Origin of the sequence: Cyanobium sp. ATX 6F1 (genome assembly GCF_024346315.1) — a bacterium.
Lineage (GTDB): Bacteria > Cyanobacteriota > Cyanobacteriia > PCC-6307 > Cyanobiaceae > ATX-6F1.
Window position 1 is genome coordinate 326228 of the sequence record NZ_JAGQCS010000002.1, and the last position, 53194, is coordinate 379421.

Annotated in this window: 62 protein-coding genes, 2 tRNA genes and 1 pseudogene (2 of these 65 cut by a window edge); 37 read left to right on the forward strand and 28 right to left on the reverse strand. The window is 66.8% G+C overall.

Annotation, left to right across the window (positions count from 1 at the left end):
- The 4 genes in view from larC to KBZ13_RS04500 are tightly spaced (at most 10 nt apart) and all read right to left on the reverse strand, a layout consistent with a single transcriptional unit that may run on beyond the window.
- Positions 1–494 carry the beginning of a nickel pincer cofactor biosynthesis protein LarC gene (larC, locus tag KBZ13_RS04485; protein ID WP_255006835.1) on the reverse strand. Its footprint begins 724 nt before the window's first position, so only the first 494 of its 1218 coding nucleotides appear in the window; its start codon is at positions 492–494; the stop codon falls past the left edge of the window.
- A 10-nt stretch (positions 495–504) separates the two neighbouring features.
- The gene (locus KBZ13_RS04490; RefSeq protein ID WP_255006838.1) at positions 505–1206 is read right to left on the reverse strand and encodes a hypothetical protein; all 702 of its coding nucleotides are present in this window, start codon (positions 1204–1206) and stop codon (positions 505–507) included.
- Positions 1203–1925, reverse strand: a complete 723-nt coding sequence (locus tag KBZ13_RS04495; RefSeq protein ID WP_255006840.1) for a DUF554 family protein — start codon at positions 1923–1925, stop codon at positions 1203–1205. Before KBZ13_RS04495 ends, KBZ13_RS04490 begins: the two co-directional genes overlap by 4 nt.
- Before the next feature lies 1 nt (position 1926).
- Positions 1927–2643 carry a hypothetical protein gene (locus tag KBZ13_RS04500; RefSeq protein WP_255006842.1) on the reverse strand — a complete coding sequence of 239 codons (717 nt, stop codon included), beginning with the start codon at positions 2641–2643 and terminating at the stop codon, positions 1927–1929.
- Positions 2644–2726: 83 nt separating this feature from the next.
- On the opposite strand from KBZ13_RS04500, the gene KBZ13_RS04505 reads away from it, so the two are divergent.
- Entirely contained in the window at positions 2727–3590 is an 864-nt protein-coding gene (locus tag KBZ13_RS04505) for a hypothetical protein (protein ID WP_255006843.1), read from the forward strand.
- Here KBZ13_RS04505 and KBZ13_RS04510 read toward each other — a convergent pair.
- Positions 3526–3864, reverse strand: coding sequence for a hypothetical protein (locus KBZ13_RS04510; protein WP_255006845.1), 339 nt, complete (start codon positions 3862–3864; stop codon positions 3526–3528). The two genes, KBZ13_RS04505 and KBZ13_RS04510, sit on opposite strands and share 65 nt — an antisense overlap.
- A 61-nt stretch (positions 3865–3925) precedes the next feature.
- On the opposite strand from KBZ13_RS04510, the gene xth reads away from it, so the two are divergent.
- Positions 3926–4762 carry an exodeoxyribonuclease III gene (gene xth, locus KBZ13_RS04515; RefSeq protein WP_255006848.1) on the forward strand — a complete coding sequence of 279 codons (837 nt, stop codon included), beginning with the start codon at positions 3926–3928 and terminating at the stop codon, positions 4760–4762.
- Between the two features lie 51 nt (positions 4763–4813).
- On the forward strand, positions 4814–5302 hold the full coding sequence (locus KBZ13_RS04520; protein WP_255006849.1) for a hypothetical protein: 489 nt from the start codon (positions 4814–4816) through the stop codon (positions 5300–5302).
- Between the two features lie 218 nt (positions 5303–5520).
- Here the strand turns inward: KBZ13_RS04520 and KBZ13_RS04525 are convergent, their stop codons facing one another.
- On the reverse strand, positions 5521–5874 hold the full coding sequence (locus tag KBZ13_RS04525) for a hypothetical protein (protein ID WP_255006850.1): 354 nt from the start codon (positions 5872–5874) through the stop codon (positions 5521–5523).
- 453 nt (positions 5875–6327) lie between these two features.
- Here KBZ13_RS04525 and KBZ13_RS04530 point away from each other — a divergent pair, with 453 nt between their 5' ends.
- The 4 genes from KBZ13_RS04530 (at position 6328) to KBZ13_RS04545 (ending at position 9007) form a co-directional block, all read left to right on the forward strand.
- Complete coding sequence (locus tag KBZ13_RS04530) at positions 6328–7272, forward strand: hypothetical protein (protein WP_255006852.1); 945 nt, start codon at positions 6328–6330, stop codon at positions 7270–7272.
- Between the two features lie 98 nt (positions 7273–7370).
- Entirely contained in the window at positions 7371–7853 is a 483-nt protein-coding gene (locus tag KBZ13_RS04535; RefSeq protein WP_255006854.1) for a lysozyme inhibitor LprI family protein, read from the forward strand.
- Positions 7846–8223, forward strand: a complete 378-nt coding sequence (locus KBZ13_RS04540) for a hypothetical protein (RefSeq protein WP_255006856.1) — start codon at positions 7846–7848, stop codon at positions 8221–8223. Before KBZ13_RS04535 ends, KBZ13_RS04540 begins: the two co-directional genes overlap by 8 nt.
- A gap of 250 nt (positions 8224–8473) precedes the next feature.
- Positions 8474–9007 (forward strand): hypothetical protein, encoded by a 534-nt coding sequence (locus KBZ13_RS04545; RefSeq protein ID WP_255006857.1) that lies wholly within the window; start codon positions 8474–8476, stop codon positions 9005–9007.
- A gap of 217 nt (positions 9008–9224) precedes the next feature.
- Here KBZ13_RS04545 and KBZ13_RS04550 read toward each other — a convergent pair whose 3' ends face one another.
- Positions 9225–9764 (reverse strand): hypothetical protein, encoded by a 540-nt coding sequence (locus KBZ13_RS04550; RefSeq protein WP_255006858.1) that lies wholly within the window; start codon positions 9762–9764, stop codon positions 9225–9227.
- A gap of 504 nt (positions 9765–10268) precedes the next feature.
- On the opposite strand from KBZ13_RS04550, the gene KBZ13_RS04555 reads away from it, so the two are divergent.
- The gene (locus KBZ13_RS04555) at positions 10269–10676 is read left to right on the forward strand and encodes a hypothetical protein (RefSeq protein ID WP_255006859.1); all 408 of its coding nucleotides are present in this window, start codon (positions 10269–10271) and stop codon (positions 10674–10676) included.
- Here KBZ13_RS04555 and KBZ13_RS04560 read toward each other — a convergent pair.
- The 5 genes from KBZ13_RS04560 to KBZ13_RS04585 form a co-directional block, all read right to left on the reverse strand.
- Positions 10673–12298 (reverse strand): glycosyltransferase, encoded by a 1626-nt coding sequence (locus tag KBZ13_RS04560; protein WP_255006860.1) that lies wholly within the window; start codon positions 12296–12298, stop codon positions 10673–10675. The genes KBZ13_RS04555 and KBZ13_RS04560 overlap by 4 nt on opposite strands.
- 5 nt (positions 12299–12303) lie before the next feature.
- On the reverse strand, positions 12304–17064 hold the full coding sequence (locus KBZ13_RS15615) for a filamentous hemagglutinin N-terminal domain-containing protein (RefSeq protein WP_261358806.1): 4761 nt from the start codon (positions 17062–17064) through the stop codon (positions 12304–12306).
- An 18-nt stretch (positions 17065–17082) separates the two neighbouring features.
- On the reverse strand, positions 17083–18771 hold the full coding sequence (locus tag KBZ13_RS04575) for a ShlB/FhaC/HecB family hemolysin secretion/activation protein (RefSeq protein WP_255006861.1): 1689 nt from the start codon (positions 18769–18771) through the stop codon (positions 17083–17085).
- Positions 18772–18912: 141 nt separating this feature from the next.
- Positions 18913–19209, reverse strand: coding sequence for a hypothetical protein (locus KBZ13_RS04580; RefSeq protein ID WP_255006862.1), 297 nt, complete (start codon positions 19207–19209; stop codon positions 18913–18915).
- A 686-nt stretch (positions 19210–19895) separates the two neighbouring features.
- Complete coding sequence (locus KBZ13_RS04585) at positions 19896–20666, reverse strand: CPBP family intramembrane glutamic endopeptidase (RefSeq protein ID WP_255006864.1); 771 nt, start codon at positions 20664–20666, stop codon at positions 19896–19898.
- 583 nt (positions 20667–21249) lie between these two features.
- Here KBZ13_RS04585 and KBZ13_RS04590 point away from each other — a divergent pair.
- Both KBZ13_RS04590 and KBZ13_RS04595 read left to right on the forward strand, forming a co-directional pair.
- Positions 21250–21711 carry a hypothetical protein gene (locus tag KBZ13_RS04590; RefSeq protein WP_255006865.1) on the forward strand — a complete coding sequence of 154 codons (462 nt, stop codon included), beginning with the start codon at positions 21250–21252 and terminating at the stop codon, positions 21709–21711.
- Positions 21712–21793: 82 nt separating this feature from the next.
- Complete coding sequence (locus KBZ13_RS04595) at positions 21794–22555, forward strand: hypothetical protein (protein ID WP_255006867.1); 762 nt, start codon at positions 21794–21796, stop codon at positions 22553–22555.
- A gap of 99 nt (positions 22556–22654) precedes the next feature.
- Here the strand turns inward: KBZ13_RS04595 and KBZ13_RS04600 are convergent, their stop codons facing one another.
- Together KBZ13_RS04600 and KBZ13_RS04605 are read right to left on the reverse strand one after the other, a co-directional pair.
- Entirely contained in the window at positions 22655–22867 is a 213-nt protein-coding gene (locus KBZ13_RS04600) for a DUF3955 domain-containing protein (protein ID WP_094554989.1), read from the reverse strand.
- 129 nt (positions 22868–22996) lie between these two features.
- Positions 22997–23554: a hypothetical protein gene (locus KBZ13_RS04605; RefSeq protein WP_255006872.1), complete on the reverse strand. Its 558-nt coding sequence runs from the start codon at positions 23552–23554 to the stop codon at positions 22997–22999.
- 114 nt (positions 23555–23668) lie between these two features.
- On the opposite strand from KBZ13_RS04605, the gene KBZ13_RS04610 reads away from it, so the two are divergent.
- The 8 genes from KBZ13_RS04610 to KBZ13_RS04645 all read left to right on the forward strand — a co-directional run bounded on the left by KBZ13_RS04610 (position 23669) and on the right by KBZ13_RS04645 (position 27475).
- Positions 23669–24283 (forward strand): ABC transporter permease, encoded by a 615-nt coding sequence (locus KBZ13_RS04610; RefSeq protein ID WP_255006874.1) that lies wholly within the window; start codon positions 23669–23671, stop codon positions 24281–24283.
- Positions 24280–25185: an MlaD family protein gene (locus tag KBZ13_RS04615; RefSeq protein WP_255006880.1), complete on the forward strand. Its 906-nt coding sequence runs from the start codon at positions 24280–24282 to the stop codon at positions 25183–25185. Before KBZ13_RS04610 ends, KBZ13_RS04615 begins: the two co-directional genes overlap by 4 nt.
- 25 nt (positions 25186–25210) lie before the next feature.
- On the forward strand, positions 25211–25354 hold the full coding sequence (locus tag KBZ13_RS04620) for a hypothetical protein (RefSeq protein WP_255006883.1): 144 nt from the start codon (positions 25211–25213) through the stop codon (positions 25352–25354).
- A gap of 255 nt (positions 25355–25609) precedes the next feature.
- The gene (locus KBZ13_RS04625) at positions 25610–25852 is read left to right on the forward strand and encodes a galactose oxidase (protein WP_315859601.1); all 243 of its coding nucleotides are present in this window, start codon (positions 25610–25612) and stop codon (positions 25850–25852) included.
- A gap of 6 nt (positions 25853–25858) precedes the next feature.
- Positions 25859–26110 (forward strand): DUF1651 domain-containing protein, encoded by a 252-nt coding sequence (locus KBZ13_RS04630; protein WP_255006887.1) that lies wholly within the window; start codon positions 25859–25861, stop codon positions 26108–26110.
- 233 nt (positions 26111–26343) lie between these two features.
- Positions 26344–26631, forward strand: a complete 288-nt coding sequence (locus KBZ13_RS04635) for a nucleotidyltransferase family protein (protein WP_255006889.1) — start codon at positions 26344–26346, stop codon at positions 26629–26631.
- Entirely contained in the window at positions 26628–26963 is a 336-nt protein-coding gene (locus tag KBZ13_RS04640) for a DUF86 domain-containing protein (RefSeq protein WP_255006890.1), read from the forward strand. The genes KBZ13_RS04635 and KBZ13_RS04640 overlap by 4 nt, the downstream gene beginning before the upstream one ends.
- A 119-nt stretch (positions 26964–27082) precedes the next feature.
- Positions 27083–27475 (forward strand): thermonuclease family protein, encoded by a 393-nt coding sequence (locus KBZ13_RS04645; RefSeq protein WP_409995610.1) that lies wholly within the window; start codon positions 27083–27085, stop codon positions 27473–27475.
- On the opposite strand, the pseudogene KBZ13_RS15780 reads toward KBZ13_RS04645, so the two are convergent.
- Positions 27385–27591 (reverse strand): annotated as a pseudogene (locus KBZ13_RS15780) (DUF6924 domain-containing protein); the annotation flags it as partial. The gene KBZ13_RS04645 and the pseudogene KBZ13_RS15780 sit on opposite strands and share 91 nt — an antisense overlap.
- Between KBZ13_RS15780 and KBZ13_RS04650 the strand changes: the two are divergent.
- Both KBZ13_RS04650 and KBZ13_RS04655 read left to right on the forward strand, forming a co-directional pair.
- Positions 27503–27703, forward strand: coding sequence for a hypothetical protein (locus tag KBZ13_RS04650; RefSeq protein ID WP_255006893.1), 201 nt, complete (start codon positions 27503–27505; stop codon positions 27701–27703). The pseudogene KBZ13_RS15780 and the gene KBZ13_RS04650 overlap by 89 nt on opposite strands.
- A gap of 15 nt (positions 27704–27718) precedes the next feature.
- On the forward strand, positions 27719–27883 hold the full coding sequence (locus tag KBZ13_RS04655) for a hypothetical protein (RefSeq protein ID WP_255006894.1): 165 nt from the start codon (positions 27719–27721) through the stop codon (positions 27881–27883).
- A 9-nt stretch (positions 27884–27892) separates the two neighbouring features.
- Here the strand turns inward: KBZ13_RS04655 and KBZ13_RS04660 are convergent, their stop codons facing one another.
- Positions 27893–29368, reverse strand: a complete 1476-nt coding sequence (locus KBZ13_RS04660) for an FAD-linked oxidase C-terminal domain-containing protein (RefSeq protein ID WP_255006902.1) — start codon at positions 29366–29368, stop codon at positions 27893–27895.
- A gap of 191 nt (positions 29369–29559) precedes the next feature.
- Between KBZ13_RS04660 and hemL the strand changes: the two genes are divergently transcribed.
- Genes hemL through KBZ13_RS04690 form a run of 6 tightly spaced genes read left to right on the forward strand, consistent with a single transcriptional unit; the run spans position 29560 to position 35376 of the window.
- Complete coding sequence (gene hemL / locus KBZ13_RS04665) at positions 29560–30798, forward strand: glutamate-1-semialdehyde 2,1-aminomutase (protein WP_409995611.1); 1239 nt, start codon at positions 29560–29562, stop codon at positions 30796–30798.
- A complete protein-coding gene (locus KBZ13_RS04670; protein WP_255006906.1) occupies positions 30795–31973 on the forward strand; it encodes an ABC transporter substrate-binding protein in 1179 nt (392 codons plus the stop codon). The genes hemL and KBZ13_RS04670 overlap by 4 nt, the downstream gene beginning before the upstream one ends.
- A 13-nt stretch (positions 31974–31986) precedes the next feature.
- Complete coding sequence (locus tag KBZ13_RS04675) at positions 31987–32919, forward strand: branched-chain amino acid ABC transporter permease (protein WP_255006908.1); 933 nt, start codon at positions 31987–31989, stop codon at positions 32917–32919.
- 11 nt (positions 32920–32930) lie between these two features.
- Positions 32931–33836: a branched-chain amino acid ABC transporter permease gene (locus tag KBZ13_RS04680; protein WP_255006910.1), complete on the forward strand. Its 906-nt coding sequence runs from the start codon at positions 32931–32933 to the stop codon at positions 33834–33836.
- Positions 33833–34633: an ABC transporter ATP-binding protein gene (locus KBZ13_RS04685; protein ID WP_255006911.1), complete on the forward strand. Its 801-nt coding sequence runs from the start codon at positions 33833–33835 to the stop codon at positions 34631–34633. The genes KBZ13_RS04680 and KBZ13_RS04685 overlap by 4 nt, the downstream gene beginning before the upstream one ends.
- Complete coding sequence (locus KBZ13_RS04690; RefSeq protein WP_255006912.1) at positions 34630–35376, forward strand: ABC transporter ATP-binding protein; 747 nt, start codon at positions 34630–34632, stop codon at positions 35374–35376. Before KBZ13_RS04685 ends, KBZ13_RS04690 begins: the two co-directional genes overlap by 4 nt.
- A 22-nt stretch (positions 35377–35398) precedes the next feature.
- On the opposite strand, the gene KBZ13_RS04695 is transcribed toward KBZ13_RS04690, so the two are convergent.
- From KBZ13_RS04695 to KBZ13_RS04705, 3 genes are all read right to left on the reverse strand, one after another.
- Positions 35399–36484 carry a calcium/sodium antiporter gene (locus tag KBZ13_RS04695; RefSeq protein ID WP_255006922.1) on the reverse strand — a complete coding sequence of 362 codons (1086 nt, stop codon included), beginning with the start codon at positions 36482–36484 and terminating at the stop codon, positions 35399–35401.
- 118 nt (positions 36485–36602) lie between these two features.
- Complete coding sequence (locus KBZ13_RS04700) at positions 36603–37673, reverse strand: amino acid ABC transporter substrate-binding protein (protein ID WP_255006923.1); 1071 nt, start codon at positions 37671–37673, stop codon at positions 36603–36605.
- Positions 37663–41334, reverse strand: coding sequence for a hydantoinase B/oxoprolinase family protein (locus tag KBZ13_RS04705; RefSeq protein WP_255006924.1), 3672 nt, complete (start codon positions 41332–41334; stop codon positions 37663–37665). Before KBZ13_RS04705 ends, KBZ13_RS04700 begins: the two co-directional genes overlap by 11 nt.
- Before the next feature lie 61 nt (positions 41335–41395).
- Between KBZ13_RS04705 and KBZ13_RS04710 the strand changes: the two genes are divergently transcribed.
- Positions 41396–41689: a hypothetical protein gene (locus tag KBZ13_RS04710; RefSeq protein ID WP_255006925.1), complete on the forward strand. Its 294-nt coding sequence runs from the start codon at positions 41396–41398 to the stop codon at positions 41687–41689.
- Positions 41690–41729: 40 nt separating this feature from the next.
- Here KBZ13_RS04710 and KBZ13_RS04715 read toward each other — a convergent pair whose 3' ends face one another.
- On the reverse strand, positions 41730–42221 hold the full coding sequence (locus tag KBZ13_RS04715) for a YajQ family cyclic di-GMP-binding protein (RefSeq protein WP_255006926.1): 492 nt from the start codon (positions 42219–42221) through the stop codon (positions 41730–41732).
- Positions 42222–42287: 66 nt separating this feature from the next.
- Here KBZ13_RS04715 and KBZ13_RS04720 point away from each other — a divergent pair, with 66 nt between their 5' ends.
- Positions 42288–42713, forward strand: coding sequence for an MAPEG family protein (locus KBZ13_RS04720; RefSeq protein ID WP_255006929.1), 426 nt, complete (start codon positions 42288–42290; stop codon positions 42711–42713).
- 37 nt (positions 42714–42750) lie between these two features.
- Here KBZ13_RS04720 and KBZ13_RS04725 read toward each other — a convergent pair whose 3' ends face one another.
- Entirely contained in the window at positions 42751–43662 is a 912-nt protein-coding gene (locus tag KBZ13_RS04725; RefSeq protein ID WP_255006931.1) for an SPFH domain-containing protein, read from the reverse strand.
- An 86-nt stretch (positions 43663–43748) separates the two neighbouring features.
- Here KBZ13_RS04725 and KBZ13_RS04730 point away from each other — a divergent pair, with 86 nt between their 5' ends.
- Positions 43749–44174, forward strand: a complete 426-nt coding sequence (locus tag KBZ13_RS04730) for an NfeD family protein (protein ID WP_255006933.1) — start codon at positions 43749–43751, stop codon at positions 44172–44174.
- Between the two features lie 32 nt (positions 44175–44206).
- Here the strand turns inward: KBZ13_RS04730 and KBZ13_RS04735 are convergent, their stop codons facing one another.
- The 3 genes from KBZ13_RS04735 to ebsA are packed head-to-tail and all read right to left on the reverse strand — an operon-like array spanning position 44207 to position 46258.
- Positions 44207–44719, reverse strand: coding sequence for a DNA-protecting protein DprA (locus tag KBZ13_RS04735; RefSeq protein ID WP_255006936.1), 513 nt, complete (start codon positions 44717–44719; stop codon positions 44207–44209).
- Positions 44720–44761: 42 nt separating this feature from the next.
- On the reverse strand, positions 44762–45853 hold the full coding sequence (locus KBZ13_RS04740) for a phosphotransacetylase family protein (protein ID WP_255006938.1): 1092 nt from the start codon (positions 45851–45853) through the stop codon (positions 44762–44764).
- Positions 45854–46258 (reverse strand): type IV pilus biogenesis protein EbsA, encoded by a 405-nt coding sequence (gene ebsA / locus KBZ13_RS04745; RefSeq protein ID WP_255006939.1) that lies wholly within the window; start codon positions 46256–46258, stop codon positions 45854–45856.
- Between the two features lie 83 nt (positions 46259–46341).
- On the opposite strand from ebsA, the gene KBZ13_RS04750 reads away from it, so the two are divergent.
- Entirely contained in the window at positions 46342–47115 is a 774-nt protein-coding gene (locus KBZ13_RS04750) for a short-chain dehydrogenase (RefSeq protein WP_255006942.1), read from the forward strand.
- Here the strand turns inward: KBZ13_RS04750 and map are convergent.
- Entirely contained in the window at positions 47112–47975 is an 864-nt protein-coding gene (gene map / locus KBZ13_RS04755) for a type I methionyl aminopeptidase (protein ID WP_255006944.1), read from the reverse strand. The two genes, KBZ13_RS04750 and map, sit on opposite strands and share 4 nt — an antisense overlap.
- Before the next feature lie 71 nt (positions 47976–48046).
- Here map and KBZ13_RS04760 point away from each other — a divergent pair, with 71 nt between their 5' ends.
- From KBZ13_RS04760 to gltX, 7 genes are all read left to right on the forward strand, one after another.
- On the forward strand, positions 48047–48346 hold the full coding sequence (locus tag KBZ13_RS04760; protein WP_255006946.1) for a peptidase: 300 nt from the start codon (positions 48047–48049) through the stop codon (positions 48344–48346).
- Between the two features lie 44 nt (positions 48347–48390).
- Positions 48391–48831 carry a 50S ribosomal protein L19 gene (gene rplS, locus KBZ13_RS04765; protein ID WP_255006948.1) on the forward strand — a complete coding sequence of 147 codons (441 nt, stop codon included), beginning with the start codon at positions 48391–48393 and terminating at the stop codon, positions 48829–48831.
- Positions 48832–48908: 77 nt separating this feature from the next.
- A tRNA-Trp gene (locus KBZ13_RS04770) sits at positions 48909–48981 on the forward strand.
- Positions 48982–49017: 36 nt separating this feature from the next.
- Positions 49018–49206, forward strand: coding sequence for a hyperconserved protein Hcp (locus KBZ13_RS04775; RefSeq protein WP_006043540.1), 189 nt, complete (start codon positions 49018–49020; stop codon positions 49204–49206).
- Positions 49207–49236: 30 nt separating this feature from the next.
- Entirely contained in the window at positions 49237–49743 is a 507-nt protein-coding gene (locus KBZ13_RS04780; RefSeq protein WP_255006950.1) for an NADPH-dependent FMN reductase, read from the forward strand.
- 69 nt (positions 49744–49812) lie between these two features.
- Positions 49813–49886, forward strand: a tRNA-Asp gene (locus tag KBZ13_RS04785).
- 26 nt (positions 49887–49912) lie between these two features.
- The gene (gene gltX / locus KBZ13_RS04790) at positions 49913–51370 is read left to right on the forward strand and encodes a glutamate--tRNA ligase (RefSeq protein WP_255006952.1); all 1458 of its coding nucleotides are present in this window, start codon (positions 49913–49915) and stop codon (positions 51368–51370) included.
- Here the strand turns inward: gltX and KBZ13_RS04795 are convergent.
- The 3 genes in view from KBZ13_RS04795 to KBZ13_RS04805 are tightly spaced (at most 56 nt apart) and all read right to left on the reverse strand, a layout consistent with a single transcriptional unit that may run on beyond the window.
- Complete coding sequence (locus KBZ13_RS04795; RefSeq protein ID WP_409995612.1) at positions 51320–52549, reverse strand: cation:proton antiporter; 1230 nt, start codon at positions 52547–52549, stop codon at positions 51320–51322. The genes gltX and KBZ13_RS04795 overlap by 51 nt on opposite strands.
- 56 nt (positions 52550–52605) lie before the next feature.
- Entirely contained in the window at positions 52606–52848 is a 243-nt protein-coding gene (locus KBZ13_RS04800; RefSeq protein WP_255006966.1) for a hypothetical protein, read from the reverse strand.
- A 20-nt stretch (positions 52849–52868) separates the two neighbouring features.
- Positions 52869–53194: the 3' portion of a DUF1643 domain-containing protein gene (locus KBZ13_RS04805; protein WP_255006967.1), read on the reverse strand. 259 nt of this gene lie beyond the right edge of the window; the window shows 326 of its 585 coding nt (coding positions 260–585); its start codon lies beyond the right edge, outside the window — the gene reads right to left on this strand; the stop codon is at positions 52869–52871.

Genomic DNA, 53194 nt, shown 5'->3' on the forward strand with positions numbered 1-53194 from the left:
AGCACCCCGTGGGCGGTGCGCACGGTTCCATGGCCGGCCGGCGGCGGCGCGCAGATCAGCTCGTCAACGCCGAAGTGCAGCAAGCCGGCACAGACCCCGACCACATCGACGAGGGCATCGATGGCACCCACCTCATGGAAATGCACCTGCTCGGGCCGGTGGCCGTGCACCGCCCCCTCCGCCTCCGCCAACCGGGTGAACACCGCCAGCACCCGAGCGCGCAGGTTGCCGTCCAGGGGGCTCGCCTCCAGCAGGGCCTTCAGTTCACCCCAGTGGCGATGGGGTGGCTGCGCCTCCAGGGCCTCCACGGTCAGCGCCAGGCCCCGCAGCCCGCCGCTGGAGCCCTCCTGCCACTGCAGCCCGTAGGCCCCCGCCAGACCCAGCTGGGCCAGGGGCTCCTCCACCCGCTCCCGGGGCAGGCCCAGGTCGAAGAGGGCCGCCAGCAGCATGTCCCCCGCCAGGCCGGTGGGGCAATCGACGTAAGCCAGGGTCATGGGGCCAGCCTCATGGCGCCAGGGCCGCGGGCCTCAGCACGGTGGGGGCACCCGCCAGCAGCCGCTCGGCCTCCGCCTCCAGCCGGCCCGCCTCCCGCCGCAGCCACTGCTCCACCTCCCGCCGGGCCCGGCGCTGCTCCATCTGGGCCGTGGCCACGTCGTAGCCGGAAAGCCCCCAGAGGCGCCCGAGCAGCGCCCGGTCATCGGCGCCACCCCGGGCGCTGCCGTAGTGCAGTTCCTCGGCCACCATGCCGGCCTGGAGCATGCGGCTCCAGCGGCGCAGATCCTCAGCGGGCAACTTGGCCGCCGCCGGGAGTTCGAAGGCGGTGCTGCCATTGCAACGCAATCCGGCCCGTAGGCAGGCCAGGCTGCCCACCAGCACCTGAACCACCGTGAGGCCGTTCTCGGCCGCCACCAGGGCATGGGCCGCTTCATGCAGGGCGATGCGCCGCAGGCGGGCGCGGCCGCCGGGCAGGGCTTCCGCCAGCAGGTGGCCGCCCAGGCCCCCGAAGCGGGCGGCGTCGAGGCTGAGGGCCCCCAGGGCGGCGGCCGCCCCCAGGGCGATCGGCGCTGGGCCCAGCCCCACCAGGGGCCCCAGCAACGCCGCGAGGGTGAAGCCCCCCACCGCCAGACCCGCCCGCAGGGGAAGACCGTCATCGCCCAAGGCAGAAACCCCCTGCGCCGCCGGGCTGATGGGATCGGGGCCGTTCATGTGAGCGCGGCCCCCACCAGGGGCGCCAGGACCAGCGCCGGCAGGGCCTCGGTGACGCTCGGATGGGGCAGTTCGAGCAGATCGAGGGCCAGGGCCAGCACCAGCAGCCCCCCCACCGCCGCCGTGAACAGCACCGGCGGTGCGGTGGCCGGATCCGGCAGGCGCGCGGCCAGCAGCGCCCCCACCCCGGAAAGGGAGAGCTGCACCACCAGCAACGGCAGCACCACCCAGGCCAGGGCCACCCCGGCGCTGGTGGCCAGCACGGCGGCGCTGATGCCATCGAGGGCCGCCTTGACCAGCAGCAGGTCGGGATCGCCGAGGGCCCCGTTGCGCAGGCAGCCCACCACGGTCATCGGTCCGACGCAGAAGAGCACGAAGGCCCCGCCCACCAGCTCTGGATCACCAGGGCCGCTCGCCTGCGGGCGCCCGTTCAGCAACCGCGCCAGGCGCCGGTCCAATCCCAGGGCAGCCCCCAGGGCCGAGGCCAGCACCAGCACCAGCAACGCCGGCGCCAGGGCCGGCAGGGGCCCGAGCCGCAGATGAAACAGGGGCTGAACCATCTGCAGGCCCAGCACCAGGGTCACCACACCAATCCAACGGCGCCAGTGGCGGCGCAAGCCCTCGCCGAGGGATCGGCCCAGACGGGCGCCCAGGAGGGAGCCCAGCAGAACGGTGAGCCCATTGATCCAGGTGCCGCTGGTGGCTGCCCAGAGCCCCATCTCAGCGGCCCGGCCGGCTGATCGCGTTGCGGTGGGGACCACTGCGGGAGCCGTCACGGGCGGGGCCCCGGTCGCCCTTGCCCTTCGCCTTGCCGCCCCGGTTACCCCGCTGGGGCATGGGGGCGATCACCTCGCAATGCTCCAGGTGCAGCTGCTGGCCCTGGCGGCGCAGGTCGAGGGCGACGAAGTGGCGCAGGTGCTCCATGGGCACCGTCCCCTTGAGCTGGAGCTTGAAGGGGGTGGGGCGGCTGCCGTCGGGGCGGGGCATCTGGCGCACCTTGATCACCAGATCGGAGCTTTCCGGGCGGGTGTAGATCAGTTCCCCGCGCACCGAGAAGTAGTCATCGCCCTCGGGCAGGGCATCGGTTGCCGTGGCTGCCGTTGCGGTGGCGTCGGTTGCGGGGACCTCAGTTGCTGCCGCCTCTGCCGCCGCCAGGGTGCTCGGTTCCCACACCCCCACCATCTGCAGGTGGAGAAAGTCGGCTTCGCGAAAACGGGGGTACACCACCCAGAGGTGGGGCTGCCCCAGATCCAGGTGACGCCGCATCAGGTTCAGCACCCGCCCCAGCACCACCGCTTCGATCCGAGCGCCGTCGTCGGTGTGGATGTGGCCCCGGGTGAGCTGCTCGGCGTCATCGGGGACATAGCGCCCCCGGACCACGCCGATGGCCCGGTACTGCAGCGGTTCGGTGACCGGGGAAATCGGATGGTGACGCATGGTCTCTGGGGGCAACCCTTGGCCCAGGGGTCAATGTAGTCCCGCTCCCTTGCCCCAGACTGGCCCCCAACCACACCCAGGCCATGGCCCCGCGCACGCCCCCCGGCTCCGGCACCGGACCGCGACTCAGCCTGAGTCTGGGGGTGCTGATCGTGGCCCTCGCTGGGATCTGCCTGGCCGGAGGCTGGTGGCTGGGCCAGCGCTCGGCGGGTGCCAGGGGGCCCTTGCCCACCCAGATCGCCCTGCAGCACCAGGCCCGGCAACTGCAGCGCTCCATCGACCAGGGCCGGGCCAGCGAAGCGGAAAAGGAACGGCTGCTGCAGATCCTGCTGGCCCTCGAGCAGAAGCCCGAGGCCACCAAATTGCTGGAGCGGCTGGCGGACCAGAACCCGGAGCGCTGGCCGCTGCGGTTGTTGCTGGCAGAGCTGCGCCGCGATCAGAACGACCGCGCCGGGGCCGAGCGGGAGGTGCGCCAGATCCTCAACCTCTCCCCCGGCCGCATGGAGGCCCTGCAACTGCGCACCTTGCTGCAGCTGGAGCAGGGACGCGGCGGCGAGGCCCAGGCCCAGCTCCAGGCGGCCTTCCTCAAGGCCAACACCGCCCCGGTCTCGGCGAATGCATTGCCGCTGGGATTGCTGCTGGCCGACCTGCTCCAGCGCCAGAAGCAGGGGGGCGCCGCCGAAGCGCTCTACCGCAAGCTGGCGGCGGACCACCCCAGGGACCCGAGGCCACTGCTGGCGATGGCCTTGCTCAAGCAGGAGGCCGGCGACACCAAGGGGGCCCAGAACTTCCTGGCCCAGGCGCGGGAGCGCAGCCCTGACAAGGACGACCCACGGCTGGATCAGGTGGCCACCGACTGGGGTCTGGCGCCCCTGCGGGCCCTTAAGGTCCCTTCAGCTTTGTCCCCGAAGCCGAAGCCGGCGGATTCTGGGCCTCCAAAGCCCTGAGGGCCTGGTCCACCGCGTCCCCGGGAGGGGTGGCATCGTCCATGGCCGCCCCCTTGCGCAGGGTGTTGATCAGGTCGCCGGGGTTCTTGGCATCAAAGATGGTTTTTGGCTTGCCGTTGCCGGGGCCGTAATCCAGGAACTGCTCCTCCTGCGTCGATTTGCCGCCGTAGGGATTGTTGGCCTGGGCCAGCGCCGCCGTGGTGGACACCGCCATGGCCAGGGAAGCCATGAGGGTGGCCCCGCCCATCGCGAGAACTGTTCGGTTGCGCCCCATCGCCCTTAATGCCGAGATGGAACGATGCTAGGTGGCTCCAACCGAGAAGCGGTCGAAGCGCATGCGCATCGCCACCTGGAACGTGAACTCGGTGCGCAGCCGCCTTGATCAGCTGGTGGAGTGGCTTCAGCAGGAGCGCCCCGATGTGGTCTGCCTGCAGGAGACCAAGGTCGAAGACGGCAGCTTCCCTGCCGAGAGCTTCACCGCCCTGGGCTACGAGGTCGTGATCAGCGGCCAGAAGGCCTACAACGGCGTCGCGATCCTCAGCCTGCACCCGCTCGAAGACGTGCGCATCGGCTTTGCCGCCCTGTTGCCAGGTGACGACGAAGCCGAAGCTCTCGGGGAGCAGAAGCGCGTGATCAGTGCCCGCATCGAAGGGGTGCGCGTGCTCAACCTCTACGTGCCCAACGGCTCCGCGTTGAGTTCAGAGAAGTACGTCTACAAGCTCCGCTGGCTGAACTGCCTGGGGCGCTACCTGAACGCCCTGGAGCAGGAGGGCGATCCCCTCTGCATGGTGGGGGACTTCAACATCGCCCTGGAGGATCGCGACCTCCATGACCCGAAGCGGCTCACGGGCGGGATCATGGCCAGCGAGGCCGAACGCGCGGCGTTGACGGGCGCCCTGAACGGGCGCTTGAGCGATGTGTTCCGTGTCTTCGAACCAGCGAGCGGCCACTGGAGCTGGTGGGACTACCGCAGTGGCGCCTGGGACCGGGACCGGGGCTGGCGCATCGATCACATTTACCTCTCGGAAGACCTGTTGGTGTGGGCCACGGGCTGTGTGATCCACAAGGCCGTGCGCGGCAACGACAAGCCCAGCGACCATGCCCCGGTGGTGGTGAACCTGCAGCTCCCCGAAGAGGAGGAACATGAGGAGGGTGGCTACGGAGGCTATTGACCGGGGCTGGGGTCTATCCGCCATAGGGTGCACCCACCGGAGCCACGCAGCATGACCACATCAACGAACCAACGGACAGGGGCGGGCCGCAGGGGAGTGGCTGGTCTGATCGCAGCCATCGCTCTGGGCACCGCCCTCCCCGCCCAGGCCCAGACCTGCACCTTCCTCCAACCACTGGGCGGCGGCCCGGATCCCGTGGTCGCCAAACAGGTGGGCCCCGGCCGGCTGCTGGGACGCACCAACTGGAACACCGATTTCGTCGTTGATCGGCCGTTCAGCAGCTACCGCTTCTTCTTCACGGCCACCTCCACCGACAAGGCCACCTATCCGGTCCAGGGATTCATGATCTTCACCGACCGGGACAGCCTGCGCCTGTTCAATGTCAACCTGACGCCCCCGCAGGGCACCGGGCGGATGTTCGGCCCCTTCCCCTCAATCCCCGGGCGGCGCACGAGCCTGATGAACTTCAAGATCGGTGCCAGCACCCAGCCCGGCGCCCTCGGCTTCAGTTACCGGATTTCGGTGCAGGGTTGCAACTGAAGCCCAGTTGCTTAAGGCCGTCTGCCAGTTGGCCTACGGCGCAGCATCCTGAACGGAAGCAAACCTCGGCCCATCGAAAGCCATGCGCCCCCTCTGGCAACGGCTGCTCGGGGCAAAGGCTCTCAGCATCCGGCGAACTTCAGCTCAGACCATGCCCTTGCGGGGGGGGGGGGGATTTGCGTCGGAAAAAACAGGCTCAGGATCTGCGCAACCGAGTCCTAATCGTCATGCTTTTCGTAATGCTTGTTGCCGTAGGATCGGTTCTGCCCCTTGTACTTGCGGTAGGCGGGCACATAGGTCCGTTCATACCAATTGTTGTTCACAAAATAAACAGGCCGGTTGCACAATCCGTAGTTTGAGCAATACCCCGACCAGTTTCGAGCCTGCCATGGAGGCACATTCACATACACAGGCTGGGCGCCATAGCCATAGGCCGGCGAGCGCTCGATGATCACAGGCTGCTGGTACAGCACCACCGGACGGGGGTAGTAGTCACCCATCTCCACCCTTCCGTAATAGTCGGGCTGGCCGAAATTGAGCGAGAAATTGACCTGGGCGACCGCAGGAGCCATCAGCAACGCTGGCCACGCGGCGAGCCATCGAATGTTCATGCGATTTCTCCTGAATCCGGGCCTGAGCAGGCCATGCCGCCCCAAGCCCTGAGCGATCCAAGCGTAGGAAGGTCCCCCAGCGCCGGCCCTGTCACCAGCGCCCGAAGCAATGACCAGATGTGTTCAGGAGCTTCCAGGAAGCTGGCGCCACCGGGCGGAACCCGTGCTGGGCCCTGCCCAAGTCCGGGCTCTGGGCTTCCCGTGCCCCCGGCCGGGTGGGGCGGCGGTTGTCGGTGGCGGCGCCGATGCGGTAGATGACTGCGGGAATCAGGAGTGACGGTGCGGCGGCCGGTGCTTTTCTGCGCGAAACAGAACTCCCTCCGTCAATTTTCAGGGCCTTTGGTACGGGCACCCGACGAAGCAGAACAAATGTTGGGCTCCCAAGGCCCTGCTGATCGGTGCAGCCGTAGGCACATGGGCTCTGTTGGCGATGGCGCCGGTCTCTTCGGCACAGCCGGCCAGGAAGTCCCAAAAACCGAAGATTCAACGGCCCCCGCAGCAGCTGCTCCCACCGCGGCCTCCCCCTGGGCGGGAACGACCGAGCTCTACGGCTTTTTACCGCTTCGCACCACCGGGACCACCACCGTCAGAGGCTTCAGCACCGACCTGGATCTGGACCTCGGTCAGGTGCTGAGGCCCCTGACGGGAGCGGCCTACTTCCGGGGCAGCCTTGAACATGGCCGCCTCGGACTGCTCACCGACATCAGCTACGTCTCGGTCAAGAGTCAAGAGGGCACGCTGCGGAACATCAAGACGCGCAGCATCGAAGGCGCTCTCGGTCAGCGCAGCCTCACCCTCACCCCTGACTGTCAGGCCAGCCTGAACGCCAGTGTCGGAAACATCCAGGGCATCTACGACCTGGCCCTGCGCTACCGCTTCGGAGACCGCGAAACGGCCGTGGCCCGCGCCGGCAGTTTCAGCGTCATCCCCTACGCGGGTCTGCGGATCGTCAACATGCAATACGACCTGGAGCTGGAAGCCCAGGGACCTGGCCGGACCCTGACGTTTAAGGGGCCGAGCCTGGAGAAGTCCGTGACGCTGCAGGGGTTGAATCTTCAGCGGCAACAGTCCTTCGGCGGCACCGTGGTCCAACCCCTGATCGGCACCCAGGCGATGGTGTTTCTCTCTCCCCGTCTGAGGCTCTTCGCCCGCGGCGACCTCGGCGGCTTCGGTGTGAACAATGCCGATGAATACTCCTGGAACACCCAGGTGGGCGTTGGCTATGCGCTCGGGAACTCCACCCAGATGAATCTCTCCTGGCGCTACATGCACCTGGGCGGCACCAATGGGGCCACCCCCGAAAATGCCTACAGCGTCAACCAAAATGGCATCGAAGCCGGGGTGAAGTTCTTCTTCTGAATCGGTCCTTGATTACGGGCGACGGATCGGGCCGGTGGTTTGAGGGTCAGAATTGAACCAGCTGATCTCATTCGTGAGGCGAGGATCGCCTTGAAGTGATGACCCCGTTACGCCCACCGGCACGGACGCCGCTGCAACAAGCCTTCTGGTCCATGGGCAGGTGGCCGCTGCCAGTTCTGCCGCTGCTTTTGGCAGGGGTCTTCAGCACTCTCGGCGCCCAGGCGATACCTCCGCCACCGGAGTCCTTCGATGGGGAGACGATCCGCTGTCAGCGCGCGGGCAGCGCCGCCACGGTGCTGATCTGTCGGGATGCCGAACTGACGGCCATCGACGCGCAGCTGCGCCAGGCCTTTCGCCACCTGCGGGACGATGCTTCCCTCAAGCAGCCAGAGCGCGAGGCCCTGATGGAGGATCAGCGCCGCTGGGTGGAAACCATGGACCAATGCTGGAGGGCTCAGGAGAACATGCGGTCCTGTGTGAAGGCCAGCCAGCAGCAACGGTTGCGTCAGTTGGAGTCGTTGGCGATGCAACGGCGGTTGATGCCAGGAACCAATGATGGAGGCAAGGGGTGTCATGGGTGACCAGGCCACCAGAGTGGTCTGCGCGTTTGCCGCCATCACGAGCCTGATCATCGTCTGTGCTCGCTCGCCCGGATTGCAAGGCATCGATCTTCCCTTTCTGGCCTTGGTTGTTGCACCCTTTCTGCTGCTTGGCTTGATGGCTGGAAGCGTTCGTGAGCGCAGCTCGGACGCAAGAGTTCTTTTCATCCTCACACTGTTTCTTGCGCTGGGGGGTACGTTCCTTCTGGCTCTCCATGCCCCAATCCCAAACACAGGGCCCGAGCCTGGGCTAGCGCAAAGCGTGGTAATGATTGGCGTACCGTTGCTGCAGTTGATCGCCGTGATCCTGCTAGGTTTGATCCTCCGCTTGAGGAGAATGTTGGCTTCATAAAATGGCTTTCATTTTTTTTTGCGTCAGAATGTTGAGAGGTGAGTTCATTCCGAAGTGATTCAGTCATTGCCCGGACAACTTCGTCTCGTCGGGAGGGCTCATTGACCATCAGCCAAGGAGATGTACCAGTTCCACAACCGAGAACCGGACCGAAACCAAGAAGGGGTACGATGCAAAAATAATGTCAATACAAAGAGTGTTGATGAAACGACTCCAGACCCTCACTGCCTCTCTGCTGAGTCTTGCTTCTGTGGCCCTCGCTGCACCAGCGCTGGCCGACACTGTCGATGCTCGCTGCGATGTTTTTCCCGCAGGTGACGACAAGGCCACCTCCTCGGGGCTGTGTACCTTTTCCCAGCGCCAGGGCTTCGTGAGCATTCAGCTCAAGGGCGGCCAGACGATCGAGCTCAAGCCCAACGAGAGCACGCCCAACGCCTTCTTTGATGAGCGTGGTGAGCCTGCCAAGCGCGAGATGCTGGAGGCCAATCGCGGACAGGTTTACCGGCTGGAAAAACAGTCGATCTTCGTCTTCTGGGATACGGCCCCCTACTCCAAGGGCGCCCCCAGCGGCAGCTCCGCTCCCGTCAGCGGGGCCTCCATGGCAAAACCGCCCGAGATTGTCACCCTCCTGTTGGGCATCCGTCAGGTGAAATTTGACGGCGCCTGTCGGGTCAATTTCAACAAGGCCGGGAAGACCTTCAGCAAAACCTCTGCCTGTGACGCGGCCCAGGTGGGTGTCGCGGAGGACGCCATTCGGCGCTATTTCCGTGAACAGGGGCTCTGAAGCTCTGACCCATTGATGATGAGCTCAGCCGCGACCATATCAGGACCGTTCAACGGGCCAGGGTTCGTTTCGCCGTTCTGAAAGCTCTTACAAATTGGGAACTTCCTTTCGCTCCGAACCGTGTTCAGACGGTGGCCCAAAAGATCAGCTGACGACTGGAATGAGCACGGAGACAGCAGGAGCCAAGCCCCTGCTGATCATTGGAATCAACCCTTGATCACTGGCGTCGAATAGGGCCGGTGGTTTTTGCGTCAAAATCAGTCCAACTGCTCTCATTCACGACGCGGGGATCGCCTTGAATCGAATACGTGATGAAGCCCGTTTTGAACACCAGGGCACCATCACTGAGCTTACTGGCCACAGACTTGCCGTTCACCGTTACCTTGTTCTTGTTGTCGATGCGAATTGTGGCCACGGTCAGTCCTTCGCTGCTTTTGGCGATCCATTTGCCGGCGTAGGTGGAAGTGGCCGTGGTGGTGGTGCCAAATCCAGCTCTGGCGTTTTCGGCTTTGGTCTTGTTGATATCGCAGCCCTTCAGTTCGGTGACTTGCGTGCAGCCAGAGCGATCAAGCTTCTTGGCATAGGCGGGATCAATGGCCTGGGAGGAAAGCGGCCACATCAACAGGATCGTGGTGGCGGCTGTGGCGGCAATAACGTGCTTGCTCTGCTTCACTTTGAACACTCCTTTGGGTTGTTGAAAGAAATTGAACTGAGGCCACAGAAAGTCTAGCCAACTTCCTGCGGCAAGGCGCCACATGAGCCCTGCCAACAGGTCTAAAGTTTAGCCTTTATTCGGCCACCATCTAGTTGCAGCGGCTCGGCCGCGAACCAGACCTTGGCCATCGCGATGGCCACCTACTGATGATTGAGAAGCCATCAATCCATGCGCCTCGACCGACGCAGCGATACCTCCGCAACCCAGAACTTCCCTACGATTGCTGTGAATAGAGAGCATCGTCTTTTGGCAAGCCCCAATCCTTCATGGATCTCCCCCCTGCCGCTCGTGTTGGTCCCCCTGGCCATCTGGGGAACCATGGGCCTCTCACAAGGCCCCGCCTGGAGCGCAACGGAGAAACCTCCACAACCGGTGCTCCTGAACTCACGGCCGCCCCTGCTCGTTCCTGATCCCCGCCTGGAAGCGGCCTTACGCCGTGAGCTGTTTCCGGTGCGCGTGGAGGATGGACAAGGGCACGGACCCGATCCAGGTTCAAGTGAGTGGAAGCAGGCAGAGGCTTTTAAGCAGAGCAGGGCATGTGCGCAGGTGGGCTCCCTTCGCTATGCCTACGATCGCGTGGATCTCAATGGTGACGGCAGCCCGGAGATCGTGGCCACCGTTCAAGGCCCCTACACCTGCGGCACCGGTGGCTGCAACTTCTATGTCTTTCGCAATGGGCTGAAGGGCCCCACCTTGGTCTCGCGAATGACCCTGTTCAGGCCACCCCTGATCGTGAGTGAACAGAAGCATCACGGCTGGAAGGATTTGATCGTGAACGTGCGTCAGGATGCCGGCCATGGCGGCTATGCCGTTCTCTCGTTTGATGGCAGGGGCTATCCCAGCAATCCGAGTGCGCCCCCAGCCCAACCCCTGCGTCATCCCCTCAAAGGAACGGCGCTGCTGGTGATGAAGCCCGAACCGGATCAGGGACTTCCTTTGCCCTGTGCTCCTTAGGTTTTTTTGGGGCGGCTCAGAAGGCAGCGCTGGAGCCTCCCATGGATCTCCTCATCGTCGGGCGTCTGCTCCAGCACCCGGCTCAGCCAGCGCACGGCCTCAGCCCACTGTCCGGCTTCTTCAGACAGTTCTGCCAGCCCCTGCCAACAAAACCTGTCGGCCCCGGGCCAGTAAAGGTGCCGGAGATAGGGCTGCTGGCAGGCAGGATGCCAGGCTCCCAGCGGACCCGGCCCCGTGGTCGCGCGGTGCTGGTCCACCAGGTTGACTCCATGGGTGAGCCAGTGCCGGGCCCCCTCGGGCCTGTTCAGCCTGCGCAGACCGATGGCCAGCATGCAGATCGAAGGCAGGTGGTTCGGTTCGATGGAGAGCAATTCCAACAGAAGGGCCGCCACGCTGGGGAAATGGCCGAGCTCGTAGTGCCGACTTGCCTCCCGATACAGCCGCGCCGTTCGGTAATGATCGGCGTCAGGCTGGTGAAGGGACGCGATCTCCCGCGGTAACTGTTGGATCACCTCCAGCGCCTGCTGCGAATCTCCCATTGCCGTGCTGGCGTGGAGGAGAGCCTCATCAAGCATCGGCAACATCGGCCGAAACTTCTGACAGAACGCTTCGAGACGCTGATCTCTCTGGGATGGATTCAATCCCGCTTGGGCGAGCAGCGCATCAAGTTGTGGCTGCTCCTGTTGGAGCAAGGCCAACGCTCGTGTGCCCAACTCCGCCCCATAGTCAAAGCTGAGTTGTTCGAGGCTCTGCTGGAACCGCTCCCCATCGTAGAGAAGGTAACTGCAGCGCAGGCTGTTCATCAGCATGGGTGGCGGCGGGTCACCATCCGCCGCGGGCACAAAGGGGGCAGCGTTCAACACCAGACCATCGGCGGGCAGGGGGTCGGAGCAACTGGTGGGAGGGTCGCCGTTGCCTGGATCTTCGAAGACGTCCTTGTAGCGATGCCCCACCTGAAGGCTCTGATCCAGCCGGCATTCGAAACCTGCCAGACCCGCCAGCATCGACAGGAAGCGATCTTCATGCCCCCAGCCCTGCAGAAAATCCGGGAACCCGCCCAACTGCTCATACACGCTGCGGCGAATCGCAAAGAATCCGCCGTTGACGAAGGGCACAACCCAGTTCACCAGGGGGTCGCTCTGAATCGGCATCCAGGCCGGTTGCTGATGACAGAGTCGACGACTGGTGTAGACGGAACCGGCGGTGGTGTTGCCGTTACGGCTGTCATAGCAATCGATGCTGAGCAGATGGCAACCGGGGTCCGTGAAATGGCGCTCCATCTGGATCCAGAGATCGCTCTGGGGAAAGTCCAGATGCGCATCGATGAAGACCAGCACCTCGCCGCGGCAACCCACGGAGGCGAACCTTCGCCCCCTCGACACCCCCAAACTATGGTTGAGTCGCCTCAGGCGGATGATTCCCTGCTGCCGCAGCTCTAGCCAGGGCCCGGCATCGAGAAAGGCACTGCTGGAGTCGTTGGATCCGTCATCCAGCAAGGAGCACTCCAGACCACCCGTTGGTGGTGTGAGCGCCATCAATTGTTCGAGGGTGCTCTGAAGCTGGGATCCCTCGTTACGACTGCCGATCACCACACTGATGAGCGGCTTGGTGGAGGGATCCATCGGCTCTAGGGCTGTCCCACCGTGAGCACCACCGAAGCACGGCCGCCGTTGGCGGTGGGGACAGAGAGACGTACATCCAGAGGCAGCGACACCCGCCTCAGATCACTGATTGAAATCGTCGCGCTTCGGGGCACATAGCTCACCCCTGGGGGTAAGGGAGCGCCATCGGCCAGTGTGAGGCGACCCTGAATCAGCGCCGGCTGCGGTCCCAGCTTCGCCAGAATGTGGGCGGGAATTCTGTAACTGAGCGGCACGTTCAACCCGGTGGGTTTGGCCTGATTGAGGGCGGCCTGCACATTGATCGGCTGCAGGATCGGCTTGCTATCGAGCGCACTGCCGGCGCTGCCTGGCACGCGGATCGGCGCGAGCGTTGGGGCCGGTGTCAGCTGGGGGGCGGCTGTCGGCGCTGGTGTCGGCTGCGCCTGGGGCACCCGGATCGGAGCGAGCGTTGGGGCCGGTGTCAGCTGGGGAGCGGCCGTCGGCGCCGGCGTCGGCTGCGCCTGCGGCACCCGGATCGGAGCCAGCGTTGGCGCTGGCGTCAGCTGGGGGGCGGCTGTCGGCGCTGGTGTCGGCTGCGCCTGAGGCACCCGGATCGGTGCCAGCGTTGGGGCCGGTGTCAGCTGGGGGGCGGCTGTCGGCGCTGGTGTCGGCTGCGCCTGGGGCACCCGGATCGGTGCCAGCGTTGGGGCCGGTGTCAGCTGGGGAGCGGCCGTCGGCGCCGGCGTCGGCTGCGCCTGCGGCACCCGGATCGGAGCCAGCGTTGGCGCTGGCGTCAGCTGGGGGGCCGCCGTCGGCGCTGGTGTCGGCTGCGCCTGGGGCACCCGGATCGGAGCGAGCGTTGGGACCGGTTTCAGCTGAGGCGAGGCCGTCGGTGCCGCCGTGGGCTGGGCCTGCGGCACGCGGATCGGTGCCAGCGTTGGGGCCGGTGTCAGCTGGGGGGCGGCTGTCGGTGCTGGTGTCGGCTGCGCCTGGGGCACCCGGATCGGAGCCAGCGTTGGGGCCGGGGTCAGCTGGGGGGCGGCTGTCGGCGCTGGTGTCGGCTGCGCCTGAGGCACCCGGATCGGCGCGAGCGTTGGCGCTGGTGTCAGCTGGGGGGCGGCTGTCGGCGCTGGTGTCGGCTGCGCCTGGGGCACCCGGATCGGAGCCAGCGTTGGGGCCGTTGGCAGCTTGGGAGCAGCCGTCGGGGCGGACGTTCGTTGCGGCGCCGCCGTCGGAGGCAGAGTCGGGGCGGCCGTCGGCGTGGCGACCATCCGCGGCGGCACCGCGGTCGGCTGGAGCTGACCATTGGGCGCCAGGGTCGGGACGGCCGTCGGGGCCGCCGTTCGCTGCGGCGCCGCCGTCGGAGGCAGGGTCGGTGCGGCCGTCGGGGTGATGACCGTCCGCGGCGGCACCGCGGTCGGCTGGAGCTGACCATTGGGCGCCAGGGTCGGCGCGGCCGTCGGGGCCGCCGTTCGCTGCGGCGCCGCCGTTGGAGGCAGGGTCGGTGCGGCCGTCGGGGTGATGACCGTCCGCGGCGGCACCGCGGTCGGCTGGAGCTGACCATTGGGCGCCAGGGTCGGCACCGCCGTCGGGGCGGACGTTCGCTGCGGCGCCGCCGTCGGAGGCAGAGTCGGGGCGGCCGTGGGCGTGACGACCATCCGCGGCGGCACCGCGGTCGGCTGGAGCTGACCCTTGGGCGCCAGCGTCGGGGCCGCCGTCGGGGCGGACGTTCGCTGCGGCGCCGCCGTCGGAGGCAGAGTCGGGGCGGCCGTGGGCGTGACGACCATCCGCGGCGGCACCGCGGTCGGCTGGAGCTGACCATTGGGCGCCAGGGTCGGCGCCGCCGTCGGGGCGGTCGTTCGCTGCGGCGCCGCCGTTGGAGGCAGAGTCGGGGCGGCCGTCGGCGTGATGACCGTCCGCGGCGGCACCGCGGTCGGCTGGAGCTGACCATTGGGCACCAGCGTCGGGGCCGCCGTCGGGGCGGTCGTTCGCTGCGGCGCCGCCGTTGGAGGCAGGGTCGGTGCGGCCGTCGGCGTGATGACCGACCGCGGCGGCACCGCGGTCGGCTGGAGCTGACCACTGGGCGCCAGGGTCGGCGCCGCCGTCGGGGCGGACGTTCGCTGCGGCGCCGCCGTCGGAGGCAGGGTCGGGGCGGCCGTCGGCGTGATGACCGTCCGCGGCGGCACCGCGGTCGGCTGGAGCTGACCATTGGGCGCCAGCGTCGGGGCCGCCGTCGGGGCGGTCGTCGGCGCTGGTGTCGGCTGCGCCTGAGGCACCCGGATCGGCGCCAGCGTTGGGGCCGGTGTCAGCTGGGGGGCGGCTGTCGGCGCTGGTGTCGGCTGCGCCTGGGGCACCCGGATCGGAGCCAGCGTTGGGGCCGGGGTCAGCTGGGGGGCCGCCGTCGGTGCTGGCGTCGGCTGCGCCTGGGGCACCCGGATCGGAGCCAGCGTTGGGGCCGGGGTCAGCTGGGGGGCCGCCGTCGGCGCTGGTGTCGGCTGCGCCTGGGGCACCCGGATCGGAGCGAGCGTTGGGGCTGGTGTCAGCTGGGGTGCGGCCGTCGGCGCTGGCGTCGGCTGGACTGGCGGCACGCGGATCGGTGCCAGCGTCGGGGCCGGTGTCAGCTGGGGGGCCGCCGTCGGCGCTGGCGTCGGCTGCGCCTGGGGCACCCGGATCGGAGCCAGCGTTGGGGCCGGGGTCAGCTGGGGGGCCGCCGTCGGCGCTGGTGTCGGCTGCGCCTGGGGCACCCGGATCGGAGCAAGCGTTGGCGCTGGTGTCAGCTGGGGGGCGGCTGTGGGTGCTGGTGTCGGCTGCGCCTGCGGCACCAGGATCGGTGCCAGCGTTGGCGCCGGTGTCAGCTGAGGTGCGGCTGTCGGGGCCGCCGTCGGCTGGGCTTGCGGAACGCGGATCGGCGCCAAGGTGGGTACCAAGGGGGCCGTTGGCCGTGTCCAGGTGGAGGTCGCCGAACCCTGAGGGATCGTGGCCTGACCACTCAGGGGGAGGACCTGTTGGAACTGCTGCTGGGTCGGAATTCCAGGCCTGGTGACCTGTTGATAAAGGGTCGGACTGACGACCTGAGTCGGCGGGTTCTTGGGTGTGGTCTGGGGATTGAAACCCGAGGCCGATGTGACGTAATACTGACCACCCACCATGTAAACAACATGGGTATCTGGCACGCCCCCCGAAGTCGTGAATTGAGGATGGCCTTGACTATCGGTGGTGAAGTGGCCTCTCCAGTAGGTCACCTGGCCTGTTACTGGATTGACGTAGCGACAGCCAGGGCATGGAGATGATCCAGCATATGAACCATTGCTTCCATGATAATAATAGCCTTCTTTCACTTCAAATGACTGAGTGATTCCAGGGTCTGGCGGCCTTGTGAACCCAGGATTTGTCTGCCCTTGATTGATCGTAATTCCTCCAGGAATCGCCACCGTCTCAGTAACGGAAGTTCCCGGAATCGTCCTGGACCAAGCGATGACACCTGATTGCGGATCGTAGGCAGCCTTGACTCCATTGCTGCCCACAACCGACGAGCCACCAGTACCGATCGCGACCTTGAGGGGGCCGCTGCCGAACTGGTCAGTGAAATCTGGATTGGCCAGGGCAGCGGTGCTCGGCTGAATGGTGAGCGTTCCAGCTGTGATCTTTCCCGAAACCTGATCGACTTGAACACCCTCGGCGTTCATCAAGGCAGCTCCGGCCGGGAGCTGCAGTCCCAACACGTCCGACTCCAGCATCTCCTGATCAGAAGCCTGGCCTTTGGCGTTGAATGTGCGTAGCAACCGCTTGAGTGGTCCGCCGTTGGTGGCCAACCTGTGTCCTTCCTCCACCGCCTCGATGCCGTCATAGACGTAGAAGTCGGAGGCCCGGAAGGAGGGCGAGAAGAACAAGCCGTCAAATTGGCCTGCCCGGGCACCGGCGGTGCCGATCACGAACCGCTCCAGGTCGTAGGAGGCCTGGAGGGCAAGCGAAGCCGATTGCGGTGAGGGTTGGCCGCTGATCTGGGCAAAGCCAAAGCCCGTGGGCAGGCCCGCACCTGCGGTGAAGGGATTAATCGGTAGGCCCGTGGTGCCGATCCAGAGGGTGCCCTCGGGTTCAATGCCGTTGTAGGGGAGATTCACCCCGTCCGTGCCGGTGCTGGCCGATCGGAAACCGCGGCTGAAGAGGCTGGCGCTGGGAGCGATGGTCACCGAGGGGGCCACCAGGCCGATGCCACCCCCGTTGGTGGATTCGATCCGCCCTTCAACAAGGATCGGACCATCTCCGTTGCTCATCTGAATGCTGATCAGCGGCGCATTCAATCCATTGCCGTAACTGACTCCAGCCATGAACTTGTCCAGGCTGTCCGGGAGCAGCGAACCGGTGCTCAGCAGAAGGCTCGGTACCGAGATCAACGCCGTGCGACCCACGCTGATGCCTTGATTGTTGAGCAGAACCAGTGGGTTGGTGGCCCGCAGGATGCCGTTGATCTGGCTGGCTATTCCTCCGGAGCGCACGTAGTTGAGCACCGCTCCGCCATTGCGGAAGTCGACGGTGTCGCCCTGGCCAATGTTGAACGTGCCCCAGCTGAAGACGGCCCGCCCTGGGGTGGTGACGGTCAAGGTGCGGCCCGTCTGATTCACCGTTCCGGCAGCTCCTCGCTCCTGCAATGCACCCGTGGGCAATTGCTGGGCTGTGGCCGCCTGCAGCAGCGGATTGCCCTGGGCCAGGGCGAGCAGAATCAGGCCAGATTTCGAGTGCCGCAGCAGCAGCTGTCTCAGGTTGGCAGAGGAGGTGGGATTTCTCATGGTTGCTTGATCAGTTCCTCAGAACCAGAGCCGCAAAGAGCCCCAGACCCTCAGCGACTTGTTGAATCCGTCGGCATCGGTGTCGTTGAGCGATGCGGGGTTGTTGCCGATGGGGAAGGCAAGCTTGAGCGAGGCCAGCCATTCACCGGGGGTGCCCAGGTCGGCGCCGATGCCGGTGCCAGCCAGCCCATAGGAATTCGGCTGAAGGGCCCCGGGGAAGGGGTCGTTCCAGCGCCAGATGTAGCCCCCATCGAGGAAGGCCACGAAAGACAATTGGCTTGTGGCCTTGTAGATGAGCTCCAGCTGACCACTGAAGCCGCTGTCGCCAGGGGCTTCGCCTGGGGGATAGGCGCGAACGCCGTTCGGGTAACCCAGGGACATTTTCTCGGCACCATCGAGGTTGTTGAAGCCCTTCTGGGCCTGAACGAACAGCTTGCCTTGCCAACGGGGGGAGAACACCTGATAGCGGCTGTACACCAGCAAGACCTTGTTGAACACACCATCGGTGCCGGCAGTGAATTGGTCGAGCAGAAAGTCATCGCTGTTGCCGGAGCGATCTAAATTGCCGAAGCTGTATTGCAGGAAGGCGGTATTGAGGCCCGTGCCCAGGATGGAATCCTGCTTCTGGGCAATCAATGACAGCCGGCCGACCTGACTGTCTTTATTGCGGATCTCCACTTCCTGAACCTTGTCGACATAGGTATTGGCTTCTGCGCTCAAGCCAACCCAAAGGGATTGCATTGGCCGGCGCCAGAGGGGTTGCTGCAGTCCGATGCGCAGGTTTGCGGTGTAACCATTGATGTCGGAGCTGTAGAGCTCATCAAGCAACCTGTAGTTGTTGTAGTTTCCAAAGGCATTGAGTTGCAGGCCATCTGGAGAGATCGGTGCCTGAAAGGCGAGGGAACCCACGAGATTGCCCGTGTTGTAACTATTCAGCCACCACTGGCCATTGGCTGTGAGTTGGTCTCCTCGGCCCATCCAGTTGGCCGCGGTGAGGGTGAGATCGACATTGGTTGAGCCCAGGAATCGGTTAATTTCATTGCCCACATGGAGCTCACCACTGCTGCGATCGCCGTCCTCAATGCTCAGCAGCACATCGGTGAGGCCGGCGCCGGTTCCCTTGCGCAGGGTGGAGCGCACCCTCACCCCTGCCATGTCGTTGAGCTTGAGCAGGGCGGAGGTCAGCTTGTCGATGCGAAACAGGGAGCCCTTCGGCAGGCTGGCCCGCACCATGGCCTCAGCGATGCCGTTCTTGAGGTGATGGCGCAGGTTGCCGTCCACGGAAACCTCGCCCATGTGGGCCTCCACCACCGTGATCACCAGCAAGCCGTCACCACCAGCGGAAGGGTTGATCGTGACGAGCGCCAGCAGGCTGTGGCGCCGGTAGGTGTCGCGAATCGAGGCGCGCAGCTGTTCAAGGTCATCGAGGCTGATCGACCGGTTCAAGTAGGTGGCCGCCAGGCTCTCCAGCTCGCTCTTCCAGGGCACCGTCACCCCATCGAGGCGCACGGCGCTGTAGCGCCACTGGGCCTGCTGGTCGGTGGGTGCGACCACAGGCTCCTGGGGAACCGTCGGTTGTTTCTCCTGTTGCCTCAGGCGCTCGAGCTGCTGGCGGTTCTGCTCATCCAGCTGCTGGCGGAGGCGTTGGTCGCGCTCATAACGCTGAATCCCCCCGGAGGGCAGGGATTGGGCGGTGGCAGGGCCCATGCCGCTCAGGGCTGCGATGGTGATCGCGCAACCAATGGGCAGTGCAAAGAGAGGCGTGCGCAGCAAAACTTAAACTTTGAGTCGGTCAAGAGTAACAGAGCTCTTAGCTGTGACTTGCCATCAGTGCTGTCGTCTAGGACGTCAGTTCTCGAGCACCCGCAGCTCCTGCACCTTTCCGGAATTGAACACCAGGCAGCGCAATTTCTCATTGGTGGAGCCGCCACGCAAGCCGATCGCCTTGACGATCACCTCGGAGTTGGCCTGTGAGAATTCGCTGCGAACCACCTTGAGGTCGCGCACATTGCCGCCGTATTGACTATTGATCGCCATCATGCAGGCCGATTTGGCCGTGCTGGATACTTCCGCTGCCCAGCCGTCTGGGGTGTAAAGGGCAAGGCCCATACCAGCAAGCAAAGCAAGGCCGAGACTGGCTTTCATGTTGACGCCAAGCTGGAGGGGCTCACCGTACTAAGCGGAGGAGGGGTGGGCAGCAAGGGAGTGTCAGTTCATCGCTGCAACTCCGGCGACGCCGGCGCTGGCGGTGACTCGCTCAGATCCGTTGCCAAGGAATGGGTGGTCGGATCTGCGACGCTGGCCTCAGAACCACCGGCCAACCGAGAGCCGAGTGGGGTTGGTGGCCTCAAGATGAAGGAAAGAAGCGAACCCGCACCGTGGGGGCGCCATTGCCGAGAGCGAGCTGAACTCGCAAGGGCTACACCTATGGGGTGGCGACCAGATCGGAGACAGTTCCTTCCCCTACCGGCAGCAGCCCCGCACCAACAGCCGCGGGGCTGTGCGCACCTCAGGTGGGCGCGATCAATCGATCACCGACGCCGACCCGAGGAAGTAGTTGTGATCGGCTCAATAGATGGCCGTTGAACGCCCGAGCCGCCGGTTCTCCGGTCGTCGGCCTTGAGCCTGGCTTGACAACCACCAGCGCAATTCGCGCAGCCACAGGCATGATTGCCCCCATTTGGGCAGCTTTCCTGGCAGAGGATGTGGGTGACAGACGGGCATTGGGGCATATATGCATCGGGTCTGAGATCTGGGGCTGCTGGGTCGCACCTCAACCCTGTCGAACTCAGACCCCAATGCCCGCCGGAAGAACCTGGTGGCAGTCACAACTAAACAGGTTGTCCGTTGTCCAGCTGCTTAACCCTGCGAAGAAGATAGAGTCCATAGAAGAATCCAGGTGCAGCGAGGAGTAGGGGAGCAAGAATGCTCAGACCTACGGAAGACTGCGCTCCAGTGCCTGCGGCCTTGTGCCCTGAGGATATCACCATGAAAACGGCAAAGTCCCATAGGGCGTGCGTAAGGATCACCGGGTAGAGCGATTGAGTACGCACACGGATGGCAGCGAACAGAATCCCACTGAAGCTCGCTGCGGCTGCTTGGATCAAGCCTGCCTGAAGTTCACCGGTGACAAAAACATTCAGCGCGTGAACCCCACCGAACACCAATGACGAGAACCAGACGGCTTTCCATACAGAGAAACGGTCTGTCAAGCCTTTGAAGATGATTCCACGGAACATCCATTCCTCAGAAATGCCAACCAGCAAGGTGTTCAGCGCTACCCAGAATGTCGTGACCAGACCCGGAAGTCCAAGCACGAGGGCAAGGGAGAAGAAGAGCACAATCATCAGGCCAGGCAACCACAGGATCCGCAAGGCGAATCCCCAATCCGGGGTACGGAACCCAATCTCTTTCAGGCCAAAGATCACCGTGACCAGACAAAGAAACCCGATAGCGGCAACGAATTGCCAGGCCAATCCGCGACTGACCATGTCGTTCAAGGAGGAGCTGCCTCCACCGCGACTGGCACCACCTCCGATGGTGACCATCAGCCATCCAACAAAGACTGCCAACGCGATCCAGAGAGTCTTAGTGTTTTTCATTCCAGGTCATTGAGGTGATTGTGTCGTGGTTTGCCATCAAGCCCCATAGCGCACTTGCGGCGATCATGGGATGGCAGCAAGGCCGTCAGCATGTTGCCACTACATTCATCCACCATTCAAGCAGTACAGCGTCATGCAACAGCAAAGTTCGCTCTATTCGGCGAGCCTTGATGTCGATGCGACAACCCATGGCTGAGCATCAAGGGGTCATTCCTGCTCCGCCCAATAGTGGCATCGAGACCATGAACGAGGGGGTGGATCCTTGCGCTGATGGCATCTATACTTCAGCCACTACGCATCGTTGCGCCATCCAGGAGCAGCCAGGAATTTGGCCGCCCAATGGAGGAGGCGACTATGGTGAGGCTGTGCCACGGAGAGAGCTGCACCCTGGTGAGACCGGAGAAGTATTGGGACTCAGAAGTAATCGTATAATTGAATCCTTCCTCTGTTTGGGCGTGTGATTGAATGACCCACTCCCAGGCTTTCAAGGCTACGCCAAGGCCCCACTCCGATTGCGCCATCCTTGCAGATGCAAGCGACTCTTTGATCAATTAATGCTAAACTCCTGCACTACCTTTTGACTATGCAAGCAAGCAACAAAGTCTTCAAGTCGTTGGCGATGCTTTCACTGGCATGCCTCGCCGGTGTTGTCCCATCTGCCATGGCGGCCCCCCAGAAGATCCAGCAATCTCAAGAAGTCAAGATGCCCTGCACCCTGAGCTGGGGCCCAAAGGATCGAAACGTCCTGGAGGCGGAGTGCAAAATCTACTGGACAAAGGGTCAGGGCACCTCGATTATTGTTTCTGGAACAGTAATCAAGTATCCTTCGCCAACGGCCATGCGCAAGGATCTTTACTTTGGCATTCTGATCTTCCCCGACACCAAAACAGCACTGATGACGTCGATGGGTATCTTTGAGCTGGAAGATGGGCCTGTTGAGCTTGCTGACAATCCGCTTGATCTTCAGAAGCTCAAGGATCGTCAGTACGTTCGCTGGACCAATGGCAAGCATCGCCTTGTTCTTCACCCACGCCCTGCTTCCTGATTTTTTGGCTTCACTTGCTTTACAGCCGCTTCCCTTGCCATACTCCTCTCATCTATTCACCATCTGATTTCCGGCTCCAAAAATGAACCTCTCAGTATCGTTTCGTCGTAGCCTTGCAATGGCCGGCATTCTCTTCATGGGCAGCCTGGGAATGGCAGCCGGGAATGCTTTCGCCAAGGTTCCTCAATTCCACTATGTCTGCCCTGGCGGGATTGATGTGCACGCCGATCGTGGTGGGCCCGTTTGGATCAATGGCAGAGAGGCCATGGTTCAGGAGTTCAGTCCTACCTATTACGAAGCCAAGGGCCCGGGCACCACGATTTCAATCAGCAAGAATTCCGGTGATTCCCTCTATGTCTCTTACACCCGTTCCAATGGAGCCCATGGGATCTGCAGCGCCGTTCCAGGCTCTGGGATGAGCTCATCCCCTTCCAGCTCAGGACAGTCCGCCAAAGTTGCTCGGCTTTCGGATGGCACCTATCAGGTGCATGTTGGCGGGAGTTGCCGAGTGTACTACAACGCCATGGGACGCCGCACCATCCAAACACCGGCCTGTACCCCGAGCCTCGTCCAGCAGGCCGATGATTCCATGGCTCAGAACCGGCCTCCATCGTCACAACCAACGATGTCGACCGTCGCCGCGGAAGATGCCTGTCTGGCAGCCGTCGCCAAGACGACGGGAGTGTCGCAGAACCGTCTCAGCATCCTCGATGTGATGACTGCCGAAGCCGGTATCGGCGTGAAGATTCGGGTACCAGGCGCCCAGGCCCCCTGGACCTGCACCAGCGATCCCAGAGGTCGGGTACAGGGTGTGATGTACACCGGCTCGGAGGGAAGACTCTGACTGATCATCCACCCATGAGCTGATCACAAACGAGCACTTGAATTTTGCTGGTATGCCGGCAGTTGATCAAGCGCTCTGCAGGATTGGCCATGGCAGCAATCAACGGCGCTTGTCGTCCTTACGCCACAACAGCCCCGCGATCCCCGTCACCACGCCCGCTCCACCCAGAAAGAAACCGATCGGGATCAGAGGAAAAGCCTCCCGGACGATGCCATCGGCATCGACCCGGACCCCGATCAGTCGGTAGGCCACGGCACAGGCCAAGGCACCAACAATCAGCAGTAAGGAGAGGCGAATGAAGGTTCGCTTCATGACGATCCAGCCAATTCAGATCCAGAGCCTACTGTCTCGTACGGAACGCAACCACAAAAAGCGGCTTTACATTGGCCGGATTCCTGGGAGGCTGGTCGTCATGTTCCGATCAGCCTCGAACCTGCTCCTTCAAATCTTCTTGACGCCCTTGAACACACCATTGGAATTAAAGGTGCAAGTGAAGACTTGAGTGAAGGTGCTTGATACGTTGTACTGCCCGTACACCATGTAGGTGCCATTGGACTGACGACTGGGTTTGTTGCTGGTGATGTAGCGAGGGCTCTGGTTGAACTTTTCGGCCGCCATACCTGTGCAATAACGTGACATGTTCTCCACCTCTACACTCTCCCTAGCGGAACCACCACTACTGGAAGAACGCTTGTCACTGGTCATCTTGACCCCGTCGAACTCGCGATATTGGTTGTACTGACAATAGAAAAACAACGCGTTGTCACCCTCGGCGGGGGTCTGTCCATAGACAAGGTACTTACCGTTCTTGCGCTCGACTGGCAGGGTGGAGATGTCGCGAGGGCTCACGCTGTATTTAGCCGCCACTTCACCTTGGCAGAAGCGCATCATGTTCGATTCGTCGATATTTGGGCGGTTCTGCTTGGCCTCAGCTGAAACCCCAAGCCCAGAAGTGGTGAGAAGAACAGCGGAAGCGATCAGGAGGGCAGATTGACGCATGTGTGAACTTATGGGGGAGTTGAGGATACCGAAGAGGCAAGCACAATGGTTGCCTATCGAGTGGCGGCCTTTTACCAGCCACCAGCCTAGGCTCCGAGCCGCTTCCCCACCCCGATGCTGCACCGGGTTCGGCATGAACTGCTCAGAGCCGCGCCGCTGGCGCTGGTGATCGGTGGCGTGATCGGCGCCGGGCTCACCCGCGGGCTGATGGAGCCCCTGCGCCAGGGCAGCACCTTCGCCCTGGAAACCACCAGCTTCGTCACCGCCCAGATCTTCTCACCGCTGGTGGTGAACCTGGTCTGGATCGGCTGCTGCGTTCCGGCCAGGGTGGAACTGGCCAGCCGGATTCAGGCCAGGCCAGGCGCCCACATCCTCGGGCCTCGCCTGGCCACGGCGATGCTGGCGGCCCTGCTGCTGCTTCCCTATTTCATCCTGGCTGCGTTCACCGCCAGCGTGCTCGCTTCCCCCCGGCCCGATCTCACCGAGCAACTGCCCCTGTTCCTCGGATCGCTGACTCCATGGGTGGTGAGCAGCGCCGTGCTGCGCACCCTGCTGATGGCGGCGGCATCGGCCAGCCTCTGCCACATCATCGGCAAACGCTGCCGCCAGCATCCGGAGGAACTGGCCGCCCTGATCAGCACATCGATCGTGAACTGCGCTCTTTCGGTGGTGTTGCTGGAGGTGTTCTGGCTCGCCGTCGTTCCTCCCAGCTTCAACGGAAGGCCATGAACGAACCCCGTCCGACTTCAAGGCCCGCCTGGCTGCCGCGCTGGTCGGTGGAGGCGGTGGGCACGGGTCTGAGCTGGGCGGTGCCGGTTGGCGCCCTGCTGCTGGGTGTCTGGATGCTGAACGCCACCTGGCAGCAGCAGAGCTGGGTGGCCCGCAGTTTTGCCGTGCGTTTTCGCACCACCGATGCCAGCGGCATCTGGCCGGGCGTGAACGTCACTCTCTCCGGCTTCCGGGTGGGGCGGGTGGAGAAGGTGACGTTGGGCATGGACGGGAAGGTGGCGGTGGATCTGCGTATCGCCGAGACGTACCGCCGCCTGATCGGTCCTGCCAGCCGTGCCGAGCGTTACCAGGAGGGGCTGATCGGCGCCAGCCAGATCGCCCTCACCCCGGATGTACTGCCGCCTGGGAAGGAACCACCCCGCAGCGGTCTGCTGATTCCTTTTGAGCAGGGGCCCGACCTCGCCCAGCTGCTCGAAGAGATCGCCGCCACCCGGCTCAAGCTCAACCGCACCCTGGAGGGCACGGCCTCGGTCGCCGAGCGCGATGTGCCCCGGGCGATCAACAGTTTCCAGTCAACGATGCAGGACCTCAGGCGTCTCAGCAGCCGTCTGGAGCTGGAAACCGGCCGTACCGCCGCCACCACCCGTCAGACGCTGCAGGTGTACGAAGGCACCGCCCAACGGATCGACAACACCGGCGCTGCCGCCCGCAAGGCCACCGAAGAAGCTCTGGCGCTGATGCGTGAGGCCCACCCGCCACTGGTGGACACCCTGCGCGAGGTGAGAGCCCTGTCCCGTCGCCTCAATCTGCTGCTGGAGTCGTTCGGGGTGAAGGATGAATCTCCGCAGCTCTCGCCATCCGGACCCCGTTCAGGTGGGAGCGCCGGTGGTGGGAAAGAATGAGCTCGATGACCCCGACAGGCAGAAGGTGTCAGCGGCCCTCGTGCGGGCTGGTCAGCGGGCCAGGGAATTGGCCCTCCAGACGGGGACAGGGGTGGCGGTGCGGATCAATGGGGAGCTGAGGGTGCTGCGCGGCGACGACCTCAAGCCGAAGGATCAAGCGGAGGCATGAGCGTTCAACTCATGGCACAGGGCATCAAGCGCTTTCACTGCGGCGTCACGGGTGATCGTCGCCGGTGCCGCTCCTGAAGCAAAGGACAGCGACCTCCTGGTCGCTCCCATCAAGTGAAGCGACCGGGTTAGATGCCCACAACTGGGACAACGAACGCGCCCAAGCAGCCCGGCTAGCCATACCAGTACGCGTGTACCCATGGGTCAGGGCATGGGTTTCCGTCTGCGCCGCTCCTCCCAAGAGGCTGACGGTTCGTTGGAGCTGTCTATCGAGGAGTGGCCCTATCTCGATGAGGCTGTGCTGCGCCCCAGCCGCAGCCGCAAGGTCTGCATGACCTGCCACTTCTTTCGCCACCACACCGGGGTGAACTGCATCCCCCTGCTCACCTGTCAGTTGCACCAGGGACTGCTGACCCAGGGGGAGCACCTCACCCATCGCTGTCAGGGCTGGACCGACGACATGACGCGCCAGCGGGGCTGGTGCCCGGAGGTGGCCTGATCAGGCATGGCCATCAGCAAGGGACCACCCCTGTCGCCCAAAGACGGGTGGCTCAGCGACGGCCGCCAGGTGCTGCGCTTTCGCCCAACCCGCTGGCGGCGCACCTACCAACGGCTGGAGATCACCAAGGGAGAGTTACTCCCCGGCGAACCGGTGCCGTTGCTCAAGAACCGCCGGGAGATCAGCCGGGATGACGCCCTCAAGCTGTGGGCCGCCAAGCGCCAGGAGGGCTGGAGCCCCTGCGAGCCCCAGTGGTGATGGGGTGGGGCCCAGGAGTGAGGTTTGCCGTACTGACACCACGGCCAAACGGATCTATCAATGAATCAGAGGCCTCGACCAGGGCGGTTCCAACCAGTTCCCTGCAACCGGCCCGAGGGCGCCCGACACGGGGCGCCCTTCTCATTGGAACTGAGTTCGGCCCTGACAAGGCCACGAGTAGACGTGCCGAGCTGAGCTGTCTCTCTTAGGCTGACCACGGCTTCTGAGTTGCCATGCGCCTCGACGACCTGCTGGCCCAGGCTCCAAGGATCAGGGAGATCGCGACTGCGCACGGCGCAAGCAATGTGGCGGCGTTTGGCTCGGTGGCCCGTGATCAAGCTGGAGCCGACAGTGACCTGGATCTCCTGGTGGATCTGCCTGCACGCACGGGTCTGCTCGAGCGCATCGCCCTGAAGTTGGCTTTGGAAGACACGTTGCACTGCCGCGTGGATTTGATTCGCCGACGCAATCTCAAGCCAGCCGTCCTGGCTTCTGCCGAGCGGGACGCCATTCCCCTGTGATCGAGCCGAGGGACCGCGATGCCCTGGGCGACATTCTGACCGCGATCCGGCGGGTTCAAGGATTCCCCATCCCCGATCGAGAGACGTTTCTGGCCAGCGACCTTTTACAGGACGCGGTGGTGCGCAATCTTGAGATCATTGGAGAAGCCACAAAGCGCCTGAGCGACTCCTGCCGTCAGAACCACCCGCAGATTCCCTGGCGGGAGATGGCGGGGATGCGGGATGTGCTGATCCATGCCTACGACCGCGTGGACCTCGAAGAAGTGTGGATCACGTTGAGCGAGCAATTGCCAGCGCTGCTGGAGCAGATCGAGCCTGTGCTCAGCCTTTGAACCGGTGGCTGCTGATCGGTGCCGCTGCGTTCATCGCTGGGTGGGGCAACGTTTTCTCCGCCGACACCGCGCAGGCCAACCAACAGGCTTCCGCCACGGTGCGGCCATGCTGCACGCGGATGGTGTCGCCGTCACCGATCGAGAGCACCGTGGCCGAGGTGATCAGTGGTGTGAACATCAACCTGGCCCTGGTGGAAGACGGCATGGCCTTTGCCAACCGGAAATACCTGGGCCAGTGCAACGCCAAGGAGTATCTGGAGGCCGAGGACCGGGCTTCCCGCAGCCGCTATGGCGTGTGGCAGGTGCCCGGCGGCATCACCCGCCCCTGGGACTTCCGCCGTGGCCGAACAGCAGGGCGATCAGCAAGAACGACAGAGTCGATTCCTGGTGGCTGGAGGGTGAGGGCATCGAGGAGAAACACCATCGGCTGGCCAGAAGTGGTCGCCCCGCCAGCCAGCAGATCGTCGGTGCTGACCCCGGCGTCTTCTGCCCGGCCCAGAAACGCCACCTGAGACTGAAAGCCGTCCACCGGTCTGCGGATGGCCATCTGCAGCGCCTGCCAGGCCGTTTCGTCGCCGAACGCGGTGCGCAGCACCAGGGGCTCATCGCTTCTGGGCAAGGAATTCATCAGGGCTGGCTCGTGGGGATCGGAGCGCCCCCTCAACCAGATTGTCGTGGAACACGAAGGCACCGCCCAACGGATCGACAACGCCGGTGCCGCCGCCCGCAAGGCCACCTAAGAAGCTCTGGCGCTGATGCTTGAGGCCCATCCACCACTGTTGGACACCCTGCGGGAGGTGCGGGTGCTGTCGCGTCGCATCAATCGACTGCTGGAGTCGTTTGGGGTGAGCGATGAACCTCCGCAGCTCTCCCCGCCTGGAACCCGTTCAGGTGGGAGCGCCGGTGGTGGCCAAGAGTGAGCTCAACGCTCAGAACACCTCCAGCACCGGCCGCCCCGTAGCTGGCACCTCCAGCCTGATCGTCTCGGCCCGGCGGGACGACTCGCCGCAGCTCTTCGGGGTGGGGAAGATCTTGCCCGGGTTGGCGCGGCCCTCGGGGTCGAAGGCGCGGCGCACCAGCTGCATGGTGGCCAGATCGTCGGGGGCGAACATCCAGTCGAGGTAGCAGCGCTTGTCGGAGCCCACGCCGTGCTCGCCGGTGATGCTGCCGCCGGCCTGCACGCACAGCCGCAGAATCTCTCCCCCCAGCTCCTGCACCTTCGCCTCCACCCCCAGCTCGTGGCGGTCGTAGAGGATCAGCGGGTGCAGGTTGCCGTCGCCGGCGTGGAACACGTTGGCCACCCGCAGGCCATAGGCGGCACTGAGCGCATCGATCGCCGCCAGCACCGAAGGCAGGGCGCTGCGGGGCACGACGCCGTCCTGCACGTAGTAAGTGGGGGTGATGCGGCCCACGGCCGCGAAGGCCGACTTGCGGCCCTTCCAGAGCAGGGCCCGATCGGCCGCATCCACCGCCTGGCGGATTGAGCGCGCCCCCGAGCGGAGGCAGAGGTCGCGGGTCAGGGCGGCCGCCGCGGCCACCTCCTGGGCCTGGCCGTCGAGCTCGATCAGCAGCACCGCCGCCGCATCACGCGGGTATTCGTCGGCGCCGAACAGGTCATCGACGGCGTTGAGCGTGAAGTTGTCCATGATCTCCATCCCCGCCGGCAGCACCCCCGCGGCCGTGACCGCCCGCACCGCCTCGCCGGCCGCCTCCATCGAGACGAAATCCGCCAGCAGCACCTCCACCGACTGGGGCGCCCGCAGCAGCCGCAGGGTGATCGCCGTGGCAATGCCCAGGGTGCCCTCGCTGCCGATGAACACCCCGCGCAGGTCGAGGCCGGGCATCTCCGCCAGCGGCCCGCCCAGGCGGGTGACCGTGCCGTCGGGGAGCACCACCTCGAGCTCCAGCACATGGTTGCTGGTGACCCCGTACTTGAGGCAGTGCACGCCGCCGGAGTTCTCGGCCACGTTGCCGCCGATGGAGCACACCACCTGGCTGGAGGGATCGGGGGCGTAGTAGTAGCCCTCGCCGGCCACGGCCCGGGTGACCCAGCTGTTGATCACCCCGGGCTCGACGGTGATCCGCTGGTTGGCCAGATCCACCTGCAGCACCCTGCGCATGCGGCTGGTGACCACCACCACCGCCCCCTGCTCGTCCACGGCCCCGCCCGAGAGGCCGGTGCCGCTGCCCCGGGCCACGAACGGCACCGCCAGCTCATGACAGGCGCGCAACACGGCCGCCACCTGTTCGGTGCTCTCGGGCAGCACCACCAGCGGCGGCGCCTGGCGGTGCAGGCTGAGTCCATCGCTGTCGTAGGTGAGCAGCTCCTGGGGCTTGGCCACCACGGCCCGCTCCGGCAGAACGTTCCTCAGCCGCCGTTCAAGGCGGGGCCAATCCGGGGTCACGGGCGCGGCACGGGGTAACGGAGGAATCCGGTGGGTACTGTTTTAGGTCAAGATGGCTTTCGGCCTGTCACCACCCGGTGGCCCAGCCCCCCCAATCGTCTGCGGAACACGCCTTGACTACGGCCCCTGCGACTGCTCCTGCCTTGAACACAACGCGTTCGCAGGAACTCTTCAGTGCCGCCCAGACCCTGATGCCGGGGGGTGTCAGTTCCCCCGTCCGCGCCTTCAAGTCCGTGGGCGGCCAGCCGATCGTGTTCGATCACGTCAAGGGCGCCTACGCCTGGGACGTGGACGGGAACCGCTACATCGATTACATCGGCAGCTGGGGGCCGGCGATCTGCGGCCATGCCCACCCGAAGGTGATCGGCGCCCTGCGCAACGCCCTCGGCAAAGGCACCAGTTTCGGCGCCCCCTGCGCCCTGGAGAACCAGCTGGCCGAGATGGTGATCGACGCCGTCCCCAGCGTGGAGATGGTGCGCTTCGTGAACTCCGGCACCGAAGCCTGCATGTCGGTCTTGCGGCTGATGCGCGCCTTCACCGGGCGCGAAAAGCTGATCAAGTTCGAGGGCTGCTACCACGGCCACGCCGACATGTTCCTGGTCAAGGCGGGCTCGGGCGTGGCCACCCTCGGCCTGCCCGATTCCCCCGGCGTGCCCCGCAGCACCACCGCTTCCACCCTCACCGCCCCCTACAACGACCTGGAGGCCGTCAAGCGTCTGTTCGCCGAAAACCCAGGCGAAATCGCCGGCGTGATCCTCGAGCCGGTGGTGGGCAATGCCGGCTTCATCACGCCCGAGCCGGGTTTCCTGGAGGGCCTGCGCGAGATCACCACGGAAAACGGCGCCCTGCTCACCTTCGATGAGGTGATGACCGGCTTCCGCATCGCCTACGGCGGCGCCCAGGGCAAGTTCGGCATCACCCCCGACCTCACCACCCTCGGCAAGGTGATCGGCGGCGGCCTGCCCGTGGGGGCCTACGGCGGTCGGGCCGAGATCATGGCGATGGTGGCCCCGGCCGGCCCGATGTACCAGGCGGGCACCTTGAGTGGCAATCCCCTGGCGATGACCGCCGGCATCCACACCCTGGAGCTGCTGAAGGTGCCCGGCACCTACGAACGCCTCGAAGCGATCACCAGCCGGCTGATCGCTGGCATCCTGGCGGCCGCCGGCGAGGTGGGTCTGCCGATCTGCGGCGGTTCGATCAGCGCCATGTTCGGCTTCTTCCTCTGCAAGGGGCCCGTGCGCAACTTCGAAGCGGCCAAGGCCGCCGATACCGTGCGCTTCGGTCAGCTGCACCGCGCCATGCTCGAGCGTGGCGTCTACCTGGCGCCGAGCGCCTTCGAGGCGGGCTTCACCTCCCTGGCCCACAGCGACGACGACATCGACGCCACCCTGGACGCCTTCCGCTCCAGCTTCGCCCAGATCGCGTGAGCGGGGCTCGCGCTCTGGGCCTGGTGGCCCTGCTGGCGGCGCTCACGGGCTGCGGCCCGGGAGCTGACACCAAGCCCCTGAACCTCAGCGCCGGCCTGCCCGTGGGGGCGGCCCTGGCGCTGACCGGCAACGCCAATGTCTACGGCCAGGACCAGCAGATCGGCTTGCAGCTGGCCCAGGAGAGCATCAAGGGACCGGGCGGCAAGCCCGTGGCCCTGCGCCTCGAAGACGGCGGCAGCGACGAGCAGAGCGCCACGACGGCCTTCAACCTGCTGATCGAGGGCGGCGCCATCGCCCTGATCGGCCCCACCCTCTCCCAGCAGGCCTTCGCCGCCGATCCGATCGCCCAGCGCCGGGGCGTGCCCGTGGTGGCCCCCTCCAACACCGCCAGCGGCATCCCCGAGATCGGCCACTTCATCAGCCGCGTCTCGGCCCAGAGCTCGGTGATCGCGCCGCTTTCGATCGCCAAAGCGCTCGAACTCCACCCGGGAATCAAGCGGGCGGCGGTGTTCTACGCCCACGACGACGCCTACAGCACCTCGGAAACCACCATCTTCCAGAAGGCCCTGAGCGCCAAGGGGCTGCCTCCGGTGACGGTGCAGCGCACCCAGCTCAACGACCAGGACTTCCAGAACCAGATCACCGCCGCCCTGCGCCTGAAGCCCGACCTGATCGTGCTCTCGCTGCAGGCCGTGGACGGGGGCAACCTGATCCGCCAGCTCAGGGAGCTGGGCTACCGGGGCGTAATCGTGGTCGGTAACGGCATGAACACCCCGAACATCTACCCGATCTGCCAGAAGCACTGCGATGGCATCCTGATCGCCCAGGCCTACAGCCCCGAACTCGATACCCCCGCGAACAAGGAGTTCGTGCGTCGTTTCAAGGCGGCCAAGGGCGGGGCGATCCCGCCCCAGCTCACGGCCCAGGCCTTCACCGCCCTGCAGGTGATCACCGAGGCGGCCGATCGCCTCGATCGCCGCCAGCCCCTGGCCAAGCTCAGCCTCAAGGCCGCGCGCGCCGCCCTCAACAGCGAACTGCTCTCGGGCCGCTACCAGACCCCGCTGGGGGAGATCGGTTTCACCGCCAACGGTGAGGTGGTGCAGAAGCAGTTCTTCGTCGCCCAGGTGCGCATGGAGCCGGGGGGCCGCACGGGCCGCTTCGCCCTGCTGAACTGACGGGGGGAGGCACTTGGACCACCTGCTGCAGCTGCTGGTCAACGGTCTCTCCAGCGGCGCCGTCTACGCCCTGTTCGCCCTCGGGTACACCCTGGTGTTCTCGGTGCTGGGGGTGATCAACTTCGCCCATGGGGCGGTGTTCACCCTCGGGGCCTACTTCACCTACCTGCTGATCGGCGGGGCCGTGGGCGCCAACGGCCTGCTGGCGGGCCTGCAACTGCCCTTCGCCCTGCCCTTTCCGCTGGCGCTGTTGCTCGCCGGCGTCGGGGCCGCCGCGGTGAGCCTGCTGGTGGAGGCGGCCGCCTTCCGGCCCCTGCGCCGGCGGGGCGCCGACCCGCTGCTGGCGTTGATCTCCAGCCTCGGGGCCGGGGTGATCCTGGTGAACCTGCTGCAACTGCTGGTGGGGGCCGAGAGCTATGCGATCCCCACCTCCGCCCTCGGGACCCTGCCGGCGGCGGTGAGCCTGGGGGGGGCGCAGGTGCGCACGGTGCAGCTGCTGTTGATGGCGATCGCGGCGCTGGTGGTGGTGGCGCTCACCCTCTGGCTGGAGCGCAGCCGCGGCGGCAAGGCCCTGCAGGCGGTGGCGGAAGATCCCACCACCGCCCGGCTGCTCGGCATCAACAGCGATCGCATGGTGCAGCTGGCCTTTGGTGTGAGTGGCTTCCTGGCCGGGGTGGCCGGCGGGCTGGTGGGGTTGAGCGTCAGCATCGCCGGGCCCTACTTCGGCATCGGCTACGGCCTCAAGGGCCTCGGGGTGCTGGTGCTCGGCGGGCTGGGCAGCGTGCCGGGGGCGGTGCTCGGCGGCCTGATCGTGGGGCTGGCCGAGGCCCTGGTGCCGGCGGACTATTCAGGCTTCAAGGACGCCGTGGCCTACGCCTTCCTGTTCGCCGTGCTGCTGCTGCGGCCCCGGGGGCTGCTGGGGCGTCCCACGATCACCAAGGTCTGAGCGAAGCGCCCATGCCCCTCGATGCTTCGCTGTTGGTGCAGATGCTGCTGGGGGCACTGCTGGGGCTCTCGGTGTACCTGCCCCTGCGCAGCGGCCAGCTCTCGCTGGCGACCCCCGGGTTCTACGCGATCGGCGGCTACACCGCCGCCCTGCTCTCCACCCGCTTCCCGGCCCTCGCCGGGGATGGGGCGCTCTATCCGCTGCCCTCGCTGCTGCTGGAGCTGGTGCTGGCGGCCCTGCTCGCCGGGGCGCTGGCCCTGGCGATCGGCGGGCCGGTGCTGAAGCTCAAGGGCATTTACCTGGCGATCGCCACCATCGCCCTGGTGGAGATCCTGCGGGTGCTCAACCTCAACCTGGGGTTCACCGGCGGCGCCACCGGCATCTTCGCCATCCCGCAGCCCTTCGAGGGCCCGCTGGGCTATCTGCTGCTCACCCTGGCGGTGCTGGCCCTGGTCTGCTGGCTCTGCGCCCGCCTGGAGCGGCTGCGGCTGGGGCGGGCGATGGAGGCGATCCACGAAGACGAGCTCGCCGCCGACTGCATGGGCATTGACACCGCCCGGGTGAAGCTGCTCAGCTTCCTGTTCAGCGCCCTGGTGGCGGCGGTGGCGGGGGTGATCAGCGCCCACTTCCTGAACACCTGGAATGCGCGTCAGGGCAGCTTCGACGCCAGCATCACCACCCTCGCCTTCGTGGTCTTCGGCGGCTCGCGCACCTGGCTGGGGCCAGTGGTGGGCGGGCTGGCGCTCACCGCCCTGCCCGAGCTGCTGCGCCCCGTGGGCGACCTGCGGCTGGTGGTCTACGGGCTGGTGATTCTGCTGGGACCGATCCTGTTTCCCCAGGGCCTGATCACACCGGAGCTGCTGCGCAGGCTGCGTTGGCCGTTCCGGCAGACACGCGCAGAGGCCCCCGGGCCATGAACCAGGCCCACCTTGAAGACGCTCCCCTGCTGGAGTTGCAGGCGCTGAGCTGCCGCTTCGGCGGCCTGCGTGCCCTCGATCGGGTGAGCCTGGCGGTGAAGCGCGGCGAGATCTTCGGGCTGATCGGCCCCAACGGCGCCGGCAAGACCACCCTGTTCAACCTGATCTCCGGCCTCACCGCCGCCAGCGGCGGCCGCATCCTCTGGCGCGGCCAGCCGATCACCGGCCTGCGTCCCGACCGCATCGCCCGCCTGGGGCTCGCGCGCACCTTCCAGAACCTGCGCCTGTTCGCCCCCTTGAGCGCCCTGGAGAACGTGCTGGTGGGGCTCCATGGCAGCGCCCGCACCCCCCTGGTGGCGGGGCTCCTGGGCACCGCCAGCTTCCGGCGCCGCCAACGGGAGCTGGAGGCGCAGGCCTTCGAACTGCTGGAGCTGCTGGAGCTGGCACCCCTGGCCCAGCAGCGCGCCGCCAGCCTCTCCTACGGCAACCAGCGGCGCCTGGAGATCGCCCGGGCCCTGGCCACCGGCCCCCGCTTGCTGCTGCTCGATGAACCGGCCGCCGGCCTGAACCCGGCTGAAAAAAGCGAGCTCAGCGCCCTGATCCGCCGCCTGCGAGAGCGGTTCTCACTCACGGTGCTGATCATCGAGCACCATGTGCCGCTGATGATGGACCTCTGCGACCGCCTGGCGGTGCTCAATTTCGGCGAACGCATCGCCCTGGACACGCCGGAGCTGGTGCGCCGCGATCCGGCCGTGATCGAGGCCTACCTGGGGGGCGCCGTGGAAGAGGAGCCATGAGCAGCGCCGCCCCACTCCAGGCCCCACTCCAAGCCCCACTGCTGAGCCTGGAGCACCTGAGCGTGCGCTACGGCCGCATCGCCGCCCTGGAGGAGGTGGATCTGGAGGTGCGCAGCGGCGAGCTGGTGACCCTGCTGGGCTCCAACGGCGCCGGCAAGAGCACCACCTTGAAGGCGATCTCCCAGCTGGTCGCCCCCAGCGGCGGCGCCGTGCGCTGGCGCGGGCAGGCACTCAAGGGGGTGGCGACGGAAACCACGGTGCGCCTGGGCATCGGCCACTGCCCGGAGGGGCGCCGGGTGCTCAGCCGCCAGAGCGTGGCCACCAACCTGGAGCTGGGGGCCTACCTGCGCCGTGACCGCGCCGGCATCGCCACCGACCTGGAGCGCTGCTACGGCCTGTTCCCGCGGCTGGCGGAGCGGCGCACCCAGCTGGCCGGCAGCCTCTCGGGGGGCGAGCAGCAGATGCTGGCGATCGCCCGCGCCCTGATGGGCCGCCCCACCCTGCTGATGCTGGATGAACCCAGCCTGGGGCTGGCACCGAAGCTGGTGGCCGAGGTGATGGGGATCCTCGCGGAGCTGCACCGCCAGGGGCTCTCGATCCTGCTGGTGGAGCAGAACGCCCGGGCTGCCCTGGCGATCGCCAGCCGCGGCTACCTGCTGGAGGCGGGCCGGGTGAGCCGCAGCGGCAGCGCCGCCGAACTCCTTGATGACGAGGGCCTGCAGGCCTCCTATCTGGGGCGCTAGGGGGCTGATCGGCCCGCGTCAATCAGCCGCTGACCAATCGGCGCTTGCGCCACTGCAGCGCACCCCAGGTGATGAACAGCAGCGCCGCCGGCAACACCGCCACCAGCACCACCAGACGGAATTCATCGAGGGCGCCTGGAACGGTGTTGAACAGAATCTGCTCCAGCAGATAGCAGCCGTAGAGCCCCAGCAACAGCCAGCCCTCGGAGCGGGTGATCACCCCACCGCTCCAGAAGATCGGCAGGCAGGCCAGGGTTGTGATCACCATGATCGGGAAATCGCGAGTGATCATCACCTGCTCCACCCCAAGGCCCCGACCGCCGGAGACCGTGGCGCAGAGGCCGAGGATCACCAGCTGGTTGAGCAGGTTGCTGCCCACCACGTTGCCGATCGCCAGATCGCCCTTGCCCCGGTAGGCCGCCACCACCGAGGTGACCAGCTCCGGCATCGAGGTGCCGGCGGCAACGATCGTCAGACCGATCACCGTTTCGCTCACCCCCAGCCCCAGGGCCGCGGCCGTCGCCCCTTTCACCAGCAACTGGGAGCCGATCACCAGCAGCACCAGGCCACCCGCCAGCTTGGCCGCGGCCACCGGGGCGGGTGCCGCACCATCGCCATCGAAATCATCGGCCGCTCCAGCAGGCTCCTCGCGCGCTGAGACGATCTCCCAGATCAGGTTGATCACCGTGCCCGTGAGCAGCGCCAGCCCGGCGATCCAGGTGAGCCGTCCGCCCGAGGCCATGCCCCAGGTCGCCATCGAGACACCGAACAGCAGCGGCACATCGCGGCGCACCAGCCGGCTGTTGACCCGCAGGGGCATGACCACGGCGCTGGCGCCGAGCACCACCAGCACGTTGAAGATGTTGGAGCCCACGATGTTGCTCACCGCGAGGGCATCGCCGCCGCTGCCGCCCTGGGTGGTGGCCAGCAGGCTCACGAACAATTCAGGGGCGCTGGTGCCCAGGGACACCACCGTGAGGCCGATCACCAGCTGGGGGATCCCCAGCAGCAGCGAGAGGGCCACCGAACCGGCGACGAACAGTTCCCCGCCGCCGAACAGCAGCAGGATCCCCACCACGATTTCCAAGACAATGAGGGAATAGGCCATCAAACCTGTGCCGTGAGGGCCTGCATGTGTCGGCTCAGGTTATGGGGCGATCGGCCGGGGCAGGCTTCCCAAGGCACGTTTCGCGCATCAACTCAGCGAAAGGCCCCAGCGAAAAGGCTCAGCGAAAGGGCGGTGAGTAGAGCAGCCCGCCATCGCGCCAGAGGCGGTTGGGGCCGCGCTCCAGCCCCAGGGGCGAGCCCTGGCCCAGGGTGCGCTCGAACAGCTCGCCGTAGTTGCCCACCGCCGCCACGGCCCTGGCGGCGAAGTCGGCGGGCAGGCCCAGTTGACGGCCCAGGTCGCCCTCGAGGCCCAGAAAACGACGCAGCTGGCTCTGGCGGGGATCGGCCCTGGCCGTTGCGGTGCGCGCGGCCAGGTTGGCGCGGCTCAGCCCCAGCTCCTCCGCCTCGATCAGGGCGCGCACACTCCAGCGCACGGCATCGGCCCAGACTGGATCCGCCTGGCCGCTGGCGGGGGCCATCGGCTCCTTACTGAGGATGCCAGGGAGCAGGCGGTGGGCGGCGGGATCGGGGAACAGGGTGCGGCGGGCCGCCAGGCCGGAGCGGTCGCTGGTGACGGCCTCGCAGCGGCCCGAGAGGTAGGCACTAAAAGTCTCGTCGGCGTTGCGGTAGCGGATCGGCACATAGGCGAGCCCCAGGCTGCCCATGCGATCAGCAAGCACGCCCTCGTTGGTGGAGCCGCTCACCACACAGACCGTGCGCCCGGCCAGGTCCGCCAACCGCGTGATGCCGCTGGAAACCGGCGCCAGCACACCGCCGCCGTCGTAGTAGACGATCGGCGCAAACGAGAGGGCGTTGCCGCCGGGGGCATCGCGGCTGAGGTTGAGCGTGGTGTTGCGAGAGAGCAGATCGACATCGCCACTGGCGACGGCGGCGAAGCGATCGTTGCTGCTGAGCAACTTGAGATCGAGCTTGGATGGATCCCCCAGCACGGCGGCGGCCACGGCGCGGCAGATCTCCACATCGAGGCCCTGGAAGCGGCCATCGGCGCCCACGCTGCTGAAGCCTGGCAACTGGCCGTTGATGCCGCAGATCAGGTGGCCCCGCTGCTGGATCAGGCCCAGGCGGCCAGCCGCCAGCGGGCCAGAGGAATCACCGGAGCAGCCGGCCACAAGCGTCAGCGCCGCCAGCAGGGGCGCCGCCAGGGTCGACAGCCTGAACCTAGGTTCCATAGCCGCCGCCTCCGGGGGTGGCGATCTCCAGCAGATCACCGGGTTGAACCTCCAGCTCAACGCTGCCCGCCAGGGCTTCGATCGACCCATCGGCGCGCTCGAGGCGGTTGCGGCCGAGCGCCCCCGGCCCACCACCCGCCAGGCCGAACGGGGGCACCCGGCGGGAGCCCGAGAGGATCGACACCGTCAGCGGCTCCAGGAAGCGCAGCCGCCGCACCACCCCATCGCCCCCCCGGTGGCGGCCCAGGCCACCACTGCCGCGCCGGATGGCGAACGACTCCAGCCGCACCGGGAAACGGCTTTCGAGCACCTCCGGGTCGCTGAGGCGTGAGTTGGTCATGTGGCTCTGGATGGCGTCAGCCCCCGCGAACGTGGCACCGGCGCCGCTGCCGCCGCAGATCGTCTCGTAGTACTGGCAGTGGCCATTGCCAAAACTGAGGTTGTTCATCGTGCCCTGGGCCGCCGCCATCACCCCCAGGGCGCCAAAGAGAGCATTGGCGATCGCCTGGGAGGTTTCCACATTGCCGGCCACCACGGCGGCGGGGTGCCGGGGCCGCAGCAGGCAGCCCTCCGGCACCACCAGATCGATGGGCCGGAAGCAGCCGGCATTGAGGGGGATCGCTTCCCCCACCAGGGTGCGGAACACATAGAGCACCACCGCCTTGGTGATCGCCAGGGGGGCGTTGAGATTCCCCGGGTGCTGGGGGGAGGTGCCGCTGAAATCAACCGTGGCCCGGCGCGCGGCCCGATCAATCCGCACCGCCACGGCGATGGCGGCCCCGTCATCGAGCTCCACCCGGAAGGCCCCATCCTCCAGGCGATCGATCACCCGGCGCACGGCCTCGGCGGCGTTGTCCTGCCCATGGCCCATGTAGGCCAGCACCCGCTCGCACCCCTCCTGGGCCACCAGGCGCTCCAGCTCGGCCGCCCCCAGGCGATTGGCCGCCACCTGGGCCTGGAGATCGGCGAGGAGCTGGTCGGGATTGCGCACTGGCCAGGCTCCGGCAGCGAGCCGTTGGCGCCAGGATGCCTCAGAGAACTCGCCTTGCTCCAGGAACGGCACGTTGTCGAGCAGCAGACCCTCCTCCTCGATGCTGGAGCTGTTGGGGGGCATTGAACCGGGGGTGAGGCCACCCACATCGGCGTGGTGGCCACGGCTGGCCACGAAGAACGACGGCTCACCGGCAGCGGCGAACACCGGCGTGATCACGGTCAGATCCGGCAGGTGGGTGCCGCCGTTGTAGGGATCGTTGGAGACCACCGCATCCCCGGGGGCCAGGGGCGGGCGCTCCCCGCGGGCGACGGCCGCCAGCAGGCTGGCGACACTTTCGCCCATGGAGCCCAGGTGCACCGGAATGTGGGGGGCGTTGGCGACCAGATTGCCGCGGCGATCGAACAGGGCGCAGGAGAAATCCAGCCGCTCGCGGATGTTCACCGAGGTGCTGGTGAGGCGCAGACGTTCGCCCATCTGCTCGGCGATGGCGGTGAAACGGTAGTGAAACAGCTCCAGCAGCACCGGATCCACTGCCTCCGGATCCACGGGAGCCGCCGGATCGTCCGAGCGGGTACCGAGCTCATGGGTCCCGGCGCGGCCAGGGCCAGAGGGGGCATGACGCAGCATCAACTCCCCCCCCGCCAGCACCTGGAGGTCCCAGCGTGGCGCCACCAGCACGGTGCCGGTGGACTCGGTGATCAGGGCTGGCCCCCTGAGCCGATCACCCGGCCTCAGGCGCCCCCGGGAGAGCAGCGACGCTGGCTGCCAGGCCCCATCGATGAACAGGGATGCCGTGGCGGGGCTGTCCTCCGGGTCCTGGGGATCGCCGCCGGGCTGTTGCGCGCGATCCGCCAGGGGAGCGCCGGCCGCCACCCGCTCCACACTCAGCCATTCCACCTCCAGAGCCACAGGCGTGCCGCCCACTCCAGCGGGGGAGTAGCCGTAGCGCTGCTGATGGCTCTCGAGAAAGCTGCGCGTCATCGCCTCCAAGGAGTTCAGGGCTGCCGGCAGGCTCACCTCAGCGCCCCGAAGCCGCAGCCAGGCGGTCACCCGCCGCGACGAGCCCGGCAGCGGCTCGCCATCGAGGCGCTCCGCCAGCTCATGCAAGCGCCGCACGCAGGCTGCATCGAGGGGCTCCAGCACACTGCGCTCACGGATCCGCCGCTCCTCGGCCAGACCCATGCCGTAGGCGGAGAGCACCCCAGCGAGGGGATGGAGCAACACCTGGGCCATGCCCAGGGCCTCCGCCAGGGCACAGGCGTGCTGCCCGCCGGCCCCGCCGTAGCCCACCAGGGCGGCCTGGCGCAGGTCGTGGCCCCGCTGGATTGAGATCCGCCGGATCGCACCGGCCATGCGCGCCACGGCGATCGCCACCGCCCCCTCCGCCAGACGCTCGATGGGCTGGGGCGTGGACCCGGGAGCCGTTGGCCAGGCAACCTCCAGTTGCGCCGCCAACGCCTCGAACCGCGCCGCCGATGCTGCGACCTCCAAAGGCTGATCACCGCCGGGGCCGAACAGCGCCGGAAAGGCCTCGGGCCGCAGGCGCCCCAGCAGCAGGTTGGCATCGGTGACCGTGGCCGGGCCGCCGCGCTGGTAGCAGGCCGGCCCCGGATCGGCGCCGGCGGAGGCGGGCCCCACCTGCAGTCGCTCGCCATCGACATGCACCACGGAGCCACCACCGGCGGCGACGGTATGGATCGCCAGCATCGGCGCCTGCAGGCTGAGGCCGGCGAGTTCCGTTTCGCTGCAGCGCTCCCAGGGCAGCCCAGGCCCGGCCGAATGGAACACATCCGTGGAGGTACCGCCCATGTCAAAGCCGACGATCGCGCCAAGCCCAGCCGCCGCCGCGATGCGGCAGGCGCCCACCAGGCCCCCGGCCGGGCCGGAGAGAATCGTGTCCTTGGCCCTCAGCTGCTCCGGCGCGATCAATCCACCACTCGACTGCATCACCCGCAACCCACAATCGGGCCCCAGCTCAGCCTGCAGCTGGCCCAGGTAGGCCCGCAGGGGCGGATCCACATAGGCCTCCACCACAGCGGTCTGGGCCCGGGGCACCAGCTTGGTCAGGGGGCTCACCCGGTGGGAGAGGGCCACATGGTTGAACCCCAGCTGGCGCAGCCACTCCCCGAGGGCGCGCTCATGGCAGGGATGGCGGGCGCCATGGAGCAAAGCAACAGCAACACTTCGGTAGCCATCAGCGTGGGCACGGCGCAACTCCACCTCCAGCTCGGCATCCAACCCGAGCGGCTCTAGCTCGCTGCCGTCGGCCGCCAGGCGGCCGCCCACCTCCAGCACCCGGCCAAGGAGCTGGTCGGGCTTCACGATCCGCAGGGCGAAGAGATCGAGCCGGTGCTGGTCGCCGATCAGCAGGGCATCGGCGAAGCCGCAGCTCACCAGCAGCAGGGTGGGGGCGCCGGAGCGCTCCAGCAACGCATTGGTGGCCACGGTGGTGCCCAGGCGCACCTCGGCGATGGCTCCTTTGGGCAGGGGTTCCCCAGGGCCCACCCCCACCAGCTCTCGGATCGCCGCCACCACCGGATCACCGCCGGCCGCCGCCGACAACACCTTGCGCACGACCAGCTCACCGCCTGGGCTGCGGGCCACCAGGTCGGTGAAGGTGCCACCCCGGTCGATCCAGAAGCGCCAGGCCAACCCCAGGTCGATCATCAACGGGAGCCTTAGCCTAGGAAGTCAGCCGCCACCGGCTCTCAAGGATGGTTCTGTTCAGATGAAACTGATAGCCCTTGCCTTCACCGCCACTGGCTTCACCGCCGCTGCCTTGAGCGCTGGGCTCCTTCCCATGCTGGGCCTTCCCGCCCGGGCCGCCGATCTCAACGTCGACATCGATGTGATGTGCCAGGGATTCGTCATCCTCAACAAGGACCTGGGGGCCTCGGCGGCCCCCGGCACACCGGCGGCCGGCAAGATGCAGCAGGAGCTGAAGCTCACGGCGGCCCAGTACGGCGCCCTCTGGTCGCTGATGAAGCTCACCCCCACCGACACCTGCGTCGGCCTGTACTGAGCTGAGCTCCGGGGAGCCGGCCGGCCCCGGACCAAGCCCATCAGCGGAAGTTCTCGAACTGCAGCGGCAGCTCCAGATCCTCGGCGCGCAACAGCTGGATCGCCTGTTGCAGGTCGTCCTTGTTCTTGCCGGTGACCCGCAGGCTGTCCCCCTGGATCGCGACGGTCACCTTCTTGAGCTGATCACGCACCGTCTTGGAGAGCTTTTTGGCCAGCTCCTGGCTGAGGCCCTTGCGCAGCAGCACTTTCTGCTGCACCCGGTTGCCGCCCACGGGCTCGGGGGTCTGGAAGTCGAAGATCTTGAGCGACAGCTCCCGTTTGGTGGCCTTCTGGCGCAGCACATCGACCACGGCCTCCAACGTCATGTCGCTGGCGGTGGTGATCGTGAGGCTGCCCTCCTCCAGCTCGATCTCGGTTTTGGAATCCTTGAGGTCGTAGCGCTGGCCCACCTCGCGGCGCACCTGGTCCACGGCATTGACCAGCTCCTGGCGATCGAAATCGGAGACCACATCAAAGGAGTAGGTGTCGGCCATCGGACCAGAAGACAGGGGTGAGGGGCTCCAGCCTAGAAAAGGGACCTCGCCCACTCCTCTGCTGCCATGCCCCTGACTGCCGCTGCCCCCTTCGCCTGGTCGCTGGTGCTGGCCGGCGCCGTGGTGATCGTGAGCCTGGTGCCGCTGGCCCTGGGCCGCTCCCGGGCTGATTTCAGCGTCGCCGATCTGGCGGCACCGCGGGCGATGTTCGAGCGGCTGCCGGCCTGGGGGCAGCGGGCCAGCTGGGCCCACCAGAACGCCTTCGAGGCGTTCACGCTCCATGCCCCGGCCTGCCTGCTCTGCCTGGTCGCCGGGGTGAACGCGCCGGCGGCGCTGGTGGCCGCCTGGGCCCATCCGCTGCTGCGCCTGGCCTACAACGGCGCCTATGTGGCCAACGTGCCTCCCCTGCGCAGCCTCTGCTGGATCGGCGCGCTGCTCGCCACGGCGGTGCTGTATTCCGAAGGGCTCAAGGCGGTGCTGGCGGCGGCTTGAACCAGCTAGCCCGCGGCCACCGAGCGGCGGTCCGCCCTCAGCCCTTCTCCTGCAGCCCCCTGAGAGCGGTGAGCAGGGAGGCGGGACTCTGGGGGTCGACCATCAGCACGCTGCCACCGGGGGTCTTGGCCATCTCCTTGCCCATGGAGGTCCAGTCCATGGCCAGCAACAGGCGCAGGCCTTCGGCGCCCGCCGGGTGGGCTTCGATCACACGCGCCAGCTCGGCGGCCGCCTCGGCGCGGGCAATGGCCAACACCTTCTGCTGCTGGGCCTGGGCTTCGGAACCCAGCAGCAGGGCCTCCTGCTGGGCCTTGGCATCGAGCACCAGGGCCTCGGCCCGCCCCTTGGCCGCATTCACCTGTGACTCCCGCTCCCCTTCGGAGCGCAGGATCGCGGCGCGCTTCTCGCGCTCGGCGCTCATCTGCATCTCCATCGCCTGCTGCACCCCCGGGGACGGCACGATGTCGCGCATCTCCACCCGGGTGACCTTCACGCCCCAGGGATCGGTGGCCTGATCAAGCTCATGGAGCAGCACTTCGTTCACCTCCGAGCGGGTGGAGAAGGTCTGGTCGAGGTCGAGCTTGCCCATCTCCGAGCGGATCTGGGTGAGCACCAGATTCACCATCGCCGACTGCAGGTTGTCGAGGGCGTAGTAGGCCTTGGCATGCTCGAGCAGCTGCCAGTAGACCACCGCATCCACCTCGATCGAGACGTTGTCCTTGGTGATGCACTGCTGGGGGGGAATGTCGAGCACCCGCTCCTTGAGCGACTCGTTGCTGACGACCCGTTCGACCACGGGCAGCACCAGCGACAGGCCCGGCTTGAGTTCCCGGTCGAACTTGCCCAGGCGCTCCACCAGCATCGAGCGCCCGCCGTTGGTGATCTTGGCGCTGCCCACTCCCAGAAACCCGAGCAGCACCAGCGCCGGCAGCGAAAACAGCACTTCCATGGGAGTCCAGATGGGTTGAACCGATCCAGGTTAGGCAGCGCTGCCGTTCAGCCCACAGCAGACTGGCAGGATTCGCCCTTGGCCCGATGGCCCCACTGTTCTGGCTGGCGATGGCCGGGGTGCTGTTCCTGATCGAAGTGAGCATCCCCGGGTTCGGGGGCTTCGAGATCGCGGCGGTGGCCGCCCTGCTGGTGTCGGCGCTCACGGCCCTGGTGGGCCTGCCGGTGTCGATGCAGGTGGTGGTCTTTGCCCTGATCAGCCTGCTGGGCAGCGCGGCGCTGTGGCGCTGGTCGAGCCGGCAGCCCTCGAAGCTGGAGCGCCTCGCCCCCGCCGACGACCGGGCCGAGGTGATCGCCGCCTTCGACGCCCAGGGGCGCGGCCGGGTGCGCTGGCAGGGCCAGAGCTGGGCCGCCGAAAGCCTCGATGAACCCAGGCGGCTTGAGCCCGGTGATCAGGTGGTGGTGATGCGTCGGGTGGGCACGCGGCTGGAGGTGATGGCCTCGGAATCCTGATCAGAATCCTGAAGGGCCCGGGCCCGGCGACCTCAGTCGAAGAACATCAGGCTGACCACCTTGCCCATGTCCTCGGCGGCGTGGCAGCTGGTGAGCAGGGTCTCGCTGTCGTGGAAGGCGTAACAGATCAGCTGGTCGCAGCGGCCGATGATCTCCTGGTTGCAGAGGCTGCTGGCCATCGGCAGGGGCAGTTCGTCGTGCTCGGGCTTCTCGACCAGGTGCAGCACCCGCTCCAGCTGGTCGCGGGATTCGCTGGGCTGGCGCTCCAGGCTCTGGGGCAGCAGCACCGTCAGCCGGCTGGGGTCCACCTCCAGCACACCGCGAATGACGGCGGCGTTCACCCCCAACGAGCCCGAGGTGACCAGATTGTGCCCCTCCTGGGCCAGGGACCGCGCCACCAGCTCCACCAGGTGGATCGAGACCACCGGCACGTGACGGCTGCCGAGGATGGCGATGCGCCGTTTGCCCGTGTCCTGGAGCATCGCCAGCTCCTGGGCCAGGGTGTCGATCCGGTCGAGGGCCGGTAGATCAAGGGACCGAGTCAACGCTTGCCATCTGCCAGCGAGTTGAAATTAGCAGCGCTCTCCTCAGGCCCGCTGGGGCAACCTCAGCCGATCGAACAATCGGTTGAACGAGCAGTGCTCCTGCACCAGCTTGAAGGCGTAGGTGGCCTTGACTGATTCGTGCAGGCGGGCGTGGCCGAAGGCCCGCTCGACCACCTCCACGGTGGTGAGGGTGTCGTGCTCCACCTTGAGGATCGGCACCTCCAGTTCCTCGGCGCGGTTGATCAGCTGTGGCAGGGGCTCGCTGGCGCCCGTGAGGATCAGGCACTGGGTGGAGGCCTCGAGGGCCGCCAGCTGGATGTCGGTGCGGTCGGCGCCGGTGACCACGGCCATGTTGCGGCGGCGGCGGAAGAATTCCATCGCCGAGTTGACGTTCATCGCCCCGATGCTGAGGGTTTCCACCAGCAGATCGAGGCGCTCGCGGCAGCAGAGCACCCGCGCCCCCAGGCGCCCCGCCAGCTCTTCAACGGTGACGCTGCGCAGCAGCGGGCTGCGCGGCATCACACCGAACACCGGCAGCCCCAGAGCTTCCAGGGCGGGCACCAGTTCGGCGCGCAGTTCGCCCACCTGGTCAGGGTTGACGGAATTGAGCACCACACCGGCCAGGTGCTCCCCCAGCTGCTGCTGGGCCTCCAGCAGCGCATCGATGCTGAGGCTGTCCTCCCAGCGGTGCACGAGCACCACAGGGGCCGCGAAGGCCTCGGCCAGGCGGCTGAGGTTGAGGCCATAGAGCAGACCTTCACTGAGGGTTCCGGCGGCCTCCAGCAGGGTGACCCCGTCACTGAAGGCCCCCAGCCGCCGCTGCAGCAGCTCGAAGCCCGGCCCGGAGCTGCGGCGCCCCTCCAGCAGGCGGGCCAGGGCGGTGGCGGGCTCCAGCAGATCGAGGGAGGGCAGCAGCTGCTCGGGAGCCAGGCCAAGGATGCTGCCCACGAAACGCACGTCGTCGTCGATCAGCTCGATCGACTCCTGATCGGGGTCGGGCGTGCAGCTGGTGGCCAGGGGTTTGCCGAAGCGCAAGGCCAGCCCCTGCTGCACCAGTTGCCTCCCCAGGCCAAGCACCACAGCCGATTTGCCACTGAACGGGTGACAGGAACCAATCAGAAGCGTGGGGGCCATCTAGAGCACAGGACTGTGGGGGATCTCACCGACCAGAAGCCAGCGCCAGAAGTTCTCAGGCAGGTCGGGTTCAGCACCCCCGTCACGGTCCTGGATCAGATCCATCAGCCAGAGCACCAGCTGGTGGGTGGGAACGGAAAAGCTGTAGAGCACTTCGGGCAGCTGGGGAAAGCTCAGCTGACAGCTGCTGCGTTCCTGGGGGGAGGTGCCGGCTTGCCAGCGCAGCTCGAACACGTGCGGTGTCCCGAACTTCAGCACCCGTTGGCCGCTCACCCGTCCTTGATCGAGCAGATGGATGGCCTGATCCAGCACCCCCTCCCGGCTGACCCCACTGCAATAGGGGGCATAGAGCGCCACCTGGGCGGCGTCATGGGAGGCCACATCCGTGGGGTTGTTGGAGGCCATCCGTGCGTCGGTCGCCGCGAGCGCTATAAGAATGCCCCATGCTGCCAGCCTGTGGGGCGTTCGCCCACCGATGGGGCCCAGCGATGAATCTGCTTGAGGCGCTCCTGGGCCGGGCCCTGCCCCTGGCGGGCCGGCGGGTGGCGGTGAGCGGAGCGGGGGGAAGCCTTGGCCGGGCGCTGCTGCTGGAGCTCCAGCGCCGCGGCGCCACACCGATCGCCCTCACCAGTTCGGCGGCGCCCCTGGAGCTGCGGGACAGCGAAGGCCAGCTGCTGGCTCTCGAGCAGGTGCCCTGGCGCTGCGGCGAGGAGAGCGCCCTGGCGCAGCTGCTGGAGGGGGTGGACATCCTGGTGATCAACCACGGCATCAATGTCCATGGGGAGCGCAGCCCCGGGGCGGTGGAGCGCTCCCTGGAAGTGAATGCCCTGAGCGCCTGGCGACTGCTGGAGCTGTTCGTGGCGACCTGCGAACGCCAGGGCCGGCCCGATCCGGCCGCGCCGATCAAGGAGGTGTGGGTGAACACCTCGGAGGCGGAGGTGCAGCCGGCGTTGAGTCCGCTCTATGAGCTCAGCAAGCGCCTGCTGGGGGAACTGCTGAGCCTGCGTCAGCTGGATGCCCCGGGGGCCCCCTGGCGCCTGCGGCGGCTGGTGCTGGGGCCGTTCCGCTCCGCCCTCAACCCGATCGGGGTGATGCCGGCGGGCTTCGTGGCCCGCCAAGTGCTGGCCCAGGCCAGCTGCGGCCTCGGGCTGATCATCGTCACCCCCAATCTGCTCACCTACCTCACGATGCCCCTGGCTGCGGTGTGGCGGCGGCTTTACTTCGGTCTGGTCACCCGGCGCCAAACGGACGCTGGGCCCTAGAAATCCCGGTCGGTGAGGATCTCGCAGCCGTCACTGGTGACGGCGATGGTGTGCTCCCACTGGGCGGAATAGGAGCCGTCCACGGTGACCACGGTCCAACGGTCCTTGAGGGTGCGGCAGTCCTTGGAACCGGCGTTGAGGATCGGCTCCACCGCCAGGGTCATGCCGGCGCGCAGCTTCATGTTGGGCAGGTCTTTGGTGCGGAAGTTGAACACCGAAGGCTCTTCGTGCAGGTTGCGGCCGACGCCATGGCCGGTGTAGTCCTCCACCACGGCATAGCCGTGGGCCTCGACGTGATCCTGAACGGCCCCGGCGATGTCGAGCAAGGTGTTGCCGGCCTTGATCTGGGCCAGACCCTTCATCAGTGATTCCTGGGCCACACGGCTGAGGCGGCGGGTCTCCTCGCTGATGCCCTCCCCGACGCAGAGGGTGATGCAGCTGTCGCCGTGGTAACCCTCGAAGTAGGCGCCGGTGTCGATCTTGACCAGATCACCGGCCTTGATCACCCGTTTGGCGCTGGGGATCCCATGCACCACTTCGTTGTTGATCGAGGCGCAGATGCTGGCGGGGAAGCCGTGGTAGCCCTTGAAGCTCGGCGTGGCGCCCAGCTCACGGATGCGCTGCTCGGCGTGGCGATCGAGATCGGCGGTGGAGAGGCCCGGCGCCGCCAACTCGGTGATCTCGCGCAGCACCGTGGCCACGATGCGGCTGGCGCGGCGCATCGTCTCGATCTCCCGGGCCGATTTGATCTCCACCCCGCGGCGGCTCTTCTGGATCCGCGGACCCACCTGGGTGGCGCTGCTGGCCGCCTTGGTGGCCGCAGCGTTGGTGGAGGCCAGCAGTTCCGCGAAGAGATTCATCCGAAAACGCCCGTAGCGGTCCTTCAAGTTATCAACCGCCACACTGGACCGCTTGAACCTCCCGCCAGCCCATGGCCACCCCGGCGCCGTTCCGCCGCCTCCATGGCCTGATCGCCCCGGTGGTGCTCACACCGCTGCTGCTCACGGTCTGCAGCGGCATGGCCTACCGCCTGCTCAAGGACTGGGCCGGCCTGAGCCGCGACCAGGTGCACCTGCTGATGGTGCTGCACGAGGGGGAATGGCTGGGCAGCCGCTTCGAGAGCGTCTACGTGCTGCTCAACGGCCTCGGGCTGCTGTGGATGCTGGCGACCGGGGCGGGGCTGCTGGTGCAGAAGTGGCGTAAGCCAGCTCCCAGAAAAGCGGAACCCTGAGCCGGTACACTCCTTGTTTGGTCAGGCGTATACGGAACCGGAAGATGGCAGCGGAATCCAACGAGTTGAACGAAACGGCAGCTGTTGCCGTGGCCGAGCCCCCGGCGACGGCGGTGAAAACCGGCAAGCTCAGCGCCTACGAGCTGATCCGCGCCTTCGAAGCCGAGCAGCTCAAGAGCGACCTGCCTGAGATCTACGTGGGCGACACCGTGCGGGTCGGTGTACGCATCAGTGAGGGCAACAAGGAGCGCATCCAGCCCTACGAGGGCGTGGTGATCGCCAAGCGCCACGGTGGCCTCAACGAGACCATCACCGTGCGCCGCATCTTCCAGGGCATCGGCGTGGAGCGGGTGTTCATGCTCCACAGCCCCCAGGTGGCTTCCGTGAAGGTGGAGCGGCGCGGTAAGGTGCGTCGAGCGAAGCTCTTTTATCTGCGCGATCGGGTGGGCAAGGCCACCCGCGTCAAGCAGCGCTTCGATCGCTGAGGCCTTCCTCCTCGTTCACCCAGGCCGCTTCTTTCCTCAGCAGCGGCCCAAGGGTTTCGCCCCAAGGGTTTCGCCTTGCGCCGTTAGTTCAGTTGGTAGAACGCAGGTCTCCAAAACCTGATGTCGGGGGTTCAAGTCCTCCACGGCGCGTCCGACTACCCCCTCTGCAGTTTCGCGGTTCCGGATATGGAGTTGGATCTACAACCCGGTGATGTGGTCAAGGTGCTCGAATCCGCCGCCCTCGGCTGGGTTCGGGCCCGGGTGATCCGGGTCAAATCAGGCGGGCGTGTGGTCGTCCAGAGCGACCAGGGTCGGGAATTCACCGCCCGCGGCAACCAGGTGCGGCTGATCGAGCCGGCAGGGTTCCGCCCCTGAGGGCCAGCCCCTGAGCCCCGCGGCAGTTCCATGCTCATCCTCACGGCCAGCAACGGCAAGAATCGCGCCCTGGCGGAGCTGGTGGCCGAGCGCGCCCAGGCCCTGGGCCACGGCTCCGAGCTGATTGATCTGGTGGCGCTCGATCTGCCGCTGTTCACCCCGGTGCGCCAGGCCGCGGGCGCAGGCGAGCCCCTGGAGATCCTGGCGGCGGTCCTGCGTCAGCAGCAGCGCCTCTGGGTCTGCGCGCCGGAATACAACGGCAGCCTGCCCCCCACCTTGGTGAACGCGATCGCCTGGCTCTCCACCAGCACGGCCGATTTCCGCGCCCTGTTCCAGGGGGTGCCGGTGGCCCTCTCCAGCCACAGCGGCGGCGGCGGCCAGAAGGTGGTCAGCGCTATGCGCCTGCAGTTCGCCCATCTGGGGGCCGTGGTGATCGGCCGCGAACTGCTCAGCTCCGCCACCAAAGCGGCGAACCCCGAGAGCATCGACGCCATGGTCAGCGAACTGCACCGACTGGAGCCCCCGGCCCTCGGTTGACGTCGGGACCCGTGATCACAGATACTCATCCAGTTGCCAGCGCAACACAGGACGGCCAAAAGCCCGACTGGGACTGTAGTTCAACCGGTTAGAGCACCGCCCTGTCACGGCGGAAGTTGCGGGTTCGAATCCCGTCAGTCCCGTTCACTCATCTGTTGGAGAGCCTCACGTGGCGGTTGCCGGACCTGTTCGGGTGCGCCTGGCCCCCAGTCCCACCGGCACCCTGCACATCGGCACCGCCCGCACGGCGGTGTTCAACTGGCTGTTCGCCCGCCGCCACGGGGGCCAGTTCCTGCTGCGCATCGAGGACACCGACCGGGAGCGCTCCAGGCCGGAATTCACCACCAACATCCTTGAGGGCCTCTCCTGGCTGGGGCTGTCCTGGGACGGCGAACCGGTGATCCAGAGCGAGCGGATCGAGGCCCACCGCCAGGCGATCGCGCAGCTGCTGGAGAGCGGCCACGCCTACCGCTGCTACGCCAGCGAGGCGGAACTCACGGCGATGCGCGAGGCCCAGGCCGCCGCCAGCAAAGCCCCGCGCTACGACAACCGCCACCGGGACCTGAGCACCGAGCAGGAGCAGGCCTTCATCGCCGAGGGCCGCCCGAGCGTGATCCGCTTCCGCATCGACGACGCCGCCACGGTCGAATGGAACGACCTGGTGCGCGGGGCGATGCGCTGGGCCGGCGCCGACCTGGGGGGCGACATGGTGATCGCCCGGCGCGCCCCTGCTGGCGCCATCGGCGATCCCCTCTACAACCTGGTGGTGGTGGTGGACGACGCGGCGATGGCGATCAGCCACGTGATCCGCGGCGAGGACCACATCGCCAACACCGCCAAGCAGATCCTGCTGTATCAGGCCCTGGGCCTGGCGCTGCCGCAGTTCGCCCACACGCCCCTGATCCTCAACCAGGAGGGCCGCAAGCTCTCCAAGCGCGACGGCGTCACCTCCGTGTCGGAGTTCCGCGCCATGGGCTACACCGCCGAAGCCCTGGCCAACTACATGACCCTGCTGGGCTGGTCGCCGCCGGAGGGCATGGGGGAGCGCTTCAGCCTGGAGCAGGCGGCGGCGGTGTTCGATTTCGAGCGCGTGAACCGGGCCGGGGCCCGCTTCGACTGGGACAAGCTGAACTGGATCAACGGCCAGGTGCTGCACGGCCTCGGGGCCGCCGAGTTGCGCCGCCAGCTGCTGCCGCTGTGGCAGGCGCAAGGTTGGGGCGCTGACGGGGCGATCGGGAGCGATCCGGGGTGGCAGGAGCAGCTCACGGAGCTGCTGGGGCCCTCACTCACCCTGCTGGCCGATGGCGTCGAGCAGGCCAGGCCCTTCTTCGAGCGGCCGGAACTGAACGAGGCCGCCCGCGCCCAGCTGGAAACCGAGGGGGCCAGGCCGGCGCTGGCGGCGCTGCGGGCGGCGCTGGCGGCCCAGGGGGCGGCGTCCCTGGGGCCCGAAGAGGCCCAGGCGCTTCTGGGGGCCGCGGCCACCGCCGCGGGCGTCAAGAAAGGGGTGCTGATGAAAAGCCTGCGGGCCGCCCTGCTCGGCAGCCTGCAGGGCCCCGATCTGGTGGCCACCTGGTGCCTACTCCACCCCAGTGGCGAGGACCTCGCCCGGCTCGGGCGCAGCCTCTGAGGCGCCGTTGGCCGAGCCGCCTGCGGTGGCTTCGGGTTCGGGATCCACGAGCTCCAGGCGCCGGGCCAGGGCCGGGGCGGTGAAGCCCTGGAGCCCCACGGTGAGCAGGATCGTCAGGAACACCAGGCCCTTGAGCAGGCTGGCCCCTGGCACCCCGGCCTCCTCGAGGCGGATGGCGAACAGGCTGGCCACGGCGGCGGTGACGATACCCCGGGGGGCGATCCAGCTCAGCAGGAGCTTCTCGCGGCCGCCCAGGGGCAGGCCCACGCCCGCCACCTGCACCAGCAGCAGCCGCAGCAGCATCAGCCCGAGCACGCAGCCCACGCCGCCCCAGCCCAGGGGGCTCAGCTCCCCCCAGGAGACATCCGCCGCCAGCAACGGGAACAGCATCGTGATCGCCAGCTGGGCCATCTGACGGATTAGGACATCGAGCTGATCGGCTTCGGTATCGAGGCGCCAACCCACCACCACCCCAGCGGTGACGGCGGCCGGCAGCCCCGCCTCGGGCAGCAGGGCCTCAGCGCCGCTGAACAGCAGAAACAGCACGCCAAGGGTGACCTGCAGGCGCACCATGCCGCTGCGCTCGCCGGTGACGGGCAGGCGCTGGAGCACGGCCGCCAGCAGGAAGCCCGCCAGGGCGCCGGCGAGGGCACCACCGCCGATCCGCAGGACCAGGGCACCGGCGAGATCCCCCCAGCTGTCCAGTTCACCGAGGGCGAGCTCCAGCAGCAGGGCCGCCAGCACGGCGCTGAACGGTTCGAGCACGAGGCCTTCGGCCTCCAGCACCTGGGCCAGGGAGGCCTTCAGGCGCATCTGCTGCACCATCGGTGTGATCACCGTGGGGCCGGTGGCCAGCACGATCGCCCCGAACACCAGGGCCACGGGCCAGTCGAGGCCGGCCAGATCGTGGGCCAGGGCGGCGCTGCCCACGAGCCCCAGCAGGCCCCGCACCAGCACGATCCGCAGCAGGGTCTGGCGGGGCTCGCGGCCCGCCAGGCGCAGGTTGAGCCCGCCATCGAACAGCACCAGACTCACCAGCAGCCCCACGATCGGCTCGAGGCCGGAGCCGAGCAGCTCAGGATCGACCAGGTCGAAGCCGGCGCGGCCGATCAGCAGGCCCGAGGCCAGCAGCAGCACCACCGTGGGCAGCCCGCTGAGCTGAGCGAGCAGCTGGGCCATGGAGCCCGCGAAGACGGTGAGGCCCCAGAGCAGGCCGAGGCGGTCGCTGCTGAGACTCAATCCTCGTTCACGGCAAACTGCGGTTCGACCCGGATCCCGACGATGGCGCTGGGGCGCACCACCAGGTATTCACCCTGCAGGTCGTTGATCGGCACGTTCACGTAGGCCTCCGGCGGGCCGGCGTTGAGCACACCGGAATACCACTGCTGGAAGGCCTCGAGGGTGGCGAAGTTCACCACCTCGCGATGGCCACCGCTGAACAGCAGATGCACGGCGAAGCGTCGGGGGGTCCTGGGCATGGCGGCGGTTCAACGCGTGCTCAGAATGCCGCAGGCTGACGGGATTGCGCCAGAACCAGGGGCTGCAGAGCCCCAACACCTGGGGCATAGAGGGGATGGCGGGGCTGGCCGGAGGCGGTGAGGCCCAGGGCCCTGAGTTGATCGGCGCCGCCGACGGCCTGCAGCAGCTCCAGCACCTGCTGATCGCGCCCCCGCCAGCGGCCACCGTTGCCCCAGCCCAGCCAGAGGCTGGCGGGGGAAGGAGCTTCCAGGGCTTCGTTCAGCGAACGGATGATCCAGTCGTCATTGGCTGCGCCGATTGGATCGGCGCAGCGGCGCAGGGCCGCCGGGCTTGGGCTGATGCGGG

Coding starts and splice junctions, on each gene's coding strand:
- KBZ13_RS04505 (WP_255006843.1), top strand. CDS start 2,727: ATGGCCCCGCGCACGCCCCCCGGCTCCGGCACCGGACCGCGACTCAGC.
- KBZ13_RS04710 (WP_255006925.1), top strand. CDS start 41,396: ATGAAACTGATAGCCCTTGCCTTCACCGCCACTGGCTTCACCGCCGCT.
- KBZ13_RS04610 (WP_255006874.1), top strand. CDS start 23,669: ATGCTGCACCGGGTTCGGCATGAACTGCTCAGAGCCGCGCCGCTGGCG.
- KBZ13_RS04525 (WP_255006850.1), bottom strand. CDS start 5,874: ATGGCTCCTGCGGTCGCCCAGGTCAATTTCTCGCTCAATTTCGGCCAG.
- KBZ13_RS04585 (WP_255006864.1), bottom strand. CDS start 20,666: ATGAAAAACACTAAGACTCTCTGGATCGCGTTGGCAGTCTTTGTTGGA.
- KBZ13_RS04605 (WP_255006872.1), bottom strand. CDS start 23,554: ATGCGTCAATCTGCCCTCCTGATCGCTTCCGCTGTTCTTCTCACCACT.
- KBZ13_RS04615 (WP_255006880.1), top strand. CDS start 24,280: ATGAACGAACCCCGTCCGACTTCAAGGCCCGCCTGGCTGCCGCGCTGG.
- KBZ13_RS04550 (WP_255006858.1), bottom strand. CDS start 9,764: ATGTGGCGCCTTGCCGCAGGAAGTTGGCTAGACTTTCTGTGGCCTCAG.
- hemL (WP_409995611.1), top strand. CDS start 29,560: ATGCCGGGGGGTGTCAGTTCCCCCGTCCGCGCCTTCAAGTCCGTGGGC.
- KBZ13_RS04650 (WP_255006893.1), top strand. CDS start 27,503: ATGGCCATCTGCAGCGCCTGCCAGGCCGTTTCGTCGCCGAACGCGGTG.
- KBZ13_RS04530 (WP_255006852.1), top strand. CDS start 6,328: ATGGGCTCTGTTGGCGATGGCGCCGGTCTCTTCGGCACAGCCGGCCAG.
- KBZ13_RS04680 (WP_255006910.1), top strand. CDS start 32,931: ATGCCCCTCGATGCTTCGCTGTTGGTGCAGATGCTGCTGGGGGCACTG.
- KBZ13_RS04595 (WP_255006867.1), top strand. CDS start 21,794: ATGAACCTCTCAGTATCGTTTCGTCGTAGCCTTGCAATGGCCGGCATT.
- KBZ13_RS04580 (WP_255006862.1), bottom strand. CDS start 19,209: ATGAAAGCCAGTCTCGGCCTTGCTTTGCTTGCTGGTATGGGCCTTGCC.
- KBZ13_RS04590 (WP_255006865.1), top strand. CDS start 21,250: ATGCAAGCAAGCAACAAAGTCTTCAAGTCGTTGGCGATGCTTTCACTG.
- ebsA (WP_255006939.1), bottom strand. CDS start 46,258: ATGGCCTCCAACAACCCCACGGATGTGGCCTCCCATGACGCCGCCCAG.
- map (WP_255006944.1), bottom strand. CDS start 47,975: ATGAATCTCTTCGCGGAACTGCTGGCCTCCACCAACGCTGCGGCCACC.
- KBZ13_RS04520 (WP_255006849.1), top strand. CDS start 4,814: ATGACCACATCAACGAACCAACGGACAGGGGCGGGCCGCAGGGGAGTG.
- KBZ13_RS04490 (WP_255006838.1), bottom strand. CDS start 1,206: ATGAACGGCCCCGATCCCATCAGCCCGGCGGCGCAGGGGGTTTCTGCC.
- KBZ13_RS04685 (WP_255006911.1), top strand. CDS start 33,833: ATGAACCAGGCCCACCTTGAAGACGCTCCCCTGCTGGAGTTGCAGGCG.
- KBZ13_RS15615 (WP_261358806.1), bottom strand. CDS start 17,064: ATGAGAAATCCCACCTCCTCTGCCAACCTGAGACAGCTGCTGCTGCGG.
- KBZ13_RS04705 (WP_255006924.1), bottom strand. CDS start 41,334: ATGATCGACCTGGGGTTGGCCTGGCGCTTCTGGATCGACCGGGGTGGC.
- KBZ13_RS04725 (WP_255006931.1), bottom strand. CDS start 43,662: ATGGAAGTGCTGTTTTCGCTGCCGGCGCTGGTGCTGCTCGGGTTTCTG.
- KBZ13_RS04750 (WP_255006942.1), top strand. CDS start 46,342: ATGAATCTGCTTGAGGCGCTCCTGGGCCGGGCCCTGCCCCTGGCGGGC.
- KBZ13_RS04635 (WP_255006889.1), top strand. CDS start 26,344: ATGCGCCTCGACGACCTGCTGGCCCAGGCTCCAAGGATCAGGGAGATC.
- KBZ13_RS04800 (WP_255006966.1), bottom strand. CDS start 52,848: ATGCCCAGGACCCCCCGACGCTTCGCCGTGCATCTGCTGTTCAGCGGT.
- KBZ13_RS04730 (WP_255006933.1), top strand. CDS start 43,749: ATGGCCCCACTGTTCTGGCTGGCGATGGCCGGGGTGCTGTTCCTGATC.
- KBZ13_RS04510 (WP_255006845.1), bottom strand. CDS start 3,864: ATGGGGCGCAACCGAACAGTTCTCGCGATGGGCGGGGCCACCCTCATG.
- KBZ13_RS04780 (WP_255006950.1), top strand. CDS start 49,237: ATGCTCATCCTCACGGCCAGCAACGGCAAGAATCGCGCCCTGGCGGAG.
- KBZ13_RS04690 (WP_255006912.1), top strand. CDS start 34,630: ATGAGCAGCGCCGCCCCACTCCAGGCCCCACTCCAAGCCCCACTGCTG.
- KBZ13_RS04535 (WP_255006854.1), top strand. CDS start 7,371: ATGACCCCGTTACGCCCACCGGCACGGACGCCGCTGCAACAAGCCTTC.
- KBZ13_RS04795 (WP_409995612.1), bottom strand. CDS start 52,549: ATGGCCCAGCTGCTCGCTCAGCTCAGCGGGCTGCCCACGGTGGTGCTG.
- KBZ13_RS04720 (WP_255006929.1), top strand. CDS start 42,288: ATGCCCCTGACTGCCGCTGCCCCCTTCGCCTGGTCGCTGGTGCTGGCC.
- KBZ13_RS04715 (WP_255006926.1), bottom strand. CDS start 42,221: ATGGCCGACACCTACTCCTTTGATGTGGTCTCCGATTTCGATCGCCAG.
- KBZ13_RS04540 (WP_255006856.1), top strand. CDS start 7,846: ATGGGTGACCAGGCCACCAGAGTGGTCTGCGCGTTTGCCGCCATCACG.
- KBZ13_RS04645 (WP_409995610.1), top strand. CDS start 27,083: ATGGTGTCGCCGTCACCGATCGAGAGCACCGTGGCCGAGGTGATCAGT.
- KBZ13_RS04695 (WP_255006922.1), bottom strand. CDS start 36,484: ATGGCCTATTCCCTCATTGTCTTGGAAATCGTGGTGGGGATCCTGCTG.
- KBZ13_RS04740 (WP_255006938.1), bottom strand. CDS start 45,853: ATGGCCCCCACGCTTCTGATTGGTTCCTGTCACCCGTTCAGTGGCAAA.
- KBZ13_RS04560 (WP_255006860.1), bottom strand. CDS start 12,298: ATGGATCCCTCCACCAAGCCGCTCATCAGTGTGGTGATCGGCAGTCGT.
- KBZ13_RS04495 (WP_255006840.1), bottom strand. CDS start 1,925: ATGGGGCTCTGGGCAGCCACCAGCGGCACCTGGATCAATGGGCTCACC.
- KBZ13_RS04775 (WP_006043540.1), top strand. CDS start 49,018: ATGGAGTTGGATCTACAACCCGGTGATGTGGTCAAGGTGCTCGAATCC.
- KBZ13_RS04700 (WP_255006923.1), bottom strand. CDS start 37,673: ATGGAACCTAGGTTCAGGCTGTCGACCCTGGCGGCGCCCCTGCTGGCG.
- KBZ13_RS04600 (WP_094554989.1), bottom strand. CDS start 22,867: ATGAAGCGAACCTTCATTCGCCTCTCCTTACTGCTGATTGTTGGTGCC.
- KBZ13_RS04655 (WP_255006894.1), top strand. CDS start 27,719: ATGCTTGAGGCCCATCCACCACTGTTGGACACCCTGCGGGAGGTGCGG.
- KBZ13_RS04760 (WP_255006946.1), top strand. CDS start 48,047: ATGGCCACCCCGGCGCCGTTCCGCCGCCTCCATGGCCTGATCGCCCCG.
- rplS (WP_255006948.1), top strand. CDS start 48,391: ATGGCAGCGGAATCCAACGAGTTGAACGAAACGGCAGCTGTTGCCGTG.
- KBZ13_RS04500 (WP_255006842.1), bottom strand. CDS start 2,643: ATGCGTCACCATCCGATTTCCCCGGTCACCGAACCGCTGCAGTACCGG.
- xth (WP_255006848.1), top strand. CDS start 3,926: ATGCGCATCGCCACCTGGAACGTGAACTCGGTGCGCAGCCGCCTTGAT.
- KBZ13_RS04575 (WP_255006861.1), bottom strand. CDS start 18,771: ATGGGCCCTGCCACCGCCCAATCCCTGCCCTCCGGGGGGATTCAGCGT.
- KBZ13_RS04630 (WP_255006887.1), top strand. CDS start 25,859: ATGGCCATCAGCAAGGGACCACCCCTGTCGCCCAAAGACGGGTGGCTC.